Source organism: Paraburkholderia polaris, from assembly GCF_012927345.1.
GTDB lineage: Bacteria > Pseudomonadota > Gammaproteobacteria > Burkholderiales > Burkholderiaceae > Paraburkholderia > Paraburkholderia polaris.
On record NZ_JABBGJ010000031.1, the window covers coordinates 56,358 to 111,567 of the forward strand.

A 55,210-nucleotide genomic window follows, 5' to 3' on the forward strand; every position below is an offset into this window, starting at 1 on the left:
CATGCCGCGACTTCGGGCTGTCATGGGCGATCGGAATTCCGGCTGCCGTGGTTGTCGTCGTCGGTGGCTTGCTTTGGGAAAGGAGCATTGAACGCAGGTACATTCGACCGCGAAGGCGCAGGTAACGCCGATGACGCTCTCTGAGGCTGCAATCGCCGTCATGTTGTCCGTAATCGGTGTCCTCGCGACGCTGCATTCGCTCTTCGAGGCGACCTCAATCCTGCTAGATAAAAGGCTCGTGGGCATCGTGCGCCGTTCGAGAGCCCTGGCGCGCATGCTGCGCGCGACGATCTTCAGTGGCGCAGTTGTTCTGGCGTTCTGGACCATGAGCGCCGGAGGGCTCACCACAAGCCGATCCTTTGCCTACGCAATTGCCTTTTTCGTCCTCACGGCATCCATTCCCGTTGGCTCCTATGCGTGGTTCTCGATGTCGCTGAGTCGACAACGACGAAAGGCGAACGCACGGCCAAGGGACTGAACGGCAAAACTTCGGCGCGTGCGCGCCCCCACGCCCCGCGCGACCTCCGTGCCTTGTCGCGCTCACGCGACCTCGTCTACTTCAGTTTGCTGGTTGCTACAGGCTGCGATGCGCTCGCCGGTCCGTTCGAGCCCGCGAATGTCTGGCGGCGCTGGAGCCGGCGGGGAGGCTTGAGACGCCAGTGTGCCCACAGCTTGTTCAGCGTGAGCGTGGTGTGCACCACGGCGCTTTTTCGTCCGCAATGCCAGTAGCGTGCCCCGGCAGTTCGGCGCACCGCACAGGCAGGCGAATCGCTCGCGAAGTGCGCGCGTGATTCGGCCGTCGACCATCAGCCCATAGTCGATGCTCAGTTCCTCGCCTTCGCTGATCGTGCGTAGGGCGCAGATAAAGATCCGGCCGCCATAATCCACAGCTTCGCAGTTCGGCGCGCACGAATGGTTTATCCACCTCGATGAGTTTCCGCCGGCGGCGCCATCGATCACGGTGCCGTCACCAATATCAAAAAAATACGTTAAGTCCGGATGTTCCGGGTCAGCCGGTGGCCGGCTCGCCGCGATGGTCCAATCCACCCGTTCGCCCGCGTATTCGACCAGCACCTCCTCGGCGTGAAGCCGACGTAGCGCGAACACGCCACGTCCATGAATGGCCGAGCGCCGAACAGCGATGCGGCGGATCTGACGGGCGTCCTGACGTACGACAATAGAGTTCGACATACTGGGCAGCATTCCTCGGTCAACGCGCGGCTGCGGGCCAAGGTGTCATGTCCCGACACCCGCCAACGGCCGATAGATTTTCTGAACACGACGAGATGCGTCTTCGATCGTTTGACCGCAACCGGCGCGACGTCGTGCTCCTCGAACGATACCCGGCGCTGCTGGAGCACGCAACTTGCCGAAAATCCCGGCACTGCACGGGCATCTGGTGATTCGGGAACAGAGAACGAGCACAAATAGAAAAAGCCCGCTGCCCCCCCCTTTGCGGGCGGGATGTGGCGGGCTGCGTCAATCTGCTTTTTTGGATTCAGGTGATGGATACGTATTTCATCCATTCGTCGGCGGAAGGCAGCGTCCGGACTAACGCGACGGCCCCTATCTCGGCTTCGGCGACCTCGACGACCGTGCCGTTGTTAATCGCCGCCTGCAGATAAAAGAGCAATGAGAGCACTGCTACGCCGTACTCGTCGGCGATTGCGCCCACCGACTCGACACCCGCAAGCAGCTCGCTGACGAAACGCGAGGCAAGCATGGACCGGTTCATAGCGTGGATTGCCACGAGCACCAGATTCGCCTGCCCCTCGGGATCATCAGCGGGAACAGCATCAGCGCTAAGCGCGCCGCAAGTGACGAGACAATCCAAGACACCGTCGGCAAAGTCCGAACAGGAGTAAGCCATTTTCTGCTCCGAAAGGTGATTTCGACGCGGAGCCCCCCCTCACGGGACGTTGCCCCGCAGAGGGTTTAAGGTTAATTCGGCAACATCACGACTACGAGGTAGCCGAGGGGACGCGCGCAGACCACCATCGATAACGCTATTGCGTTATCGACAAAGTGCGTTTCAGTGAGCGACAGGAACAGCGCGCACGTGGTTGGACTAACCGCTCACGCCGACCGCCATTTCCGGATTCCAGACCGCAACAAGCTGAGCGTCTACCATCCAGAAAACCTGTTCGTCGGTCCCGGCAATGCGTCCTTCGCCACGAGTGGCATCGGGAAATTGATTGCCGATATCGACGAGCAAGGCATCAAGGGCATACGCCGTTTTTGCCTGGCCGAATCCGTGGCTGTACACCAGATCGAGCAATTCGCGCGACTTGCTGTAGGCAGCAGCCGGCGAGGTGGTTGCTTTCATCGCTTGCGTCTGAGTATTCGTCATCGTGACCTCAAAGAAATTGACAACCGTACCCGCGAGGGTGGTTGCCCTGAAGAGACAAAGAAGTGGTGATTTTCTTAACGTGGCAGCATCGCGACCGCGAAAAGAGCACGCCGCTCTCAAGCGGCGCTGCGGACGACCGGTTCGACCGAAACGGTCAGCCATACGCCGTCGACCAGCACGTCACGGAAGCGACTGCCGTTCATCTCGTAGGTGTGCGTCGTGCCCATGCGCGGTTGCGCAGGACGGATGCCGACCGTCAGAGTCTTAACAGCACGAGCGGAATTGCGAATGGATTTCATGACGTTCCTCAGGTAGAGCGCGAGGAACGCCCCATACGGGACGTGCCCGCAAGGGAGATGACAATCCGGTCTGTGGCCAGGTGGCCGCGATCCGGGTTTCAGTGATTTAACTCAATGCAAAAAAGTGATGAAGAAGCACGTCAACTCAATGACCGGAAAAATCACGCGGCGACCTGAACGCTCTCCTGCTGCACCACAGTCAGGAGATCCATGGCCGTCTTCCAGTCGATCAGTCCTTCGGCGTGTCGCTGCATGATTGCGCTGCGCTTGACGCCTTGAGCCCACCGAACAGTCAGAGCGAGTCGATCCAGTGCACCCGCGTCAATTTTTCGATAGCCGGACTGAATCATGTCTTCTACGGCGTCGACCAACGTGTCGTAGCTACCGTGACCCGAAAACCCGCTTTCGTCGAAGTACTGGATGCGCCATTTTTCTGGCCGGGAAACGTCCGGAAGAACGAATGCCCATCGGTCTCCAGATGTCGTGACGCACTCCACGCCGATCGGTTCGCCGTTGAAGCGGCGCATCAATCTCCGATAGGCAAGTTGCTGCGGGATGGCGAATTCAATCAGGTGCGCCCGAAAGCCGGGATCAAGATCACGACGGTCGGTAACGAGGCGTGCCCAAGCAGAGGTGCGAAAAATCATTTGAAGGGGGCTCCATGAAATTGCATGGAGCACGCCCCACGGGACGTGTCCCGTGCGGGTAAATGAGATTGGCCGTGGGACGGCCGGATCGATGCGTCAAAGACGCGTGGGATTGAGAAGGGGATACGCCGCCAGCACTTTGCCCATGAGGGCAAACCATAAACAACACACTGCTTACGCACGTAGTGCGTGCACAGTCCGGTCGATGCGCAGGATGCGCGAGGTGTGGAACCAGTCTATCGTCGCAAACCCTCCCGCACGGGCGCGAAAGGTGTCGATTTTGGCATCGCTTTCAAACGATGAGACCAAAAAAAAAGCACCCCGAAGGGTGCCGTGGTAAAGAGATCCAGCGCAGAGCGCCGGGTCGCAAAGCCCGATTCCGGCTACAACCGTTACGCGGATGTCGCGCGGATCACCGAACGGGCGTAGTCCAGCGTGCCGTTGGCCGACTTGATTTGGTAGCACAGTCCGTCCCCCGGTCGGCCCAGGTAGTACCGATTCGTTGCGCCGTGCTTTAAGGTACGGATCTCCGAAAAGCCCTGCCCGACAAGACGATCGACAAACTGGGCGCCGTTCACCACCTGGCCATCGTCCATCCGGTATGTCACCGCGGCCGCTGCCTCCCGCGCGCGCGCCGTCTCCCGCTGCTTCCGGATGGTCGCCTTGCGCGCAGCGTCTACCGCCTCCCACGCTGCCTGTGCGGTTTCATCGAAGCCGCACATCGCGAAGATTGCACGGCGCCGCTCGGCAGGCTTCACACGACGCAACTTGACCCCGAGGACCTCCTGAATCGCGGCCTTTGTCGCGATGTTGCTGTCATCGGCCTGGTCAAGGAACTCGAGCAGAAAACCCACTTCACGGTTTTCAATAGCGCGAGCGATTTCATTGCCGCCCTCGAAACTCCAGCGCCCATGCTCGAGCAACGCGCAGTCCCGCCGGCTTAGGTACTCGCGCTCGCTGATGTTGCCGCTCGCACGATCTTTCTCGACACGTTCCAGTTGCAGGTCGCGCGTCAGGTCAGCACGCAAATCCCGGATCCGCGCCGCCAGCGACGACACCGGCACGCCTAGATCGACCGGCTCCTGAAACATTTTCGGCAATGTAAGCTTGTCAAGGAACCCAAGCCGGTAGAGAACATCGTCGACCTCCCCGTATGACGGGTCATTTGGCATCAGCACCGCGGCGCGTGCAAGCAGATCGCCGTTCGACTCGTTGATCGCCTTGCCGTCGCGCTCCATCACGCGAGAAATCCAGCGCAACTTATCGAGTGACACTGTTCCGCGCAAGGCAGGAACGCCTGCTCGATCTCCCCGAGCATCGAGCGCAGCACGTCGACGGCAGTACCGCCCTAACGAACCGTCAGCGTGCCGTTGTAGCGAAGCACGCGCAGCGGCTGCTCGCCGGCCAGCAATACGATCTGCGCGCTGTCCAGCGCTTTGAACCGCTCGTCGCGGAAGAGATTAAAGACTTCGACAAGCGCGGTCGGGGCAAACGTCGAACCGGGGATAGAAAGGATGTACATGGGTGAAAGCTCCAGAAAGTGGGCCATCACCCATGCGGGCGATGAAGCCCGTCAGGGTTGGAAAACTACTGTTTCAGTCGATATCGAGCATGCGCGCGATCGCCGAGGCGCTCGTCCATGCGTCAGCACGCGAGAGTGACTTCGCGCGAATCAACGGCACGCTGATCGTAGAAATAGAAAGTGTCACAAAAAAAGTGACGCACGCAATGGATTTTGAAATTGGCCTGAAGTTGTCAAAAGCGCACTTTTTGACGGTCGCTCACCAGAGCAAAAAATAAAAAGTGTCACGACTTGGCCATCATTGCCTAGACACGCTCCGCGCATCAAAACGACATGCCCGCAAACAACTTCAACACGTTCACTGGTTGCTTGCTAGGTTGAGACCGTGCGGAATGCCCTGTTGATGTGTTCAAATCCGCGTCCGATATGAATGACGCTGGTAGATATGAAGACGGCTTGCCGTGCATCGGCGCATTTTGCGATAGTCGTCGCCGATAGGACCACAGGTTGGCTTTTTGAGCGAACAGTATTGGCTAACCATGGTCTCCACAAGCCTTGGCAGCCATCTGAACGTAGAGATCGTTGTTGGCTCCCTGAAGAGATTGCAGCAGACAGATGTAATAACTCTTCCTCGAGTCGCTGATCATCGTCGATTCACGGTAAAGCTTCAGGCAGGCATTCTGCATGATCTGGAATGCAAGCATGTTGTTTGCGCTTCGCATCGACTGGGCGACACATTGGCGAAACGTGTCGTCGTTGTCCTGTCCTCCAAACCCATCCGCCCACGCCGAAGCGCTGGCGCATGCAGCCAGCGCAAACGCGATCCAAAACCTTCGCATGTTTCCTCCTCATAATCAGCAGTCCAACAACTCCCCGAGCGGTGGCCGACCGTAGCTGGACGCTGCTTCGCGGATCAAAGCGGTCCGAGTGTCGTACCGCTATCCGACCCTACTCATGTGGATAATTCGTCACCTCTGTTGAGCCAGAGAAGAACAGCACATCACGACCGCGGCGCTGCACGCTGCTGCTGCGGATACCACCCAGTGAACTTGACCGCCGCATACAGTGCGACGACCGTGCTTGCGATACCAATCGAGTGCGGCACCGACGGCAAATATGTCATCAATAGATCAGCCGCCACCATCGCGGCGAACGCGAGCACCCATGCGAACGTGATCGCGTAGTTCACCCGTACGAAACTGGGCGAGTTCCATACTTCGGACGCGACCTTCTCGCGTACGTACTGCAGCGTGAACGGCTGACGCAACGCGATCGATGCCAGCACGATCAGAAACAGCCCGGCATCGACGCGCAGGCGCACCGCCGACACCGACCACAACGCACCGTAGATGAGCGAATAAAGCGACAGCGCGGCAAAGAGTAAGAGCGTGCCGATTTCGAGAATCTTTACGTGGCGCCCACGTGACAGAAAATCGCGTACCAGCATCACGGCAGACACGAACGCCCCCGCTGCGAGTCCCGCCGATACGCCGACGGTGCGCTCGATAACAACGAATGCAATGAAAGGGGCAAATGCCAGCAGCATGTTCATCGCAAGCTCCCGCGCTATGAAAGATAGGTCGAAGGAAACTTGGGCGTAAGCCCGATTGAGGCTGTCGCGCAAGTCAATCCAGTTGCCGTGAAAACCGTTTGGCACGCGATGAGGCAGTTCCGCTGAGGCGTGCCGGGAGCGAGACGATCTGCGTCTCAGATGCGATCGGAGCGAGATTCGCGCAGTATGGCATTTCTGCCTGAGCATTTCCGCACCGCCTCCGCCAACTTCCGCCGTGCCTGACCGATCGACTACGCACTCGATCAGCGGCGATCCGTTGTCGCACAACCAGCAATGACCTGGCGCAGGGCCGGCTCGTCATCGCGGCCCGTAATTTCTAGTCACTCACCAGATCGCGGCGTAGAGCCCCGGCTTAGCGCCGTCTGTTGACACGGCGAAGACTAAGAACCTCGATCCAAGGCACACGCGAGCATCGTCACAAGTTGGCCAATGAGCAGCCGGTCGTCCCGCCTCAACGTCTCAGGATGGAACTGCCGGAGCTCACCTAAAGTGTTCAATAGTCGGTTTCTCGCGGCGCTATCTCCCATGCTTATCGGCCATGCATGCAAAAGATACGCAAGCGGAATGACATTCCTTTGTTCGCACCAGCGATCGAAAACCAGTAGGCATAATCGCTCCATCTCTTCTGCATCATCGTCTGATTTTTGATCGACTGGCGTGTCTTCATGAAAGGCAAAATCGCTGTGGGATACCAGATCCTTTACATCGTGATACATATTTTGAAAATTCCTCCATCAACACGTAGCGGCGGGAGCAGAACCTAAGGTCCGTGTTCCTGCTTCGACGTTCCGCTTTGCCCCGCGTCCGCAACTGCGACGTGCAAGCACTTTTCCTGGCAATTTTTGCGACTTCTATAGTTCGAGTGCTTGGTTTCAGACTCGAAAACTCCACCAAAGACTTACTCCGCGCGCTGCGTTTCGAATATCGTTTCCGGGCATCCATAAAGACGGCCCGTCGACTGACCACGCTAAACCAACCGGCGTCAAAATGCATCTCAATCTCGGAAGCACCGCGCGCTCCAATGTAGTCGACGGGTTCAACGATTAGGCAGCCATTGTGAAGCTTTTCACTTCAGCCGCACGCACAAATACTTTAGTCTTGTCAGTACGTCATGCTTCTGCCGACGCTGCCACCCTTAGTTACGCTCGCATCGCGACGGGAGCGACTTCAGGTGGAAAAACACGCCACATGCCGTCATCGTGTCGAAAGAAGAAGAGCTCGACGGGGCCATCGGGTCGCAACGCTTCAACTCGAACGCAGCGCGCCTTGCCGGGTAACCGGCACACTCGAATGGAATCAGCCGGTATAGCCATAAACCACTTCTCGACCGTAGCACGCAGGGACGCGCCCACTGTGTTCATCTTCTTTCCCTCCGCATTTTTCCTTTGGCGCAGTGGGCGACATGCATGCTCGCGGCATCGCCGCAGCCGTACCTTACGTCAACCAGCCGGGCATGGGCCTACTTGCAATGCTATGCGTCGCCTTCGTATGCATACCTATCGAAACAGCCGCCTTCGGTGAGGCGCCTGCTTTGCGCTCACGAACCCGCAGCGAATCGGATGATCTGTTCATCTATCACTGGCAGCAACAGACGGGACGGGTAAGCCGCGCCGTGATACAGCGTGTCGGTGCCGACCATATCCGGCGTGAATGCGTGCGCGAAATGCTGGTCGGTCAACGTTGAATCACCGCATGAGATTTCCAGGCGAATCCGCGAGCCTCGTCGAAAGCGATGCGCACACGGCATCAACGCGACACGCAATTCGACCGGCACGTCAGGCGTCAGTGGATGAGCTTCAGAATGCTGATGGAATGGTGAACCTTCGGCGCTTCGCCCGTCATCGAGAACGCGATGCGACGCGCGTAGCCAGCCTTTCGTCACCAGACATGCGTTCGGCTGACGCCCGCTGGCGCGCTCGGCCTCTGCCTGCGGAAACTGTTCAGCGAGCCGCGCGATTACGTTCATGTCAGTGCGCGACGATGATGCATGCACCACAAGTTCCATCGGCCCGGCAATCGCCAGCTCTTCCTCCAGCGGCGCCGAGGTGAACGTCAGAATGCCACGCACAGGATCCGGTCCGTACTCCGTCATCACGACCGGGCCGCCCATCCAGTTGGGTGCGGGATATGCGTACGACGACTTCGTTGACTTTTGCGAAGGCACGCTCTCAAGCGCGCCGTCGTTAATCGATGTAACGCAGCCGGTCGGCCCGTCATGCAGATACAGTGGAGAATATTTCACGCCGGCGGGCGGCCAGCACGACGAACTTTCGGTGACGTCGGTGCCGTTATAGGTAAATTCGACATTGGCACGCTCCACATACTCCGTGTCCATGCCCTTGAGCCAATGATCATAGAAGGGCAGCAGCACGTCGCGATGGAATTCTTCCGAAGCGTACAGCCCGAGCGTCGCCGCGCCGTTCACGGCAGTCATGAGCTTGAGTTTCTTTGGCCCCTTTACCAAATGATATCCGCGGATATTGCCGTGCAGGTGAATGTCGCGCTTCGCCCATACGCCAATCGAATAAACCGGCGTTTGTACTTCTTCGAGCAGCGGCGCAATAAGCCGTTGCTCCCAGAACGAATCCAGAAGCGGGTGTTGCATCACAGTTGCAGGCAGGTCGCCCGAAACGTCGCGTGGAACCGAACCGTTGGCCGGGAATTTATTGGCCTGACGCACCGAGCCGTTCCACCAGGCCGATGTAAAGTTTGACGCGATACCACCCTGATAGGTCCAACCGCGATAAGGATCGATGTTACCGTCAAAGGGTGCGATACATGCCAGATGCGGCGGCTTCACCGATGCCATGGCCCACTGCGTGGCCGCGTAATACGACTGGCCGATGCCGCCGATCTTACCGTTTGACCAGCGCTGGCGTGCGATCCACTCGATCACCTCATACAGATCCTGCCGCTCGCGTGCATCGAGGAAGCCGTACTCGCCTCCTGATTTGCCGCAGCCGCGCACGTCGAGGTGAACGTATGCATAGCCCTGATCGACATACCAGGAAATCGGCCCGGTCTCCTGCCAGAAGAACACCATACTCGGCGGCAAGTCGTCGTTATCGTAACGATACGGCGAAGCCGCAAAAAGAGTTGGATACACGCCTTCTGGATCCGGTCGGTAAATCCGTACTGCGACCTCGACGCCGTCACTCATGCGTATGTAGACATCCGACTGATCGACAATGCTCATAGTATTTCCAGCCCCAGTTGATAAGAGTGTTGCGGTTCATTTGCCTCGCTCGCCCGTACGCCGACACCGGCCGGCGCGGTGTGCCTCAAAGTCAGGCTGACGTCCTCTATGCTTCAACCTGCACGGGAACATGACGATCGACAAAACGATACTGTCCGAGCGTGAACATGAGCAAGGCTGTCAGTGCCGTGGCCGCCGCGAGAAAATAGAGACTTGTCTGATAGGAGCCGGTATGGCCGCGCGCATAGCCGACAAGCGCCGTCGCGATTGCACTGCCTAGCTGGAAAACCGCGAATACCGAGCCGAATAGCGTCCCCAAGACGCGCGGACCGAAGTAACGGCGCAATGCGTAACCAAGCACACTGAACTCGGCGCCTGTCATGATCCCGACCAGCACCGCGCACAGTGCCGCGGTCACCCCAGTAGCGCCGCCTGCATAGAGCACCATTGCGGCCGCACCGCTAAGCGAGAGGACAGGCATCACGAGTTTGACCGCCACCCGATCAAGCAGCCAGCCTACGAAAAGGCGCGCGCAAAGCGTCGACAAGCCGATCACCGATTGCATGACAACCGCCGACGACACCGCCATTCCGTTGTCAATAAGGATCGCGACCTGGTTCACCAGCAGGGTCGTGCTGCCAGCACCGAGCAGCAGAAATGAGATAAGGATTTTCCAGTACGCCCCATCGGTCCACGCCTTTCGGACACTGACGCCGACGATCGCCCCGGTGCGTTCGCCCGGCGCCAGCTTTCTGGACAACTTGCTACGCACGTGCTCCGGACTCTTGCGCTCGAACACGAAGTAGTAGGCGCACGGCCACGCAATTGCCACCGAAAGCACCCCAACTGCCACATAGGCCATGCGCCAGCCGTATGCGCTGGCGACCGCACCGATCATCGCGGGCAGTACGACCGAGCCGATGCCGACGCCGACGTTCGCGACACCGATGGCGAGGCCGAGCCGCTCCTCGAACCACCCGGCGACTACTTTCATGTAACTCGATGGCCACACGCCGAAGCCCAGCAGTGGCACCAGCACCCACATCAGATAGAACTGCCTGATATCGCCCGAAAGCTGCGACATTGCAGCATAGGCGAGCCCGAATAGCGGAATCGAAATCAGGATGATGCGACGTGCGCCGAAGCGGTCGACCAGCAAGCCTTGAATGGGCGAAACCACCATGACCGAAATGGACAGCAACGTGGCCGCCAGCGAGACCGCACCGATTCCCCACCCGAATGCACGGTGTAGATAAGGCACAAATACGCCGAAGCACATAATCGTGCACGTGCTCGCTCCGACGGATAACGCAGCGGCGGCGCCGAACGTGCTACGCCAGCCCCCTTGCATGCGTTCGTCGGCATTGGTGAGGTGTGCTCCCTGAGCGGCCTCGTTGCCCACGTCAGTTACTTTCACGATGTCTCCTTCCTGTCATTGTCTGTTCGCGCCACGTCATCCTCTGAGCAGCCGAAATGGATGTAGCTAGCGAGGTTCTGGTACGTCTGGCTCTTCAATAATCGGGGCGACTCCATCACCGGGAACCGCCCAGCAGGCTTAGGTGTCACGCTGGACAAGCGAGCCGGCGGAAATCGCACCCACTGCTTGAACTTGAATCGGCCTCTCCGATCGGGTAAATATAAAACGACGTTTCGTTATACGAATCATGCTGGCGGAAGGTGGGTTCCAAACCGCTCGCTCAATGTGCCACCTACGCCAAGGTGCGCCCATCACGCCAAATAACGTCAGCGCATCGTACAGGCCGCGCAAGCCGTTTTCCAAAGGTTCAACCGGCTCACGCAGCCAACCCCGCACTTGATCTGCGCAAATGGCGAAGATCGGCTTGCCGGTTTTTCGATTCCGCTTACCGCCGGAAGATGATCGCAGTTCGCCACGCTTCTGCGCATCCTTCACCGTCTTCCCGAATCTCGTTGGCACGACCACACGATCGTTTTCAGGCGGGTTGGATGCTGGCCTCCCGAGAAGAACGCCACATCGCGCAACACCACTCGCGACCGTTGGGGCTCCGCGCCGAAGAACTCGTAAAAACCACGAGCGCAACAAACTCGAGGAGTTTGTCCGGATACAGCACGCGGCCCGATCGTTGTTCCGCGAAGAGGGCGCTATGACAAAACAACGATCCGTTAAGGCCAAGTGGCTTGGGGTCTGAATTTAAACGACTGGCTACGCTATTCATGAATGTTTGATGTGAAGGCTTGCCCGGTGAGCGGACCTTGCAGCGGCACACCGGAAGCTGGGCGCGCGCGCCTAGAAAGGCGTCCCACTTTGAACGATACACATGAACTCAAGCCACATTTTTTATCGCGCCTGAGCACCGTTACATCTTGAGTCTGGTTATATGAACTATACTCTAGTTTTAGACCGTGTTCTAGTTTTGTGGGATAGTAGTAGCCCTAATATGATGTTGGCCACTCGCACTCTCTGATGCCAGTGGGGCCTGGCCAGCCACCCTGGGATCGCACACCCGTGCGGCAATGCGGTCTTACACGCCCCATTTACTGGCAGCGATGTCTTCATCGGGTCCTTAACGTGGCCAGAATCCATATGGGGTCACCCCAACTTGGCGAAACACTTAAATGCATATCTTCCGGACGGACCTCAATCTGTTTGTCGTGTTGGAGCGTATTTACACGCAGGGCAGCATCACACGCGCAGCGCAACAGCTGAATCTGACTCAATCAGCGGTTAGCCATACGCTGAATCGGCTTCGTGAGTTGCTCGGCGATCCTCTGTTCGAGCGGCACGGCAACGCTATGATGCCAACGCCCTTTACGCGTTCGATCATCGTCCGCGTGCGTGACTGCCTTCGTACGCTCGAATGCACACTTAGAGAGACCAGCCAATTCGACGTCCAATCAACCGTCAAGCGCTTTACGCTCGGCATACTTGACGCGCTCGAATCTGTCGTGCTCCCCCCTGTCATGCAGTACGTGACTGAGCACGCGCCATCGATCGATGTCGCTGCGGTTCAGCACGACCGGCACGCCATCGAATCAGAGCTGCTCACCGGCGTCCTCGATGCTGTAATCGATGTCCATTTGTCGACTCCGGAATCCGTGCACCGCATCAAGCTCGATACAGATAAGTTCGCCGTGCTATGTCGCCCCGATCATCCGAGAGTTGGCCAACACCTCGACATAGAGACGTATCTCGCGGAAGAACATGTGCTCGTGACAAGCCGACGCCGCGGGTACGGTGTCGAAGACGTCGAACTCGCAAAACTCGGCGTACGCCGGCACGTCCGACTACGATGCATGCATTATTCAGTTGCTTGCAGCGTGGTCGGTCAGACTAACCTGTTGCTCACCATGCCGAAGCGCTACGCGGGTGTACTGAACGCGATGCTTGGAAACCGGATGCTCGAATTCCCGGTCGATGCGTCCGTCGATCTGTATCTGTACTGGCATGCGAATCTGGATGCCGACCCCGCCAATGCATGGTTCCGGGAACGTCTTGGCGAGGTGTTTGCGCCAGCGGAAGCGAGCACCAGGCGGCGCCCGTGATTCTATATACGTACCGCCGCGCCCCCCGGGAATTCGAGTAGTACCGGCTCTCGCTCCCGCACGCGGCACGGTCCCGCTCTTTCATCCCTTTAGGTCGCGTCGCAGGATTTTCCCGGTTATTGTTTTAGGCAACTCTTCAATGACCCGGACAATACGCGGATACTTGTATGCTGCCATCCGTTCTTTGCAGTACGCGATTAGCTCGTCAGGCGTCGCAGTCATGTTCGGCCTTAGACTAACGACGGCTTTCACCGTTTCGCCTCGATAGGTATCCGCGACTCCGACGACGGCAGCCTCACGTACGGCTGGATGCGTATATAACACGTCCTCGATCTCACGCGGCCAGACCTTGTAGCCGCCCGCGTTAATCATGTCCTTCTTGCGGTCGACGAGATAGAACCAACCCTTCTCATCCATGAAACCCACGTCGCCGGTGCGAAAGTAGCCGTCAACGAATGCCTTATCGGTTTCGGCCTGATTATTCCAATAGCCGGGAACGACCATCGGCCCGCGGGAGATGATCTCGCCGATCTCGCCCGGCGGCAGCGGCCGCCCCCCCTCGTCGCCGATATACGACTCGACGTTGAACACCGGCACACCGATCGCGAGCGTCCCGGACGAAGGGTCGACAGGCGCGTCCGCACCGATCGGCACGCAATGCGTCGGCGCGCTCGTCTCGGTCAGCCCGTAACCGTTGTGAAGGTAGAGGCCAAAGCGCGCATGGAACTCAGCGGCAACGCTCGGTGGAATGGCCGCGCCGCCTGAGAAAATCCGCCGCATCGATGCGAGGTCTTCGCGGGCCGCCTGAGGGTGGTTCATCAGCGCGATGAACGCCGTGATAGAGCCGATCGTGAATTCGGCGTGATACTCGCGGATCGCATCGAGGATCACACCGGGCTCGAAGCGGCACGCAAGGATTAACGGCGCCGTGCAGATGAACGCCGCACCGATATTGCCGATAAGCCCCGTGATGTGGAACAGCGGCGCGATGCCGAGGATCGGAATCCCATCGCGCAACGACATCCAGTCGCGGCAGACCTGGGCGTTGAATGCGATGTTGGCATGCGTGTTCATCGCGCCCTTCGGCTTGCCGGTCGTGCCCGACGTGTAAACGAGCACCGCGACGTCTGCCGGTGCGAGCGCGATGAGCGGCGGCTTCCGGCCAAGATAGGCAGCAATCACCGTCGAGATATCCTCGGCGTCTTCGACCGGCCGGCGTCGCGTGTTGGCGAAGAGGCGTTCGTCGTTCCTGTTCTGATATTCGAGCTCGGACGTCGTCATAACGATCGGAAGCACCGCGGGACCGCCTCGCGCGGCCGCTTCGGCTTCATGCGCAAGAAGCGGCCGTACGACGTCTGCATAAAGCGATTCGTGGCAGACCAGAAGGCGCGCACCGGAGTCAGAGAGCAGCGCGCGCAACTCGCGCTCGCGATTCATTGGATTGACCAATACGGCAATCATCCCGAGCTTCCAGGCGGCGACGAGCGCAATCACGAACTGGGGAACATTCTGCAAATAGATCGCGACGCGGTCGCCGCGCTCGCAGCCGCGCACGAGCCACGCGCTCGCGAGCGCGTCGGATTGCGCGTCCAATTCCGCGTAGCTCAGCGCACCGTCGAAGTAGAAAATCGCCGGATGCTCTGACGCGCGCGCGACGGCCGAGCGGAACATACTCAGCGCGTCGGTGAAGACCGGCGAGATGGCCGCGGGATACCCGGCAGCGTAGTTTGCGAGCCAAGGTTTGCTGTCATAGGGTGTCATAGGTACTCCTGGAGTTTGACGTCGCGGCATTTCACGCGTGCGTCGCCATAAATACACCACACGCCCGGCGCACCCACCGGACGCGACTGCTGGGAAACGCAGGCGTCTATCTAATAGGCGCGCGGGATTGAAGGTCGCACCGGTGTGACTTACGGGCGTGAGCGGCGCAGCCGCATAGACGAAGGACCAGTTCACATCGTCTGCGCAGTCAGCCGCGAGCGCCTCGCCGCCCGCATAGCACATCCGGCTTTGTGCGATAACGCATTACACCTCGGCCTAGGTCGAGTGGCCGAGCGAGCCGACCTCAGCACCGCACATCCGGTCGCGCCAGTTATTCGGCGAGTGTCCCAACAGCCCGGCGAGCTCTGAAGCGTTCCTGGCTTTCATTCATTGCCTCCCTATCAGTTGCCCGCCCGAGTCCCTTCAGTTGAACATAACTAACCAGCGAGTCTCGTTGCGGGCTCACAGCGTATGTAAGCATAAGAGATGACGCAAATGAATTGTTTTCATGGTCCTTGATTATTGACGCGCATATCTAGTATATGTACCGTCTTTCGGATACGCAGAACAACAACTTAAGATGTGTCCCAGATGATTTTCCATCTCTCGGGTTGGTCTCGGTTCATGCTAGGCCATTTCATCAGTACCGCCTCGCCTGCCTAGGTCTGGTACGGTCGAAATCCGCCAATCTTCGTGAACGAAGGCGACGCCGTCGATGTTTCAGTCGAGCAGATTGGTGTATTGCGAAATCCTGCTTTCACGTCGAATTCGTGGAGCAGGTCCCCTGCGAACGCCCCTGGTTCAGGTGGAACGCACGTCAGGCGTGACGACACCACAAGAGTGACGACACCTTCACAAGTCGATTTTTCAGTTTCATAACTTCGGAGTACAAACTTTATTAGAATATCACGAAAGGTGATCACCGTCGCATAGAACGTTCTGCATGGCATCGTGTTCTCAGCAATGAACGCATGGGATTCGACGCTTAAAAAATATCGTATGACAAATACGCACTAAAGGAATGGAGACAGAAATTATGTTGAAAGGCTGTCGGATTCGGGCCGTGAAGCTGGGCGTGGCAGGTGCATGTGTTGTTGGGGCTGTCCAGTGCGCGCACGCACAGAGCAGTGTCACTTTATATGGTGTCCTTGACGCATCCATTCTTTACACGAACAAATCGGTGAATTCGAAAACCGGTGGCAACGGGGGGAGTCTCGTCGCCCTCACCGACGCCGGCCAGCAAGCTACCCGGTTCGGCATGCGTGGTGTCGAAGATCTGGGTGGAGGCATGAAGGCGCTCTTCGTACTCGAAAGTGGGTTCAGCATTGCCAATGGATCGTTCAGCAACGGAAACCGCAATCTATTTGGGCGCCAAGCCTATGTTGGCCTCAGCAGCGACTATGGGACTTTGACAGCTGGTCTTCAGTACTCGCCCTTCAATAAAGCGAGCTACTACACCGAGCCGGCGAATACCTCGTTCTTTGCAGCCACGCCGATCATCGGGACGGATCTAACTGGGGTTACTGGCGAGTTCAATCAGAACGCCCTCGTCTATACGAGTCCGGAGGTTTTCGGGCTGCAAGGCAGCGTGATGCTGGCAATGGGTGGTCAGGCGGGGGATTTTCAGGCGGGACGCCAATATTCCGGGAGTCTCGTTTACAACTTCAAGTCGCTGACATTAATGGCCGGATTTTACAGCGGTAACCCAGGTGGCCCGCAAGCTACAGTCTTGCCGAGCACAGTGTCGTTCGTTGGACGTGAATTGGGCGCCAGTTACAAATTCGGCAGCTTGACTGTCAGAGCCAATTTCAGCACTTACAACGTCCAGAACTCCTACAACGCGTATGTCTATTCTGCCGGACTGATGTATTCGATTACGCCAGCAGTGATTCTCGATGGTGCCGTGTACGAAATTCGGGATGAGAACAATCCTAATAATCATGCGCTGCTGCTTTCATCGAGTGTTCAATATCTGCTCTCCAAGGCAACGAGTGTGTATGGGCAAATTGGCAGTGTGACCAATCACGGCACCATGAGATTTGGGATCTCGGTAAACAACGGCTTGACTGAACCTCTTGGCACGACGCTAGGGGTCGGCATCGGAATCCGGCATACGTTTTGACCACACGAAGCACATTGGCTGCACCCCGACGGAGCTCGAGGTTGGCACGGCGCAGGAAGTTTGCGCCGTGACTCGGGGCACCTCGCACGGTGTGCAGTGTCAACTGCAACGCAGCGCTATCTGTTAAAGAACTTAAGTAAGGAAGGACCATGACCAAAATGCAGACTGTTACGCACCATGCCGCCATGTTCGCACTGGCCGCTCTTGTTTGCTTCAGTAGACCGGCGCTCGCCCAATCTGGCGGGACGAGCAACCTTCGAGCCACCAATACAGATCAAGCGCAGGCTGCAAACCCGCCGGTGCCGGCCAGTAGTCCCACGAAAGCAGAGCTCAGAGCGAAACGCAAAACGGAACGTCACCAGACACGGGTCGCCAAAAACGCCGAATTGAAGCGGCTCGAGGATGCCGGATACCAACCGGGGCAATACGACCCTAACTACCCTGCGAACCTTCAGAATGCCGAGAAACCTGCAGTTGGAAAGTAGTGAACTAAATGAAGCGAGCAGCAACTGCGCACGTGCAGCGACGGCAGAGGAGCAGCCCGCTGCGCAGCGCGACCGACTCGATGCCCCGAGGTATTGTCACGTTGTTGGCGATGGCCAGATCAACGAAAAGAACAACGGGTTGTGGCGAACGCTGGATCAGCAGGGCCCGGACTTCATGCGCCGGCGCAAAGTCGGCACAACAGGCACGCAGCCAAGCGGCTCACCCGCAAGCTGCTCGGGAACCTCAGCTGGGCTCCTGCACTCATCACCGACAAACTCACAAGCTACGGCGCGAGCTTGGTGACATCGAAATGCTGAGGTAATTCATCGTGGCCGGTTGCTCCACGCCGTCGATCGTCCGTAAGGCCTGAATTCATACCGATCCGGATCGTCCAGATGCGGGATGCAGTTGAACGACACCGGATCGAATGCGTTAACGTTAAAGAAATATCGCGAGATGCTGCTGTTGATGATCTGAAATATGTCCAGAGCCACAATCTCTCCTGTTTCACGAGCGGATCGTAGCTTCACTCGATGAGCAGCGCCGAGCATAGCTGCCGCACCTTCATTTCGAAAATTTATTCGGCGAATCGAATTGCATTCATCGCGTGAATATAAAGATGTTCCGACCGACGGTCAGGTAGCCGCGTCGGCACGTTCAGACCGGCTAAGCAGGGAAGTTCCCTCGACAGGACTGGCGTCGCTTTATGCTCAGGCTTATTTATAATTGCAACCTATCAAGGATTCCTATATAAACATATTTCTTTGTTGACACGATTGATTTGCTTCGAAAAATCCGATAACGTCCCCCTGTACCTAAGGAGGTAGCATCATGATCGATCCCATTAAAAGTTTCTCCGATATGCTTCGCAAGACCTTGGGCGAGCATCTGAACCCCGACGCCGAAACATTCATTCAGATGTTTGCCGAGAATGGCGTGATGGAGTTTCCCTTCGCTTTGCCCAATGTTGTTCAACGCGTCGAAGGCCGCGAAGCCCTTTCAGCTCGCATCAGTTTTCTTTCCGGCCTGATCGAGTTCAACAGTGTGTCCGAGGTGGTCAAACATGAAACAAGCAACCCTGAGGTTTTTATCGTCGAATTCTCGGGCTCCGGGAAGGGCCTGGCAACGGGCGAACCCTTTGAGCAGCGCTATATCTCGGTGATCCGAGTACGCAACGGCCAGATCGTTCATTATAAGGATTACTGGAACCCGGTTGCATTTCTCCGAGCAATGAGAGGCAGCAAGTTCGTGGAATCGCTTGCGCCACAATGAAGGCAACCTACCGAAAGACTTGAAGCAAAAAGATGCCGGGTGCGCCCAATCAACTGGAGCGTATTTCCGGCGCGTGCAACGGCGCGCAGGCATACTCGAAGACCGGGACAACCAGGTTTGGCGTGCGGAGTTCGAGGGCGCGTCGAAAACCCATCGCAAGCGTTCACCAATGGGACCACGCGGCGATACTTAATGCGCCACCCGAGAATCTGTTGCATTCAATTTCATCGAAAGGCAATGTGTTGCGAGTCGCGTGACAAACAGGATCAGGCTTTCCCACAGGCCGCCTCTCCTACCTTCGTCGATGAGATCACTTGCCCGACCCGATAGTCGACCTGGTAACGAGCCGTCCTTATGTTTCCCAATTCATGGCGCACGCGTATGTGCTCCGGGTGGGTGGCATACGCGGCCAATGCATCTTGCGATTCAAACTCCGTCACCAACACCACATCGCATGCGTAGTCAACGCCACTGGTATCAAGGCCGACCTCGAGAAAGACCATTCCGGGAATGTTTCCACGAAGTTCCTCGAAGCTCTTCTTCACAATTTGCGCTGCCGCCAGACGCTCAGCCCGGGAGTAGCCCGTGACACGCCACATCACAATATGTCTAATCATCGTGCTCTCACCAGTTGAATTTATGGGAAGTCGAAATCGACAATACGGAGCCGCCAAAACGACCGGGACCTGATCCAAAGGTTTGTCGATGATGGACGTTAGTATCGATGTGGTAGCGCGCCCTCGAATGCGGCCTGCAGCAACGCGCGGATTCCCGCGTAGTCGATCTCACGAGGATTCCAGTATGGACTAGCGCAAGCGATTCGGGCTGCGCGATCCAGATCCCCGCCTTTCATGCCGATCTTCTTTAGCGCGACCGGTGCCCCGTTCGCGCGTGCCAGTTCGTATAGACCGATCGCCGCGTTGTCGCACCCAATTGCTCGCGCGATCCGCTTCATTGCTTCCGGCGCGGCATCCGCGTTATAGGCAAGCACATGGGGCAACACGATAGTATGAGTAGCAGCATGAGGTAGTTCGAAGCTTCCCCCTAGCGTATGGCATAGCTTGTGATGCAGCGCCATTCCGACGCTGCCGAGTGCGATGCCACACAGCCACGCACCGTACTGTGCGTCGGATCTTGCCGCGACGTTGTCCGGTTGCAGGGTGACTTTCGGCAGTGCGCGCGCCAGCGCTGCGATACCCTCCTCGGCCAGCAGACTGATGACCGGGCTTGCCTCACGCGCATACAGTGCCTCAGCAGCGTGCGCGATCGCGTTGATGCCACTCGACAATGATAGCTGCGCCGGCAATGTCAGCGTCAGTTCGGAGTCGTAGATGACCGTCCTCGGCAGCACTCGCGAATCGGTTCCCGTTCGCTTCACGCCGCCTTCGGTAATGCCGTAAATCGGTGTCATTTCGCTACCGGCGTAGGTTGTAGGGATGGCGAGAATCGGCAGGTCCGACTTGAGTGCTATGGCCTTGCCGAGCCCAATCGCAGAGCCCCCGCCAATCGCGATCGCGCAATCTGCCCGCTGGTCATGTGCAAGCTCGCGCGCCTCGCGTACCAGTTCAACCGGCACGTGCATCACCGCACGCGCGAAAACCGCAACGGCCCGTGACCCGAGGCGGTCCGCGAGTGCGTCGCCAACCGCTCGCTGTTCCGGGCTGCACAGGACCAAGGCTCGCTCTGCGTTCATGTTTAGCACTTCGCGTTCGAGATGTTGCAGACTTCCTGCACCGAACACGACACGCGCAGCGTGAGCCGAGTACACAAAATCGGTAATGGACATGTCAAGCCTTCCGTCTTGATGACGTTGCCAGTACAACGGGATGGTCTGGTTGGGGCAACCCGACGCAGATATCGCCGGATGCAGGTGTCACAGGCAGCCACAGTGAGCGGGATTTGTTGAAAGTTTCTCCTCCTGCGAGCCGCCTTGCGAAACGCGAGTTCATGCCATGTTGCCCAAGGGATTAAGAACGAAGTCGTAATCGAGCGTGTAGAACTCAGTGGTCGACACCGAACCGTCCGGCATGACACCTGCCCCATGTTTGATCCAATCGGTAATCAGGGTCGAGCGCACACCGAATACTGGGTCGGAGTCCAGATATGGGTCATCGTTGCGGAACACGTGCGTAATCAATGGCTCATAACCCTGCGCCCTGATCCAGAAATGTAGATGTGCAGGTCGCCATGGAGGACGGCCGAGCGTAGCGAGCATACGACCCACAGGCCCGTCATGCGGAACGGAATAAGGCTCGGCAAGAATCGAACGGAAATTAAAACTGCCATCGGCCCGAGTGTGTAGTCGACCGCGCGCGCGGTGAGTCACGTCGCCCAAGGCATCGGGCACCTTTTGCACATCATAGAAGCCGTCTTCGTCCGACTGCCATATGTCGAGCGATGCGCCTGCAACCGGCCCACCGCTCAGGCCACGCACGGTTCCGCTCACGAAGCACGGCACCCCAGGCGCACCGTTCGATATGTCATCCCCATTGTCGAATTCAGGTGCACCTGCGACGTAGAATGGTCCAAGTACGGTCGCCTCTGTGCAGGCTGCAGGCTTACGATTGTTTTGAGCCGTCACTAGCATCGACAACCCGAGCGTGTCGGACAGCAGCACGAACTCCTGGCGATTGTCGTTCGTCATGGCTCCGACCTCGGTGAGAAACTGAATCGCATTGAACCACTCGTCCTCGGTCAGCTTCACTTCGCTGGCAAACGCATGCAGATGTTGAACGAGGCCCTTCATCACAGAAAGAAGGCGCTCACTGGCACAGTTGCTCATCGAAGCCAAGACAGCCTGTGTAACGGTTTCATGATTTATATTTCGCATTCCTACTCCTTCGTCTATCGCCATTCGGCTAGGCAGATTGCGGCGTGTTCGCGTAGCGACCAGCCAAGCCCACCTCTATCTACCTAAGCCCACGCCGATTCACTCAACTGAACCGGCCACAAAGCGCAGACCTATTTGCTCGTCCGCCCGATCCCACGCTTCGGTCATAGCCGCACCGTTGACATTAGCGTTTCAACGCACGAGCTGACGGCCTCAGTCGCGACTGCCCCCTCTGCAAGCAAAGGTTTTTTTGCACTTCGCACCGTGGTTTCTCCCGGTAGCGCCAAGTCCTACCGTCGATCCAGCTTGAACAACTTGGCGGCATTCGTCCGCCCGATCTTCAAACGGTCTGCTTCGCTTATGCTGGTGGCATCGAACCAGTTCGCTGCATGGTCAACGTTCTCGAACGGCCAATCAGTAGAGAACAGAATACGGTCCGAACCAATTTCAAGGATGGCATCAATAAGCGACTGAGTTCGGAAATTTCCCGATGTTGTGAGATAGAAGTTATTTTGAAAATATTCGCAAAACTTCCTTTTAGCCGGATAGTTTTTCGGCGCGTCCACCCACGCATTGCGATTGTCGATCCGCCACATGCTATAAGGCAGGCCCTCCCCCATATGGCCCAATATGATCTTCAAGCCGGGGTAGCGATCAAACACTCCGCTGGCCATTAGCCGCAAGGCGTGGACAGCGGTTTCCTGACCGAACGCCCAGGTCGGACCCAAAAGCCACGGATGTCCATCGTAAATCTGTGCCCAGCTCGAAATGGGGTTCCGGGGATGCAGGTAGAAAGGTGCATCCAGTCGTTCCGCCGCCGCCCAGAACGGATCGTACTGCGGTGCATCGTAGTAGACCACGTTCTCCGGCGTGCCAACCTGGGAAAAACCATTGACCAGAGCCCCTTTAAACTCCAGTCGAGTCATGCAGCGCTCCAGTTCCTCGATGGCCATCTCCGGATCCTGCATCGGCAGCGCCGCAAAAGCCTGGAAGCGGTCGGGGCGTTTTGCCACCTGCTCCGCCAGTTCGTCATTGGCACGAATCGCAAGCTCACGCGCCTTGCGCGGATCGGGAATCGCCTGCACAGCGGGTGCGTTCAGCGACAGGATCATCATCTCCATACCGTTCTTGTCCATCTGTCTCAGGCGGTCATCCTGTATGTCGAGCAAACGGTTGCTGAGTTCGCTCCAACAGTCGTTCGGCAAGTATCCAGCCGAGTCCTGCAACGTCTCGCGAATTGCGAAGTGTTCTTCGAGACCGATTTTCCCATTCATAATGAAGTTCCTCTGCGGAAAAATTCCCTATTTCAATCCAGGCTGACACGGCGCGAGCTTTCGCGTGCCCATAAAAGATGCCACGCGATAGATGCTGGCACCAGTGCGGCGAACTCTTTGCCGAACTGAGGCGATAGCGTTGTAGGTACAGTTCGGCAAAGCCCTATCAGATCTGATGCGTGAATTCCCCGATTCCTTCTATCCAGAGCCGCACACTTTCACCTGACTGGAGAAAGCGTCTGCGCCCCATCCCGACACCCGCGGGTGTGCCGGTCAGAATCAAATCCCCCGGATACAACGTTCGATGTGCGGACAAAGTCTCAATCTGCTCGGCGACGCTGAAGATAAGCTGACTCGAATTCGAGTCCTGCATGAGTTCGTCCCCCACCCAGAGCCTCATGGACAAGTTGTGCGCGTTCGGCAGAAACCTGGTGGGCACGATCCACGGTCCAATGGGACATGCGCCATCGAAACACTTTTGACCGATCCAGTCGAAAAAGAACGGAGAGCTCGGATCCTGCTTGTCTCGCTTCATATAATCTCTGGCGGAGAGATCATTAGCGATCGTGTAGCCAGCAACATATTCAAGTGCCTCAGCTGCAGACACGTTACGAGCGATTTTTCCAATAACGGCTGCAAGTTCGATTTCCCAGTCCAGCCACTGAATGTCAACTGGCACGGCAACCACCGTATTGGGGCCAACGATGGAACCACGAGAAGTCTTCAGGAAATGCCAGGGTGTGTCTCCGCGTTCCTTCGCTGTTGGTCCGACCGGGAGCCCCTGTGCCTTTTGCATCTCTGCAACGTGGTCGATGTAGTTGGCACCTGCACAATAAATAGCACCGGGATATAGAATGGGCGCGAGCAACTTGACGTCGTCAAGTGGGATGCCTTGGCCGGGCAACGTGTCGACAAGCCCAGCAATGACAGCTTGAGCTTCTGCCCAGTCATTGAGCATGTCGATTATGGAGTGCCATTCGCGTCGCCCAGTCACGTCAACCAGATCATAGACAAATTGGTTGACAAGCAGCCCCGCGCGCGGCAGTCCGCGGTGCTCGTAAGTTAGGAGATAGTAGGTCATAACTTTGACACGTTAGAGTTTTAATAAATGCTTTTTTAAAAGCAAAACTAAACGTTGGATACAGCGTTACCCTCGTCGTCATATCGATCACCAAAATCGAACATGTCGTCGTGCTGAGTACCGTCGTAGTGTTGAATCTCCCACCAGTTATGGTCGAGATCCTCGAGATAGAATCCGTACGCACCGTGTTGCTTGAGCACGTCCGTTATTTGACCAATCTGGTAGGTATCTTTTAGTTGGTGGGCAGCGTCCCAGATTCTCTTTACTTCTTCTTCACTACCGACCTCGACTCCCCAATGATTGTCCAGCTTGCCCGGTTTCAATGACGATCCTACTTCGAGGCATACGATGTGGAATTTCATACCACAGCGCACGACCATGGCCGGTTTGCCGTGTCGAACACACTGCAATCCGAGGAATTCCTCATAGAATCGGCGCGACTCCTTGAGACTACGACACTCCAAGGTACCGTGCGACATATACTCCGGCCGTACGACCGAGTTCGGATTGCCGGGGACTGACAGAAGATTTTTGATCCTCATTTGGATTCCTTAAACTGAAGAGAGAGGAAGCGTGGTGACGTCATTCACTCCGGCTAGCTCGGCTGCGGTCACAAAGGAGTCAGCGAAGAATTCCCGCTCAGGTAATCCCCCCGACTGAACGAAATCTCGCCGCGCCGCGTCAACCATCACGGGTGCCCCGCACGCGTACACCTGGAAGTTCGCCAGGTCAGGGATATCGTCCATGACGGCCTGGTGGACAAGACCGGTACGCCCTTGCCAGCGATCTTCCGGCGAGGCGTCGGACAGTACTGGCACATAGTCGAAATTTGGCAGCGCCTCCTTCCAGCCCTGCACAATCTCGTCGATATAAAGATCGCCTCGCTTTCGGCAACCCCAATACAGCTTCATCGGACGGTTCAGATTGCGCTGCTGCGCGTACTCGACGATTGCCTTGATAGGCGCGAGCCCCGTTCCACTGGCAACGAGAATAATGGGCGTGTCTGATTCCTCACGCAGATAGAAGCTTCCCAATGGTCCGTAAAACTGCAGGATCGATCCCTCCATTGACGTGGAGAACACTCTATCCGTGAAGAGGCCACCCGGAATATGCCTGATGTGCAACTCCAGATCGATGACGCCTTCCGCACGTGGCGCATTCGCGATGGAATAGCTACGCGTCTTCCCATCAGGCAACAGGACGTCGATAAACTGCCCAGGGGCGAAGCGCAAATGTTCGTTTAGCGGAAGGCGCAACTCAACAATCGCGATGTCGGGCGCAGCGTGAGTAATCCGCTTGACGCGGCACGGCACGCGCCGCGGCTTGATGCGCTCCAAATCGACTTCTTCGATTTGTATGACAAGGTCGCTTAAAGGCTTTGCCTTGCAAAGCAACGCACAGCCTGCCGCCTTCTGCTCCTCGGTCAGGTAGAACGGGTGAGCGTTGCCGAAATCGACTTTACCCTCCACGACCCGCCCCATGCAGGTCCGGCACGTTCCGGCCCTACAGTTATAGGGCAATGTAATTCCAGCTTCGAGACCTGAATCGAGTAGCGTTTTCTCTTGTGCGCCCTGGTACGAACGACCGCTAGGATCGAGTGTGATTTTGAATGTCATAAGGTACGGCTCGCGTGGATAGCCAGTCGGACAGACTGCTGTTGAACTGATTGAATGGATCGGGCGATGTGGTTTGCCATCGCAACTACGGTGCGTCATTCGATATCAACGAGCAGCATCGTGCCGGAGGATCTAACGTGATCGGAGCCGAATGAATATAGGCTGCGGCAGCATGCCTAGCCGAGTCGCCGGTGGTCATAGGTGTCTCCTGATTGACTGTGATAGCGTCGCGGTTGCTGCCCCGCATGACTTCATGATCCTAGATATGCAGACTCGAGCAAAGATGTCTTTATGGGAACAGTGTTCCCATTCATGGAACGATTAAAGAGGTCAGCTACGCCGGTCGAAGCCGGATTCGTCTCGGCCCTTCAAGGGTTGGGTAAGCCCCAATGCCCGCGAATTAACGATAAGCTAGGATAGGCAAGTCCAGCCGCACGCCGGCTTGGGTAGAAAAAGGCTAATTTATGCCCCTCCCCGGACCGCGTCCAAAACCCGAAGCCTTTTTCCCGGACAGTTCGATCTCTTACGCGTCGACAACGAAGCCCAGCACGCCAAGTAGAGCACTGTCATTCTGATGAAGTGAGCCGAGCATATGAGTCCAGAGTTGCTACGGGACGTCGCCGTTTTCGTTGAGGTCGCAAAGGTCCAGAGCTTTTCGAAAGCGTCGATCGCACTGAACTTGCCCAAGTCGACCGTTTCCAGACGTATCGCAGACTTTGAGCATCAAGCAGGCTTGCGTCTGTTCACGCGTTCGGCACGAAAGGTCGCGCTGACCCAGGAGGGCGAGACTTTCTATCAGGAATGTCGGCGACTGGTGGAAGGCGCAAACGCTGCCTATGAGCAACTGCTGAGCGCGAAGCATCGACCGCACGGCTTGCTAAGGGTCGCCGCAACGCTAGACTTCGGATTACGGATGATTGCCGGACTGCCGAACCTTTGTGCGCAGTACCCCGATCTTCGTCTCCAGTTCGATTTCACTACTCGAAAAGTGGATCCGTTCGTTGATAGTTTCGACGTTGCGATCTACATTGGTGTGCCGCCTGACTCAAGCCTCACCGCGCGAAAACTCGCAAATCTTGCGCGTGGGATCTACGCGGCGCCATGTTACCTGCAGGCACATGCGCCCATTGTCAAACCGGCGGATATATCACTGCATCATCAGTGCATACTCCAAACCAGAACGCATGATGTCGGTGTGCAGACGACATGGTGCCTCACAAATGGCGCGGAGCATCGGGATGTGGAAGTTCGTGGCGCGCTATCGCTCAACAGCATCAGCGTCATAAGGCAGCTGGCAATAGGAGGAGCGGGTCTCGCATTGTTGCCACACAGTATGTGTGTGGACGACGTCAAATCAGGACGGCTTGCGCGCGTTTTAACGGAGTGGAACGCATCGGCCATCCCGATTTATGCACTAACCCCGAGTAGAGTTATGCCAGCGAAGACGCGCGTGTTTCTTGATTTCGTGGCAAGCATTTTTGAACCATCTCAGACCTCCTAGCTGGCTGACCGAAACGGAGGTCCTTATCTTGGCCCCGGGTTTCGCATTTGGTAACCGCTGTCCTGGGCGATCAGTGTCAGGCGCGTCTCGGTTGTGTTAGCGATCGCATAACCTACAACTTTGAGCGACCATGCATCGAAGATGAGGGTCGAGAAAAAGAAGCGGCTGCCAAGCGGAATATAGGTCAGATCGGCGACCCAGAGCTGATCCGGCACCGACGGATTGAAAGCCCTGAACAGGTCGCATAGACTGGCAGATCATGGCTGCTGTCAGTTGTTGCGGCACACCGGGCGGGGCCGGTCTGAGGCCGAACACGCATCCGACGCCTGATGAGCTGATCGCATACTGCAAAGAACGGATGCACGCGACAAATGAATCCGCGCATCGGAGTCACGCGCGTCGGCGTATGCCGCGTTTTGCGAGTTAGACGCCTTCGACTCCGCACCCCTAGCGTCCGCTCTCTACGAGCACATGTTCTTTAGCTAGATAGGTGCGTAGGCCGTGGCGTTGTCCAATTCGCGGATGATCGCGACGGCACGGTACAACGAACGTCTCCGTATCGAGTTTGATGCGGTGCACGGAACCGAGATTGGCAAATGTACCTCAATCCCTCCGTCGAGCACGCCAGTGTGCAGTTCTGATCCAATTGCGTGCCGATCATGCTGCACTGTGGCGCCATTGACCGACGATGTGTGCTCAGTCACGTGCTGCATGACTGCGGCAGTACGACCGATTCAAGCGTGTTAAGTACGCCGAGCGTGATGCGCTTGACGTTCGACTCGACGTTAAACTGCCGTGTTTGGCGAATCGTGCATTCAAGCGTTCGAAGGCACTCACGCAAGCGCGTGAGCACCGCACGCGTAAACGGTGTTTAGCTCATAGCGTTGCCGTTCAGCTCGAATAGACGATCACCGAGCAACTCGTGGAGCCGGTTCAACGCGTGGCTAGCCGCTGATTACCTTAGACAGCTGTTCCGCTACGCGCGGGATCCGCCCCTGCGTGTAAATGCGATCGAGCAAGACAAATGGATCAAGTCTGTCCGGAAGATGTGGATTAAGTGCGCAATAACAATGTGAGGTCGTAGCCAGGTTACTTCGTACGCCGCTATCATTGATGATCTCAAGCCGCTAGACGTAACGACGCCGTTCAATGCCGAAAACACGCAGCGTCATAAAAGCTCGGATCGCCAAGGGTCCGAGGGGACCTCGCTATGACTAGTAAGTCCGTATAGTACGTACGGGGAGCAAGGGCGCGCCAACTCGCCCCTCCATCGCCATCGCCATCGCCATCGCGAGTCCTAGCGGCTGAATTCGCGTCCTGGCGATTACTTCCCGTCAAACATAGAACGCGATCTATAAATAGAGTATAGTTCATTTCATCGGGTTCCAGGTGCAATGTGGACTCAGGTGCGAAGAAAATGGTGGCTCGAGCGTTGGAGCTATCGTACAGCGCGTGGCGCTTAGGCGAGCCGCGCACGGCTAGCTTTCCGACGCACCGCTCCGGGCCGCCGCTCGCCGCACAACCATCACAAGAAAATTTCATGAACAGCATAACCACTCCTTCCACCGCAGACGGCAAACCGCTCGGCCTTCGGGAGCGTAACAAGCTCGAGAAAGTTGTTCGGATACGGGAAGCGGCCCGATCGTTGTTCCGCGAAAAGGGCTATGACGAAACAACGATCCGTGAGGTGGCCGACACTGCCGGCGTCAGTCTCGGCACGCTTTTCTCGTATGCGCACGACAAGCGGGACCTGCTGTTTCTGGTCGTGTCCGATTCGCTCGAACGGAAGAACGCGGACGTCTTTGAAGCGATTCCGGCAGGAAAGCCGCTGCTGGACCAGCTGCTGTTTGTGTTTCGTGGTTTCTACGAGTTCTTCGGCGCGGAGCCCCAACTGTCGCGACTGGTGTTGCGCGAGATGGTGTTCTTCTCGGAAGGCCCGCATGCAACCCGCCTGCAAAATGATCGTGCGGTCATGCTGGAGCAGTTTGGGCGAATGGTAAAGGACGCGCAGAAGCGTGGCGAACTGCGAACTTTTTCCGGCAGTAAGGGGCATCGCAAAATCGGCGATCTGATCTTCGCCATTTATGCAGCTCATGTGCGGGACTGGCTGCGCGAGCCGGTCGAACCTTTGGAAGACGGCTTGCGCGACCTGCGCTATTCGCTGAATTTATTGTTCGAAGGCATCGTTGCGCGATAAACTCGACGCAGCGTACCAAGCACTGTAGGAAGCGATGGGCTTGCAGCCCATCTTTCGTTGATCGTGATTCGCACAACGAAATGTCAAGCTGATAGTTCGGAAGTCGATGGATTCGAGGCGAGTCATCTGGATCCTTCAGTGCGAGCTTGTTCATTTACGCTGCCTCGTCATTGTGGTTGTGACGACGCAGCCACCCGCCCGATCGGCTAGCCTCCGTTCAATCACCGCCAGCAGTCGGATCATTGCCAGGGGACGGAATCCGCCCGGGCACTGGGGCGGTCGGAAGCGCTCCCCGCACGGCAGTTTGTTACTGCAGCTATCAGAGACCATTCGCCCGCAATTCCCGAGTGCGCAGGTCACGCCTCCGCCAGCGCCACGACAAATAAGTGAAAGCCGCCCAGCGCCACGGCCGTAGTAACTCTGACAGACCCATCCCACATCGCAGAATCCACGCCAAAATCGTGACGCCTTTCCCGCCAACACTTTTTATTTCTACGATCAACGCTGCTCCAATGGCCGGTTAGCGGCGAGCTCTGAATGAACGCGACGTGATCGACCTGAACCGTCCATCCTTCGGACGAACCACGCGACACCGAAAGCGCCAGCCGATTGCGGGCTCTCCCGCCTTCGGGCCACGGCGCCGACGGAGCAAGGTCATAAAGCGCCTCGCAATCGTCGCCACCGAAATTGGCCACATCGATCCATTCCGGCTCGATTTCCGCTGCGCGAAGCTGACGCTCCAGATGCGCGACAACCTCGCCTACCGTCTTGTCCGACGTGTCAAATCTGCCATAGACCGCGTGAGCGGGCTGTTGCGGAGCCGCGAGTGTTACCCGTTGCATTTTTTGTCTCCAGAAATGCGAAAAGCCACCCATTGGGCGGCTAAGTGCGTGGTGCGCTTTGGCGGACTAGCTGGGAAGTTATGCAATCACTGCATGAACTGGCACCAGCAAGCAAAAAGCCGCTCGATTGGGCGGCTTAGCGATTGCGGCAAATGAAATGCCGGAAAATTTCAGTGCGGCGTGCGCGGATGGGCACGCCGCGAAAGGCCAATTTTGCGCAGATTGTTCTCGACGATCAGTCCAAGACCGGCGATGGCCACGGCGACGCCGAGGGCAAAAAAGCTAAAACCCATGATCACACTCCTTTCGTGAGACGTAATCCTACGTAAAAGGTTACCACAAAGGCGATGCACAAATTGAGCTCGCTCAAGACATCACCAGAGGTCCAGAATCTTGTGGAATGCCACAAGCCGATAGCACCAACCAGCGACGCAACCGCCAGCGCATGGAGGAACCGACCAAGCTGCTGAGCCTGGTCACTGGTCGGCGCGACTATCGGCTGACTGATCCTCCGCCAAAGGCCCGACTGTTCCGCCTCTTCGACGGCGCCGGCCGGCGCCACGGAAAACCGACCGTGGTCGTTCAGGGCGAGAGTTCGCCACTGGTCGTTGATAAACGCCGAGATCACCGCGTCTTCACCCGGTGCGCACGACGCGCGAACAATCGAGGCGAGGTGCTCGGAGACGGCAATCTCGTCCAAGTCGGCATTGAGCGCACCCCGAAACGACAGGTTCAGGCCCGAAGGACATTCAACGAAGATATCGATAATCTCCATCTCGCCGCCTACGGCTTTTCGAGGTTGAGTCCGGCCGCAAGACGCAGCGCGCCGAGCAGCGCGTCGTACTCTTCGCGGTTATCGAGTTGCGCGAGCGGCACATCATTGTCGCCACCGCCCGCCATGTCCTTGCGACCCCGCCGCGTACGAAAACATACGGCAACGGGCCGGTTCACGGGCATGTTAGTCACATCCAGCATGAGGCTGGGTGTACGCAATGACACGCGGCATCCGCAACCGCGGCGTGCAGGCTCACTGACGATCTCGTGCTCATCGCCGCGAAGCCGAAGATCGCGCGCGACTTTATGCAAGATCGCTTTCGCGCAGTTCTGAACGGCAGCATCGGCAAGCACACCGGCACTGCGCCGATCCGCATAAAAAATCTGAGGAATTTTCAACATGGTAGACACCTGAAAGCGACGCGGCATGCCTCCGTTTCCGGAGCGCATGCCGCGCGAGTAGAAGGCGCCGGCGGTCGCCGGCGTGAAAGTCAGTGCGTAATGCGGAACCCCGAATAGCTGCTCACGAGGTATACCTGCTCACCGGGCATGAACGCCTGATCCGCCGGCTGCACCACAACCAGAACGCGCCCATCGTTCATTCGGGCGGCGATCTCCAGACCGTCGCGGCGAGAAGCGACAACATCAATGCCCTGGCCGATGAACCCGCCAGCGACACCCAGCGCGAGCTCGATGAGCGAGCGGTCGCGCCGATGGCCTCTTACCTGTGCGCCAACCAGAACGCCTGCCATGGCACCAACGGCTGTTCCGAGCGCGTTGTTGCCCGTACCCGTATCGATCACGACCGGCCGGATCCGGAGCACCGTGCACGATTGCAACGAACCTGCGCGCGCCACGTCGTACTGCTGATAGACATTCGGCGAGCCGAAGTCACCCACAGCACAGCCGGTGAGCGATGCCACGAGAGCGAAACTGAAAATGACTTTGAAAGTGACGTTGAACATGGTTGCCTCAATCGAAATTGGGGCAACCGCTCCCGCAGGGCGGATTGCCCTGATGGGAAAAAGGAAGGATGAAAAAAAAGCAGGCGCCAAAGCGCCTGAGAACTTGCCGCTATGGGGACGGCAAGGAGAGAAACCTAACCCGGCACGCATGCTGGGCATGCGAGCGTCGGTCGATGCGCCCAAAGCGCGTGGAGTGCGACCAGTCTATCTGCTGGCCGACTAGGATCAGTTGGCAAAAGCTCGCGGTTTTTGTATGGCTTTCGAGACCGACCGACTGCCGTCGCCGCGAGCCGCTCAAATGCAGGCGAAAAAAAACCGCCCTCGAATGCGGGGCGGTTCGTTAAAGGGAGAGGCTGGTGACTACCGGCCCCCGAACTACATCAGATCAGCTCGAAGGCAAGCTGGAGATCACGCTGCCAGTCCTCGGCCGCGTCCGGCGCTTGTTGTGCCGGCTCCGCCTTCGCTTCGTCCGTCACCTCAAAAAGCACCTGCTCTATGGGTATCGAGCGGAGGTCATACAACCGCTGCTCGTCCCCGCCCAGCTTGTGCAACTGGAAGCAAAATTCCATCGGCGCATTCCCATCGGCATCAGCGACGCCTGCGGCCACCGCGACACGATTCAGCGTTTCGGTACGCCATCCATGCACTTTCTCGTCTTCGAGATCACGCTGGATAAAGACTTCCGTCTCGGCCGGCAACGGCGGCGCCTGCCGGAGCAGCGCGCGGTACCATGGAATCGCAGTCTTTCCCCATCCTGGCGCATGCAACTCGTGCTCATAGGCGAGGTCGAGGAAACTGCCGACGGCGTTGTAGTCCCACCCTGCGCGGCGAAGTGGCGACCCGTTGATCGACACCACGAGCTCGTTCTCGTCGAGCCGGAAAGCGCGCACCCGCGGCATACGGTCTGCCTTCACGTTGCGGACCGGGTCGACCGTGAGCGGCACCTTCGAACAATGTACGCGCCCGAGCGCGCGCCACGCAGACAGCGGAGCGCCCTGCCCGTATAGCGCGAGCAAAAGGTCAACGTCCGCGTGCAGCGAGACCGTGAGGGAGCCCGCTCTGATCTCGCCAAACTGCGCGCCATATCCGCGGGAGTCCATTAGGGTCCGGATTTCCTCGACGCTCGAGAGCGGTATCGGCGACCGGTAGCTTTCGCCAATCGACAGATCGATCTCGGTATCATAGATCTCACCGGGTTTCGAGAGATGCTGCTTCCACGTCTCGATATACGCTTCCGGGCGAATCGTGCCTGCCCTTGACTGCAACATTCCGCCTTCGCAGGAACTCGCGCGCTGGAAGATGCGTTGGAGAACATCGCCGCGCGTACCAAAGGCCGCTACGCTGAACTGTGGCGTATGCGGATAGCAGTTTTTTTCGTAGGTCTCTTCGAAAAGCACGTAAATGACCGTGCCGTCAGCCTTGCGAAAAGCACCCGCCCGCTTGTTCGTTGTGACAGTTGAACCCATGACTTACCTCATTGATTACAGGCGAGGCATCCCCGGAAGGGGCAAGCCCCACCGGGAGTTTTAAAAGAGAAATGGCCACTTGCGCGGCCATCAACAGAACACGTCAGCGGATATATCCTGCCGCGCGTGAATACGCTTCGTTGCTCGGCCCTTCGTAGATCAGCTCCACGTCCTCGGCAAGGCACAGGCCGCCGGCGAACTCGAAGCGCCGACCTTCCTTGAGGGCAGCGAGCCGTTCGCGATGCTTTCCGTAAACCACGAACGACCACCTTTCGCCCTTCGCCACAGAGAAGCGCGGAAACGACACCGCGCACCGGAACTGGATGACCGCATGTGTACGATCGATGTCGCTAGTGCGATTGTCCTCTCCAGTTGCAACACCCCTTCGCTCATTCATCGATTGTTACTCCATGAAAAATGGCGGGGGTAGCCCGGCGGGCTACGTGCCCGCCGGTAGGTTTCAGAAAACGGCTATGCGACCGTCCGAGTTCTCTCCGAACTCGATGGTCAGCTTCGACGGCTCAGGTTGAATCCACGAGATTTCCTTGCAGCCCTGACACTCGACACCAATACGGCGCGTCTCGTCATCAGTGAACAGCTTGAACACCTCGTGGCCACAATTGCCACAGCCCATCTGCTTCAAACCGGTAATCATGCGGCCCCCTTCTGCCTACGCTTGCGCTCAGGCTTGGGCGGCTGCACGTATCCGAACCGTTCCCATGCTTCAGGATTGACTGGTACCGGATTTGTGCGCCCTGTTGCCAGGTTCACGTACACGCCGGAGAAAGGCAGCGCACCGGTGCGGTAGAAGCTCCACAGCATGTTGAACGCCTGCACGGCAATCGCCTGATTAATCACCAGCGATTGCTTGCTGAGCGCTTCAGCCATCGAGCACGAAGGCGTGTCGTCGCCTTTGTCTTTCTTCGCATCCAGCAACTCAGGCAGCAGATCGCCCACGTGGGGCAATCTGTCAAACCTCGGCTTGCCGATTTGGCCGATGAAGACCTGACCACGATCCACCTCGTTGCCACAGTCGAGGTAATAGTCGACCGACCCGCGCTCCGATGCCTTGACAATCGTATGGCGAGCCTTGCGCGAATCGACGCAGCCGACCACGATGTCCGCGCGCAGACGCGTGCGCGAATCCACCCGCACGGGTTCCGCTTTCCATGCGGTCCCCATCAGATGGTTCAGGCGATTGACGAGCAGCAGTGCCTTGTGCTGGCCAACGTCGCACGGATAGAACCCCTGCCGTCCAACGTTGGTTTCGCTCACGGTGTCGTCATCAAGCACCACACATTCGATGCCGCCCGGATGACCGAGCGCCACCATCGCGTGATGCAGGCGCGCGAGGTTCGGGAGAAATGCGCTACCCGTACCACCCGCACCAACGACCACGACTTTCCATGCGCGGCGCTGCATCTGCTGGGGCAAGGAGTGAATGATTGCGTCAGCCATCACGCCACCTCCGCACCAAGCACACTACGCCACGACAGCGGCACCGCGCTTTTCTCGAAAATTCCCTTCGCGCAAAGCCGGAAGGCCGTCGACGGCCGATCGCTACCGCACTCACCGAGCACGAACGCGAACTTCACATCGAACACGTCATCGTCGTTGTCAGTCGGCGAGAAGTACGCCTCGTGAGCCCCGTGGGAATGACAGTCAACGACGAGATGCTCACCCTCGGCAAGATCCGGCCGCTGATAGCCCTCAATGTGACCGGACCCCTGCGACCTGGCCGTGAGTTGAACGATGCGGAATGCGCCAGTCAGCGCGTTCCACACAATCCACGCCATGACCTCAACCGGATGGTCCTTGCGAGCCATCGCACGAAACTCCGCGATGAGTTGCGGCGGCACCGGCCCACAGAGCTGCTGGGTAACTGCGTCGACACGGCCGTACGGGATCGCCGTGGCAACGTCGTATTTCGCAATACGACGAACCACACGGATCCACGAACGGACGACTTCGAGATACACGCCGTCAGCTGCGATGAGCAAACGCTCGCCCGGTCGATCAAGTGCCACGACGCTTTCGCGCATTGGCACCATCACGCTCGGAAAAGACGTCTGCAGAAGCGAATCGATCGCGTTCATGCGACACCTCCGCATACGATCTGCTTTGCAGTCACTTTCATCGGCACCAGCGTTTCTTCAGGGAAGCCACCGGAGAACTTGCCGTCGAGCATGTCGCGCCAGAAGGCGAACTCGCCGTTCGGGTAGCTCAACCGCTTGCCGCCCACGTTCGGATGCGTGAATGCGGAATCAAAGAAGCCCGCTTCCCAACCGGGAATCGAAGCGACGTCGATACGCTTGGGCACTGAGGCTGTGCCGATGCAAATGCTTCCATGGTCCCAGGTATTAAAGTAGGGAGGCTCGAAAATCGGCGTATCGGCTTTCGGGCGTTCGCTACCCTTCACTGCGAACACACGGAACCCGTTGGACCCGGCTCGGAAGATCAGGCCAGGATGAGGTACCACCGCGGAACGGTTGCCGAGTTCCTCACATTCGAAGAACACGCGGCGTTGCGTCGGCGGACACCACCACGTCACCGCGACCATCGAAAGGCCGAGGACCGTTGCCGGAAGAAACTCCGTTGCCGGCGAGGCCTCTTTTGCAAGGCTGCGGACAGCGCCCAGGAGCGCGTCGCACGTCAGAGGGCGCCCCGCACCGATGATCGGGCGAGACGTCTTCGGATCAGTCAGGATTTCGTGAACCGTCGCATACTCCGGGTCACTATTCGGTTTGCCATACAGCAGCATCGCCGACGACAAGGCAACATCGGCGCCGACAGCGCCAGTCACGATCTGATTCATGGGAACTCCAGTATGGGTTTTACCTGCTTACCAGCGACAGCAGCGTGTCGAGGCTTTGCAGGATCCTGATTGCACGCGCCCATTTCTCGTACTGTGTACGAATGGCACGGGCATTGGTTTCGAAAGGGATGAAGCCGGGATACGTCGTCGCGCCATTGCTGCCGCAATCGTCGAAGTGGATATCCACAAATTCCTCGGTGAAGCGGTTGTGCTCCCAGACAAGCGAGCAGGCTTCGTAAGCATTCCTGGAAAAATACTTGAACTGCATCAGACTGCGCTTCGGGCAATACGCCATCAGCGATTGCAGGTCCATCAACGCGGTGCAGACGCGACGCGCGCGGCCTTTGAGCCGGTTGCGCAAGCGCATCAGCTCGGGGCCTTTCAGAGCGCCTTTATAAAACGCCTTGGCGTCCTTCATTTCTCCGGTGAAGAACACATCCTCCGGAGCAAGCTCGGCACGCACCGTCGAAGGTAGGTAGCTTTCGACTTCATCGGGTCCGTCGAACCGCTCGGCCAGATGTTCCCTGGCTTCCTCGTCCGTAGGGAGATCACCATCGAAATACCAGACTTCATACTCGGACCAGAACCACTCCGGATCGCGCAGGTACAGCGTGCGATTCGAGGCGTTACGGATTGTCTCCATCACCGAGCGCATCAACATCGGATGCGCTGCGCGAAGCTCGCCAGCCCCCGGTGAAAGCTCGTAGCAGTTTTCCTCGGGGACTTCGATCGCAAGAAACAGTGGTGCAGGATCGTCGCTGTTGTCGCCGTCGTCCGTAAATTGCAACGTTTCGACAACCGCGGCCGAATCCATCAGGACCGGCAGGAAAGTCAGTCGTTGGAAGGATGCATTGCTCTGACGGCCCCACCAGGCAAAAAACGCCTGCTGGAACGCATCGCCCGCGCTGGTTGGATTGCGCACGTCATGTGCGCGCAACGGACCATAGCGGAAATGACGCTCAATCGTTTCGGTGAGTTTCCCAGGCTCTCGCCACTTCAGAAAGGCGGTGGCCGGAACTTCGGGCGACACTGCGGGCAGTGTCAGAAAATCAACGGCAGATCGACGGCGGGTAACCGCAGGGCGTTCTGATTTCCAGGCGACGCCTGGTTCGTCAGCGAGGCCGAGACCATGCGATGCAGGATCGAAGAGCATGATTTTGTTTCATCCTCGTAAATGAAAACCGCCCTTTCGGGCGGCTGAGCGGTGAGGAAGCTATCCGGTTCGGAGAGCATCTTTAGCAGGGTCGCTTTACGCATGGGAGCCTTTAGCACCCGCCGCGCGGACGAGTTTGTAGGTCATGGTCTCGCCACTCACTTCCGGACCGTCGACCGAAGCGGTCGTGAGTTCCGGATACTGCGCGGTGTAGAGATCACGGACGGCTTCCGGCGAGAACGACGGACCTGGGTCCAGCAGTTGCATGCCGTTGTAGAGAAAGATCCGCGTGACAGCAGAGATAGAGAGCGCCATCGTTCACCTCAGATAAGGAGAGATTGCAAATCGGTACCCTGGCTTGCGTCCGGTACCGGCGACGTTGCAGTCGCATTGGAATCGGTCACCTGAGTGCCGCCTACGTCGCCGAGCGTGCCGCTATCGTCGTCCTCGTCCTCGTCCGAATCATCCGGACCAGGCTTCGACTTGGACGGCGCCGGCAGAGCCGGTGTCGACTTCTTCTGCAATGCCTTCTGCCCCTTGCCGGCCTGGGACTTCTCCGCCTCCTGAAGGATCGCGGTGGTCGCCTCGACCTGCTCCGACAGCGAACGGTGTGCAGCGCTGTAGGACTGGACCGCCGCCACGAAACCCTCATCGAGTTCGTTGGGCAGGCCGGTGATGATCAGCGGCTGACGCAGGGCTGCATCCTTGCCCTCCCCCATTGGCACAACGACCACGACCATCTGATCTCCGTCCATGCGCAAGGTGAGGTTAAGTTTCGAAATGGCGCGAACGAGCGCCTCCAGAGTCTGGAACATAAAGAGAATCTCCTGAATCAAGTGGAAGCCGCGCGAAGGCGGCATAAGAAAAGAGAGGCGAACGATCGGAGACCGCGCAGCCTTTGAGGACGATCGCAATAGCCGATCAGAATTGCAGGATCTTGAGTAGCTTGCCCGTGTAGTCGAAGCCTTCAACCGCGAGCAGCGCGTCGATGACTTCGCCTTTGGACTTCGCGAAAACCTTTTTGAAGTTCTCGCCGAGCGCGGCGCGGATGCCGAGTTCGTCTGCGATCACCATCATCTCGGCCTTGGTTACGAGTTCCAGAAACTCCTTGTCGAGTTTCCAGTGCTTCGTTAAATCAAGCCCATGCGCCCTGCACAGCGCCGTCAGAGCGTGAACAGCCAGCCCCTCGATCGCGGTGAACAGCATCGCGGTGATGAGAGCCACCTGGCGATCGGACGGAACACCTTTGACGACGTTGATCGCTTCCGCGATATCGGACTCTTGCACTTCGAGCTTCAGGCCTTTCGCCAGAAGCCCGCGATACGCGGGGCCGTCGATGTCACGCGCATGGCCGGTCATGACCAGACCAATCAGGTACTCGCGAGCGAGACCATGATCGAGCCCGATGTCCTTACGCAGCGCCTTCCGCCATAATTTCACCCGATAGGCTTTCACCCGCTCGGACTCCGACACGACGGTTGCGGCCTGCGTCGGCGCAGGTGCAGCACCGGCGGCACCAGCAACCTTCTTTGCTGGAGCAGTCGCGGCCTTGCTTGCAGCGGGCGATGCCGGTTGCTGTGCAGCCTTTTCAGCTTTGATGCGCGCCGCAACCTTTTTCATGTTGCAAACGGTATCGAAGCATTGACCGCGGTAGACCTTACCCAACGAATCGGGAAGGCCACTCACGGCGGCGCCGTAGCTTTGGCAGCCGTGACATGCGACAACCTGCTCCGCTCCGACGCCTTTCGGGCCATCGGCTGTGAGTTGAACACGGGTTTCGTTGTCGCCAGCGCGAACGATCCGCACAACCGGATACTCGTCTTTCATGCTCTCGACTTGTGCTTCGAGCGCTTTCTCGGTCTTGTCGTTGTAGCAGCCCCGATTCGTACAGTTTCCTGTCGCGATCGATTCGCCAAACATTTCAGACTGAGCAGAGGAGTTGTGCGGGCACGCCGCACAATCCGCCTTGTCGAAGATCGCCGCCGACAGCGCGCAGGCCGCACGCTCCAGGACAGTCTTGAGATCGGCAATCGAACGCTTTTCAGCGATGATGACCGGCAGCAACTTGTCCTGATTCTCCTTGGTGAACGCCGCGAACAACTCGGCGTGACCCAACAGAATCTGGCGATTCGTCAGCGCCTCGAGGACGGACGGCGTGCAGTTCATCAACGCCAGTCGCTTGTCGAGCGTCTGGCGGTTCCAACCGAGTATCCGGGCGGCTTCATCCCGGTCACCCTTGAGAAGGCCTACCTGTTCGGCTGCGGATACCGCCTCTTCGGCGGGCGACATATCCTGGCGCTGGATGTTCTCGATCAGAGCCATCGATTTAGCCGTGGCTTCATCGACGTCGTGCACCATTGCCGGGATCTCATAGAGCTCGCCGTGTACCGTCATAGCGGCCCGGTAGCGACGCTCGCCGGCGATCACGATGAAGTTGCCATCGTCGGAGGGGCGAACGAGGATCGGCTGGATCACGCCCGTTTCCCTGACGGAAGCCTCCATCTCTGCCATCTTCAGCGGGTCGAAATACTTACGCGGGTTCGAAAGGACCTTGATGCGATTAAGGGGAATGGTTTGTTGCATGACGAGTTTTCCGGAAACGGAACTCATCCCCTGTCGGGATTGAGTCCCGATAGGGTTAGCAAGGATGCCGACGTCTGCGCCGGCCAGGTAGAAAGCGCCTTTTCAGGTGCCATTTGTGAAATCAGGGACCTGCCCCGTCAAAGATGAGGGCAGTCCCAGAGCTGATGATCCTTGAAACAGAAAGAACACATACAGGACGTTTCCTCCCTCTCTTCCTGCTCCTGAACGCCCAAAGTCCACATCCGCGCCAGTGCCGGCTCATCCGCGAAGAACGCCGGCACGGAGGGATACGGGGGGGCGTCCTCTCCGTCGCGAAGCCCCAAAGCGTGGGCCTCGCCGAGCGGCTGTTCATAGCTGTCATCGTCTGGGTCAACGATGAGGGCGATTTTGGCGAGCGCAAAAGCAACTCGAACGTCAAGGTAGGGATTGGTCATGGCGGCAGTTTCTCCAGAAACGGAGACCTGCACCCGATCGGGAGAGGTCCCGAGGGGCTTTGAACGATGGATTGTCGGCGTGCGCCGGAGGTCGATGCGTCAGGAGACGCAGGTGATCGACTAAGGGTAAGTTACTTAAGGGCGCACGAATGGGCGAAAGGTGCGTTTTTTGATATGGCTTTTCACCGATTTAGCCTCCACCCCTTATGTGAGACTCGTTCGATCGACCAATCGCTCAGCGCACGAAAATGATAATCAAGTCTGCGGACGACAAAGAGACGTCCCTCAAAACCCTTTCTGCGATTCTTGGACTACCCGGCCTGTCGCCTACCACGCGCGCGATGGTCGATCAGGAGATTCGCGCGTTGAAGGCCGGTCGGCGCGGCGAACATGACACTGCTTATGAGATCGACTTCCATCTGGGCGAAAGCAAGAACACGATGGTCCTGCACGACCTCCGCTTCGAGCTTGACGACGGCCGCGTAGCGCAGATCGACCACCTGCTGATTCAGAACGAACCGTATATGGGTTCTGGAAAGCAAACGGGTTTCACGCGGGGTCAAGATCACAGAGGACGGTGAATTTCTGCGCTGGAATGGCCGACAGTACGACGGCATGGCCTCTCCGCTCGAACAGAACAAACGACACGCCCTGGTGCTTAAGGCGTTTATCCGAACGATCAAATCGGCTCCGGAGATCGCTGACTACCGTTCCTACGTGATCGTTTCATCGAAAGCGCGCATTGACCGCCCCAAGAAGTTCGACACGTCTCTCGTCGTGAAGGCGGACAGGTTTCTCTCTGTGTTTGAGAAAGACCTCGACAGTGTTTCCTTGTTCTCCCTTCTGGGCGCGATGTTCAGCGAAGACCATGTCCGTCCAACCGCCCGCATCAAAACGATCCACTCTGAAGCCAACGGTCTCAGGGGCTCTGTCCTGGTTGACCGCCGCCGCTGCGCCCAAGCCCGCGTCGCCGGCCGCGCCACGGCATCCGCCCAGCCGCCAATCACGAGCAGCTACATCGTCGAGCTCCCGAGCAAGCCTATCGCTTTCGACAAATCGCCTGAGCAACGCGCTCGGCAAGGCGTGACACGAGCAGCGCGGGATTCGTCATCATAGAGCCGCGCCGGCCGCTCGACGTTTCGCGTGGGTTACCCTATCGTTTTCACAGCAGGGGTTTGCCATGTGCGGACGTTACAGTCGCGGTCAGAAGGACCTCTTCTACCTTGAGCCGCTGATGTCGGACGCGGATGATCCGAGATTCCGGGAACGTGCGGAAATGTTTCGGCCAAGCTGGAACGTTTCGCCGGGCACGAAGCAGCCCATTCTGAAGCCGGACGGGCCGCATCTGGAAGTGTGGGGGTTCCGGCCGCCGTGGGCCGTGGCGCGCAAAGTCCCGATGATGGTCAACGCACGTCTCGATAAGGCGTCGACGAGCACCTGGAAGGCCCTCTTCAGATCCGGCCGGTGCCTGGTCCCCGCGGACGGCTGGTACGAATGGTTGGCCGTCGGCAAGCGCAAGCAGCCGTACTTCATCCAGTCGAACGACGGGCCGCCCATCTTCTTCGCCGGGTTGAGCAGCGTGAAGCCCGAGACACCCGACGCTCCGCCGACCGAGCACTCTGGCGTGGTGGACGGTTTCGTGATCGTCACGGATGCAGCCGCTGGAGGGATGCTCGATGTCCACGACCGGCGCCCCTTGGTGCTGACCGTGGAAGAAGCACGGGTCTGGCTGGACCCGGACACAACGTTCGAGGAGGCGGTTCACCTGGCGAACAACGCGCGCAAGGTCTCGGAGGACTTTCACTGGTTCCCGGTCACGCCCAACGTGAACAAAAGCGGCGGCGGGAACGACAGCCCTGTGTTCAACGAGCCTATCGCCGGGGACGAGCCCGCGTCAAACTGCGCGCCGTGCTAACCACGTCGCCGGCTGTAGTTGTTCACTTTGCACGTTCTCCGTGTATGCAATCTGGTTAGTGGCGCGATACATACTCGCGTAACGCATCACCCAAGAAGATCTTTGTCCTGACGGCCGCGCGTCTCCGGATCTACCCGCTCCCGCGGGCCAAAAAAAAACCCGGCACTGGATGAGCCGGGTTGGGTTCAAAGGGCTGACCTGCGGGACCCCCGCGCGTGCGCGGGAATCCCATCGGGTTACGATTGAGTCGAACTGCGGCTGAGTATGGTCGTGATTGCACCACTCACCGACCACTCTCCTAGACTGCCTTCGTGCGGCTGATGCACGAGCCGGTCCAATGCGACGATCAGAACCCCTTCTTTCTCGAACTTTCCAAGAATCAGGGCCACCGACGTTTTACTCGAACCTTCCCGCTTCACCGACACTTCGGTCTCGCCAACGCTTACGGTTGCTTTTCCTGAGTCTTTCACGCAGCCTCCTTGAGACGCTGACGCATCTCGTATGTCTTCGACATTCCGCGCATCTTCGCGAGGTCCTCGACAAAACTGTCCAGAAGCGTATCAATGTGGAGAAACGCTTCGTCATCCAGTTCAGGTGTCGCCCAGTCGAGCCCCGCCTGCATGGAGTCTCGTTTGTGCGCAACCATCTGGTCCTGGTACACGTCAATGCTGCCCGGCAAATGGAAATACTCCACTGTCAATGTGCCTTGCCTGTCCCAGCGCAGCGCGCGCCGCATTGCCTGATACTCCGCCCGCCATGTCCACGATCTGTCATAGAACAGGACGTAGTCAGCGTTGGGCAGGTTATATCCGGCGCGGCCTGATGCCTTCGTTGATAGAAGCGCCGTCGCCTTGCGGGTCAGGAACCGCTCATCCTTCTCCTTCACGCGCTTCGTGATCGGGACTTCGCCATGAAACAGCACGGTCTCGATCCCCTCAGCGCTAAGCGTGCGCGCCATCAGGTTGAGTACCCCCGGGTTTTCCGCAAAAACAATCGCCTGCTTGCCTTCCGCCGCGATTTCGCGCAACCGGGTCAACACCGCTTCCTGCTTCGTAGTGACGCCAGCGTACAAGCCGACACCCTCCATCCCGTACTGTGGATAGTTGGCAGCGAAATGCACAGCTCGCAGCCGCGCGAGAATGGTGATGAGGTTGCTTGACTTTCCCTCGTCACCACGGCCCTTGCGATACCACTGCGCAAACTCGTCCGCCGCACGCAGATATAACGACAGATGCGAGGCGTCCCAATCGATGTCATGCACCTTGATTACAGGCTCATCGATCTGGATGTGGCGGGCCACCTCCGGTTCGCAGACCAGCCTCCGTTTGATTTGTGGTGCCAGCATCTGGCGATACAACGAGAGGTTTCCGATTTTTGGCACCTCGCGCTTCGCGCCATCCTGCAGATTCTCGGCAAATTCCCACGTTACCCACTCAGTGACAACGAAGTCATCACGAAACCGGTCAATGCCGCGCACCGCGTATTCCGCGGAGTTCAGCCATGCCTTTTCCAGATAACCGCGACGGTAGCCGTAGGGCTGCGCCGCCGTGCCATCGCCTCCTGTGAACGCCACGAGACCAAACGCGTCGCGCGGGTAGTTCGGAATCGGACTACCGGTCAGCACAAAACGACGTCGAGCCGAAAGCTGCCAGAGCGCGCGGCTCTGATCGCTCGTCGGGTTGGCGAGCCGCTCGCCTTCATCAGCCACCAGCAGGCCGATACGGCGACGCAGTCGATGCGCGTAGGTAACGCGCTTCGATCTCGCGCGATCCACCGGCATACGAAGCCGCTCGTATGCGATGAGATTAAACCGCGCAAGCCGGTCGATATCCGAAGCGTCCTGAATCACATGGACGTCATTCATGTCGATCGGCAACTGGGAGATCTCGGCAAGCATCTCGCGGATCAACCGGGACTCAACAACGATGAGGCCGTGCTTCACGTTCGACAGAAGGATTAATGCGAGCGCAAGGCGCGACTTGCCGCAACCCTGTTCCCACGCGATGATGCAGCCACTCGGCTTCATCATTGTCTCCACGACATCATCGACCTGAAACCCCCAGTCGAGCCACTTGTCGATCCCTAACGACACCACGCGATCGCGCCATTGATTCGCAAGCTTCGGATAACGCGCCGATACCCCCTCATGAGCCACTTCCCAGCCCTGACTCACGTTCTGCACGATGAATCGCGCATTCAGTTCATCCACGGCCAGTCCGTACGAGACGCCATGCAGCTGGAACGCGTAGCGCCCGTCGCTAACGCGGCGGAACTCGAACTCGTCACCCTCACGGATCAGCGCGCTGCCCCACTTCCGCTCATCGACCTTGTGGGTCGCTCGCGCCACGCCAGTCACGACCTCGGCCGAACCTGCACCGCTCGTGTAGACCACGTGCCTCAACGGCGTCGCCTGCCGCTGCGAGCGCCGCATACCGCGCTCGAAGTGCTCAAGGAAGCCCGCTTGATACACCGGCTGCCCACCAGCCTCACGGATCCGGTCCGTGAGCTTGTGAAGCGCCGATACAGGACAGTCCTGCGCATAGTACGTTTCCAGATCAAGCATCCCCTGTCCGGCATACCTCAAGCCTTTCGGCAAACGATGACCGTCCTGCGAGAAGATGGGCTTTTCCAGAATCGCGTTCATGACCATCGCTTCGGTGAATCCACACTCGAACCTTAGGCCAATGCGTCGGCCATCGTGCGCAATGTAGACGCTCTTGCTGCCTGTCACTGCCCGAGTGATCACCGGCATCGAGTCGTCAAGCGTCTGCAGGCCGAGCTTCGGACGATCAAACACCCTCTCCTCCCAATGCAGGCTGACGAACGGCGCCCGTTGCGAAAGATCGGCCGGTTGCCGGATGAAATCGCTGGGGCAATCGCGGTATCGGTCGAACACCAACACCGCTGTACGGACGTTTGCGCCCTCGACCTGAAACGCGTCATCGGGCAGTTCGAAGAAACCCGCCACCCGACGCGCTGCCTTGAACCAGCAACTCTCATGCGCATGCATCGCGCCCAGAACCTCTTCGGCAAACGTCAGCGGCAAAAGCGCGACAACTACATTCGCAGCACCGAGTGCCTGTGTGAGAGAGTATTCATGCGAAGTCGCACTTTTATTGGCGCCATAGCGGCCCCACGTGGTGCAGTCAAACGCATACAGATGCGGCGATTCGAGATGCAACGAGAAAGGTGGGTTGATGAGTGCCACGTCAAAGTTCGCGGGGCGCAGATCCTCCATGCCAGCGTGCTTGAGCGTAACCGTGAAACCTGCCGCCTCGAACACCGACTGGCAGGCCGAGATTGCTGGACCATGAATATCGACGCCATAGATCGAGTGGCGCTCGGGGTTCGCAAACTGCAGCAGACGGCCAGACCCGACGGAGTTGTCGAACAGGCTTACCTTGCGCTTCGGATCGAAGCGGTCGACGAAACCCCACATGAACCGCGCTACGTTTTCCGGTGTGAAGAACTGACCGAGATGTCGACGACGCGCCGCGGCGAGTTCGCCCTGATGCGCCACGCCGATATCATTTGCACCAAGGCTTTCCAGCTCGCGCAACGGTGCGTACCAGTCGCCTAACGAAAGAAGCTCATTTTGTTCCACGAAGTGCTCCTGACAAAAAAGAAAGGGCCCGCCGAAGCGAGCCAAGAGAAAAGGTGAATTCCGGGAAGAGAGGCACTGGCGGATTACCGCCAGCATCTGCGCTTACTCGAACCGCGAGTTGTCTGTGACGTAATGAGCAACGCTTTTCAGCGAACCGCCGACTTCGTACAGCACGCTGTAGCAGATGACTTCGAAGCCCGGACCGGTCGCTCCCGCCACCGCGTTACGCTCGTTCTGGTCGTCGAACACCTCGAACCCACGCTTACCGTCGGTATCGCGCCATTCAACTACCCACGCAGTGAATCGCTCGTCGCTTATCAGGTCGATCTCGCCAAGATCCGTCCATGGCCGGCGACACTGTTGCCCCCCAGCGGATGCGGGGCCAGCGAGGCGAGCGATATGCTCTATCAGCGAGAGTTGATCGCGCCGCCAGTCCTTATCGTCGTGCACGTAGTCAAATCGTTCACACAACAGTCGATGGAAGTTCTTGAATGCGTGAGCGTCGTCGCGCTGTAAGTCAGGTGCAGACGCATGAACGATGAAGTGGTCATGACCACCACTCTCGGGTTTGCAATGGCAAACCCGCCGGGGAGTGTCGGCGCAACTGACGCCCGCGCTGATGAGCGCCGGCGAGCAATGCACCCATTGGCCTACCGCAGATACCCTCTGGCCGGGAACGGGCATATACAGAACGACTTTCTGCATGATTGGTCCTTTGCGAATAGAAAAGCCCGCCAGAAGCGGGCCTTGCATGGTTGAGAAAGTTAGAAACGCTCAGGCGGCGTAGTGCACGCGTACCAGCCGACGACGCTCAGCGAACGGCCGGCCAAGAGTGACCGACAACGGGGCGCCCATGACCAGATGTCGCAGCGCGGCAGCCCGATAACGGGGCGAGTAGCAATCCGTGGAACGGACGATAAGCAGCAGATCGGATTCGCTGAAACGGCTGGTTTCATAAATCAGCCGCGAGAAGCGAACGACGTGATGTCGATACATGTCGCCTCCCGTCAATTGGCGCGAGATGCAAGATGCTCTGCGCCGAACTCGCTGATGAAGATTTCGAGTGCGGCGCCAACTTGCGATGCGAACTTGAACTGCCATTTGTCGTTGAATCGCGTGACTTCGAGGCCGGACAGCGAAAGCTTGTCGCGCGAAGCGTAGTCGTCTCGCACGATGCTTCCCCTGTTGCAGTCTTCGGCGAGCTGCGCAAAGCCGGACTTCCGGGCGAATGCGCGAAGCCCCTGGAGGAGTGCCGCGACGCGTTGATCTGAATAGGTACTGATGCGACGCAATCCGCGATTTACGTAGCTCGCTTCGCTGCCAACGGACGCGTTGATCACGACCCCTCCACCTACGCGACGGATTTCTGTATCCGGGCGCAAGAAGAAACCGTCGATGATCGCCTTCGCGGCCTGTTGATAAGCGACACGTCGGCCGGTGTCACCACCGAACTTTCGCTCGAGGTACGTCCAGAAGCCGTCAAGGTCGGGAATTGCGCCCCTCTCCAACGCCTCACGGATGTCGAGACCTGCTTCCTTCATCTCGTCGTCGCGGGCGATGTCGATCTTGCTTCCGGCTGGTGCAAGCTTTCGCGATGCGTCCCAGACTAGACCTTCCGCCAGTCCGGAACAGAAACCGTACAACTCAGTTTTCACGCCGTGCTCCGAGCGGACCTTTGCCGCGTACAAATAGCTTTCGAGGTCAGGACGCAGAATGTGTTCGGCCACGGCCACCGCGGCATACGCCTCTCTTGCGACGAGTTGCGCTTGCTTGAATTTGACGATGAGATCGTTGTAAGACATGGACACTCTCCAGAAAAGAGAAAACCCGGAGAGCGTCCCGTGGGGATCGCCCCACCGGGAATAGTTGAAAATGAACGTCAAGACGCGTCCTGCCGAAAGGCAAGCCGATCAGGCGGTCGATAGAAGGAAGATGATCGCGTCGTTTGGCGAAACCGCGGCGGGACGCTCTACTGCGTGAAGCAGCGACAGTGTCTGTCGTGTTGGGGAATCAGCGATCTGAATCCTTCACGGGGAGACCAACCTTTCCCGTGACGGAGAAGCTTTTCGCTGCAATCGTCATTGCATGAATCATGACCTTTTCGAGCTTCATGTATTCAGCATAGAGGCGCGCATGTTGCACGTCACTTTCCCGTTTGGCACGACGCAGGAATTCGAGCCGGCCGCGAACGGTCGGTACGATCCATTGGTCAGTGACGGGGAGAATGGCTACTCGATCGGCGACAAAATTGCCGCGATCCTTCGGCATATCAATTCCAGAAATGAATTGCCTGCCAACCGTCAGCACGCGGCTGTCGTGTTTGGCGAAAAGCGATTCGCTGAAAGATGAGGTGCCGTAGCAGACGGCGACGTATTCCTTACCGTTGTGCTGAAACTCGTCCACGACCATGCAGTAATGCGGGTCGGGGCCGGGCCGGTCAGGGGCGTCGTCGTAGGGGAAGTAGCAGAGCAACACGGTGCCTCGCGGAAAACGCGAGGTATCCATGTGAAAAGACCTTCGTTACTTCTGCTGTTTGAGAAGTCGGTCGAGCGATTCGTCCGCAGCGGCACTTTCCTTGATGGATTGCGCCAGCCGCCGCTCCAGCCGTTTGTGCCACGCCTGCATGACTTCGGCAGGAATGGACGCTGCTACGTAAACCGTGACACCGTTGTCGGTGACGATCTCCGTGATGTCGCATCCATTGGGTACGGTGAAGGTCTTCATCAGCCGATGATACACCTTCTGGATGAGAGTCAATTCGATGCTCCTGTGTGAAGGAGGATCGCCCCGGAGGGCAGATCCTCGGTGTCAGAAGGGTGACCCCTTCAGTTGGATTGCGCAGCCTTGCCTTCCGGCGAGACAACGACAGTGACCCAGCGGCCGTCGACAAGAATGTCGCGCAGCGTCGAGCCATTCAGTTGATACGTGTTTGTCTCACCGTGGCGTGCTTTACCCTTACGGATAGATACAGTCACGGCGGAAACGGGAGAAAGCGACTTCGAGGTCATGGCGGCTCCAGATATGCGAGCCGGCTCCCGAGGGAGAGTTGGCTCCCGTGGGGACAAAAAAATAGCCCGCGTTTAGCGAGCTGGTCGATGCGCGGATGCGCGGGTGATTCCGATAGGGTACCGGCGAAATCGCCGCAGTCCCGCTGGAAAGGTGTTGAAAAAGACCGGTCTTTTGATCCGGCCAGAGGCTCCGCTTCGAAGCCCCAGGCTCGCAATCTCTTAGGTTCCCTGATGGATGATGAGATACGAAACACCCAACGACAGTGCTTCATTGATGACCGGCGCGAGACGCCCCATATCGCCGGTGTACTCGCAACTCAGGTTGAGCACGAACTCCCAGGTTCCGCGCTCCCCGTTCTTCAGGTGCTTGTAGCTGGCGTGTTCCTCCACCCACGACCATTCCGGCACTGTGGCCGGCACGTCGTAGTCGCCTACGACATCCTGCATCTGCACCGACGCGACACGTTGCACTGTCTCGAGGGCGCTTCCCGGCTTGATGGCGTCGTCGACGAAAAACGTCAACGGCTCGGCCATCTTCTCGACGGCGCCTTCACAAAAATCGGTGAAATCGGCATCCGCTTCGATCACGCGGCCAAATGGGTCAACCACCTCGATGTTGAATCTCTCCCCGTGCTCAATACCGTGCCGCGCACGGAAGATGTTGAGTGCCGCCTCGGCTAGTTTCTCCTGGCGCAGGCTCTTTCGATCTCGAAGGTACTGCGAGAACTCCACGCTATACAACCCAACCAGGTCCTCATCGCCCGGAGACGACAGCAGCGCGGTCAGCTGCTGGACGTTTATTCGCAGCCTCTTCCGATACGGACCATCAACCACGATATCGTTTTGATCGAGGATGTAGACCGGCTCATGGCCGTCAGCGATCAGGTCAGCCTGGATATGCAGCGCTTCCCGCAGATCGGAAGTCGTGTTGTCGCAGTTGCCTGCGCCGTGCCAGACGCAGAAGCTTTCGTTTGCCTTATAGATTTTCGTCATACGTGCTCCATAAAAGAACGGGGGGCGCCCTCGCCGGGAGCACCCCGTGAGGGTCAATAATGCAGATCCGAGCGTTGCTCGGTCAGGATGAAACCGTAGTGCGGCGGTCACTCCGTCAGGGACGAAACGTTCCTTCCGCGTTGGCCGTGACAGTCACGCCGCGACCGGTTGTGCAGCGCTGCTCGGCAGCACGTCGAGGAACCCGGCGTAGCGTTCCCAAAGGCTCGGACGCCGCTCGATGTTGCGGGCGAGCTCCTCGCGGGTCATGCCTTCGCGCACCAGATCCATGAAGGTCAGGTTTGCGTCAGCGAGATTGCGTTGAACCTGGTGGAACACTTGTTGCTGGGTCGGCATGGCGGACTCCTGGAGTGAGATGGCATCGCATGACCTCGCTCAGGTGCTTCCAGCACGCGCGAGGTCCATACAGGTCAAGGACGAGAGCTGCATCGCGCTCGTTGTGAATGTCGAAGCAAATTTGTTGCGAAACCCCGGCCACAAGGCGAACCCAGGGGTCCACCACGAAGCGGTCATCGACAACGGCGAAGTCGTGGCCCTCGGGATGAAACTCTTCCCGTTCGGCGCGCGAGGTCGGGTTGTCTACGTTGGCAAAGCCGACGATGACCACGCGGTCAGGCAACGCCCGGAAAACGTGGATCGCGTAGTTCGTGCAGACGGTCGCAGACAGGCCATCAGGAAAGACCGAGACCAGATCGGGGCAGTCGTCGCCGAGCGCCTTGTAGAGCGTATCGCCCTCTTCGAGCGACATCCGGCGGCCGTCGAGGTCGCTGAATTCAATCTTGAGGGAGGCGTCACTGCCGAAGCGCTCCTCCACGTACTGCGCGAAAGAGGCAGATGAGATGGTCATGGAAGCATCCCGGCTGAGGCAGCATGAAGCGCCGAGGCCGGCGCACCCGCTGGGCTGACAGGGAGATAAGCGGTTAAGCGCGAGGTGCGCTCGTCCACCTCGGTCTGAATGCGCACACGGGCGTACTGCTCCGCCGCACGCATGGCGGCTTCGCAGCGCTGATGGGTCTCCCCTGTTTCAGACACCCACTTGCGGCCCACACGACGAAGAGCAATGAACTCGCGGCCCGTCCGGTTAAAGAGGGTCAGCCGGTCCACCGGCGGCTCCATTCGCCAGATGAGATCCAGCGGATCTGGGTAGACGTCCGGATAGGCGGCGCTACAGCAGACCCGCCCGGTCCCGAGGCGAACCTCGACGATGCCTCTGTCGTACATCTGCGCAACGATGCCAGGATAGCCATTGCAGATGACGCGCTGGCCTTCCAGGAAGAAGAACGGGTGACCGATCGCATATTCCGCTGCGGCCCAGATATTTAGATCCATAAGGTGCTCCTGGATAAGGCGGGAGCACTACCCAGGACGGGAGTGACATCCCGCGGGGAAGAAATAAAAAAAGCCGCGTAAGCGGCTGGTCGATGCGCCCTGGGCGCGGGTTGTTTTGTGAGGATAGGCCGACTTCGGCATGCCGCTCGCTGGAAAGCTGCAGCAACCAAGGGGCCTTTCGCTGCACGGCGCCGTGCGCGGCGGCAGAAATGCCCGCCCACTCCAATGTCTGGAATGGGCGGGCAGGTATCACGCAATCGGGCGCTGACGATACTAGTCTTTGCTCGTATCGCGCCCCTCGGTCTTCAAACAACCCGAGATGGCAAGTCCCTCGTATTGACGCAGAAGGAAATCTCCCGCCGCGTTCTTGCTCGTGACGATAAGCACGCCAGCCGGCTTCTGGACGCGCACGACCGTCCAGACCTCTCCGGCCGGAACGACTTTGCCTCGCCCCACGGTCACACTCGCTTCAAGCGTGAACGTCTCGCCATGCATCAGCCTGTCGATCGGGACGTTGATTCGTGACGCCCTGGCGAACCCGCTACGGGCATTGTCGAGACCGTAACGCCTGGCCTCGTCGTTCGAGATCGCTCCGCTCTTCAGGTCCAGCAGCAGCGGATACAGCAGCGCCGCAGCGGCCATCGGATCAGAGATCAGGTTCGTGGCAACTTCGGCATCGTTGGAGGTAAAGAGGTCAGCCGCTTCGCCGGGCATGTTGCCTTGCATGTGGCCGACTTTCACAAGTCGAAGACGAAAGAAACGTTCTAGCGTCGTGAGCTCGTGATCGATCGCTTCCGCTTCCTTGACGAGACCGAATGCCTTCTTCGCAGCTTGCCCGACTGTCAGGTGCGCGAAGTCTGGATACTCGAACGAGGTATGACTGTGTTCCATCAGGCCGCTCAGTGCCGTGCGGAGATCGGAGTCCGTGTCGTAGAACTCCCCGACCGTCGCGCTCTCTGGATAGCGCCGAAGCACTTCGAGAGCACTGTACTTGGCGATCTCATCCGAGGCACTGACTTTCCGACACTCGACGCCGTGAAGGTAGAGTTTTGACCAATAGGCGGTATCAGCCAGAAACGCGATCGCCGCGTCGTCCGCGTCCGCCGGAACATCAAGATCGAACCACTGCACATCATCGTCACTACCGCGGGCTGAGCGCTCCTCCCGCGACGAGTACCACTCCACAGGACCGACCCCATCGCCGGGCTCGATGCAATAGACCGTTTTCAGTGTGGTGTTCTGCTTTTCCATTTGTTGCTCCAGGGATAGAAGATAGAGCAGCCCCTTACGGGGCGTGCCCGCAAGGGATAGATGTAACAGGGGCTGTTAAGCGCCCTGCGTCGTGTGCGTCGGCAGGATTGCCTTTGCACGTTCCTTGAATTGCTTGAGGATCTCGATGGTTGCGTCCACGTCGGCGAGCAGGTTGCCGTTGTAGCCTTCGCGAAGTGCACAGGACCAGCTCGCACCGAGTTCCTGCGTGGCAGCGAGAGCGGCATAGCCCACGAGGTCTCCCGGGAAAACGGTCTCTCGCCCGGGTTCCGTTACAGCGATTTCTCGCGTGAGATCAGCACGGCGCGGAAACGAGATGCTCCTTGCAGGCACCCAGTCGTCTTGACCCGTTAGGCCCGGATCGTAGAGACGGGTCTTCAGATGCTCGCTATCGTCAGCCTCGTCGACGAGAGCGCCGACGATCTCCTCCGCGTACTCGGCGTTGTGTTGACGAAAGTCGCTGTGAAGATTTACCTTCTGTTCCGCCTGCGCGATCGCATCGACTTGCGACGTAGCACTGGCGACTTCGACCGGCACGCGAACCACCGCATAAAGGTGAACGCGGTAGGCATGACCACCGGTCGGCGTGGTAAGCACCTGCGGCATCAGGACTTCCCAGTCCACCTCGCCATTGACTGTCATCGGCAGGCTCTTCGTGTCACCACGAGCCTCTGCAACACGCGTTCCCTCTGCCAGAGCGCGGTCGCGCTCCAGCAGGCTGAACTTGCGTCTGTCGCGGCCTGCTGCAGTTGAAAAGACAGCAGTTCCGCCGTGGTTGCCCGCCATCCCGAAGGTCGAGATTTCATAGCAACGCTCGAACGTCGAGCGGTGCGCTTTCCCTTCGATGATGACGTGGCGTTTTGCCCACGCCTGAATATCGGCCTCGGTCTCGACTCGCGTCTTCGTCAGGAACAAGCCGTAGTAACTCATCGCCCAATTTTCATTATGACGCTCGCGGCGCAGATCGATGACTTCGGGGATGTCCCGCCAGTCCCAGTCTTTGCCATCGCTCGTGCCACCGCACGATCGACCGTGCGGCGCCCCGCCGGGGTCGGTATTGACTGACACCCATAGTTCGTCGCGGAACCAGCGATAGTCGACAGACCACGGTTCCCCGGTTCCAAGACGGCGACCAGTTGCCTTGAGCGCAATGGGTGCCTCCTGTTCCGTCAGGTCCGGAATCTCCACGACGATCTCGCCATCGCGCTTCAGTTCATTGCGCGGCTTGCGGCACCGCGGCGGGATGACACTCTCGTCGTAGACGAAGAGGACCTTAATAAATTTTCTCATAACGTGCTCCCAAGAAAGGATATGACGGAGCACACCCCTGCCGGGGGTTCGTGCCCCGAGAGGGTTAAAGGGAAGGAGAGACTTACTGCGCGGTCGGCCCGAAGGCAGCTCGCTTGATGTGGGCTTCCTGCCAGGCGATCGCCGCCGGCAAGTTGCAGTCGCAGTGAAAATACAGGTTGTACGCATCCCTGATGCCGAGGTCGAACCGCTCCATCAGGTTGTCCACCTGCGTCATGACGACCTGGGTGTCCGGCCAGACAAATCCGGCGTGTTGCTGCTGCTTTGCCATGGCGCACCTCCTGTGTGCCCAGTCGCACCCACACGGGCGCGAACCAGCGTGCGTTGATCGGAAATAAGGGGCTTACGCGAGCTCCCCGGCGAGCACTAAGCGAGTGACATGAGGGCACGCGCAAAGTAATGGGACATGAGGCTGCCGTCCGGGTGATACACGGCGAACAGCAGTTCATTGCTTCCAAACTTTCCGTTCAGGGTCGTACGGAAAACGTCGATCTTCAGACGTCTGCCAGTCAGCTCTTCTTCAAGGAGGTGTCCCCTCAAGGCCTCCTCCGTCAGTTTTGCCGATGTGAACTGGCGTCCGAATTCGATCGCGCCAGGCTGGCGGAACCGCGGGTCACTGCCGTCGACCAGCTCTGCTTCGTTGGCCGGGTCAGGGATATAGAGAATCTGGCGGATCGGTTTCGCGAAGGTATCGCCCTCGAACATCGAGCGAACTTTCGCCAGACGATGTGCGTCGTGGAATGCTGCGTCCGCATAGGACTTCAATATGGTGTCGGCACCTTCGCGGAGCGCTGCATCGGGCGCCTTTTCTCCCGCCGAGAACCGCGGCGGTCTCGAAAGCGCCCCAACCGCAATCGTGCGACCAGAAGCCACCGTGAGACATCCATTGCTCTGCCGACGCCGAATACAGAACGTATTCGTTGAGCGAGGACAGCGCGGCCCGCGCTCGACCGAGCTTCAATTCGAGTTCCCCGACCATTTCCTTCAGGTTCAGCTTCTCGGCATGAAGGCGTAGATCAAGCAGCGGCAGCACGGATGCAGCGAGACTTTCGGCAATTGCGTCGCGCTGCGCGCGGAGCGTGTCAGCGAGTTGAACGGCCGTCACGAGCGTGATTTGTGTTGCGTTGACGGCGTCTTTGGAAACGCTTTGAGTCATGATGAATTCCTGAAGAAAATGAAGCCCGGACACGCTTTCGCGACCGGGCTCAGATGGAGAACGCCTGTCCGCGCGTTGCGGATGAGCGTCGTTTGAAGTTGGCGATCTGCTGCGACCTACAGGTCCAGTTGCAGCACACCGACCGACCGCTCCTCCTCGTTCGCCTCAATGCACACCAGTTCTGAAAGCGCGTCGCTCCACGTATGGCTGCCGCGCGCCGTCTTGCAGTTCCGGCAAACCCGCCACATCTCCGGATCTTGCCGATAGAGTTTCAGGCCTTCGTTACCCGGAGCGATCGCCGCGCACGTTGCAACAATGTCGGATTCACT

65 protein-coding genes (1 of these 65 running past the window's edge) are annotated in these 55,210 nt (G+C 58.3%); 11 read left to right on the plus strand and 54 right to left on the minus strand.

Annotated features, from left to right (window positions below):
- The first annotated feature begins 130 nt into the window (after positions 1-130).
- Positions 131-478, plus strand: a complete 348-nt coding sequence (locus HHL24_RS26725; RefSeq protein ID WP_169488352.1) for a hypothetical protein — start codon at positions 131-133, stop codon at positions 476-478.
- A 62-nt stretch (positions 479-540) separates the two neighbouring features.
- Here the strand turns inward: HHL24_RS26725 and HHL24_RS26730 are convergent, their stop codons facing one another.
- From HHL24_RS26730 to HHL24_RS26760, 7 genes are all read right to left on the minus strand, one after another.
- Positions 541-1,203: an SET domain-containing protein gene (locus tag HHL24_RS26730; protein WP_230417580.1), complete on the minus strand. Its 663-nt coding sequence runs from the start codon at positions 1,201-1,203 to the stop codon at positions 541-543.
- A gap of 295 nt (positions 1,204-1,498) precedes the next feature.
- On the minus strand, positions 1,499-1,870 hold the full coding sequence (locus HHL24_RS26735) for a hypothetical protein (protein ID WP_169488353.1): 372 nt from the start codon (positions 1,868-1,870) through the stop codon (positions 1,499-1,501).
- Between the two features lie 198 nt (positions 1,871-2,068).
- Positions 2,069-2,350, minus strand: a complete 282-nt coding sequence (locus tag HHL24_RS26740; protein ID WP_169488354.1) for a hypothetical protein — start codon at positions 2,348-2,350, stop codon at positions 2,069-2,071.
- 116 nt (positions 2,351-2,466) lie between these two features.
- Positions 2,467-2,649 (minus strand): hypothetical protein, encoded by a 183-nt coding sequence (locus HHL24_RS26745; protein WP_169488355.1) that lies wholly within the window; start codon positions 2,647-2,649, stop codon positions 2,467-2,469.
- Positions 2,650-2,810: 161 nt separating this feature from the next.
- Entirely contained in the window at positions 2,811-3,296 is a 486-nt protein-coding gene (locus HHL24_RS26750) for a hypothetical protein (RefSeq protein ID WP_169488356.1), read from the minus strand.
- A 392-nt stretch (positions 3,297-3,688) separates the two neighbouring features.
- Positions 3,689-4,537: a hypothetical protein gene (locus HHL24_RS26755; RefSeq protein ID WP_169488357.1), complete on the minus strand. Its 849-nt coding sequence runs from the start codon at positions 4,535-4,537 to the stop codon at positions 3,689-3,691.
- A gap of 107 nt (positions 4,538-4,644) precedes the next feature.
- Positions 4,645-4,818, minus strand: a complete 174-nt coding sequence (locus HHL24_RS26760) for a hypothetical protein (protein WP_169488358.1) — start codon at positions 4,816-4,818, stop codon at positions 4,645-4,647.
- 2 nt (positions 4,819-4,820) lie between these two features.
- On the opposite strand from HHL24_RS26760, the gene HHL24_RS26765 reads away from it, so the two are divergent.
- The gene (locus HHL24_RS26765; RefSeq protein ID WP_169488359.1) at positions 4,821-5,096 is read left to right on the plus strand and encodes a hypothetical protein; all 276 of its coding nucleotides are present in this window, start codon (positions 4,821-4,823) and stop codon (positions 5,094-5,096) included.
- Positions 5,097-5,351: 255 nt separating this feature from the next.
- On the opposite strand, the gene HHL24_RS26770 is transcribed toward HHL24_RS26765, so the two are convergent.
- From HHL24_RS26770 to HHL24_RS26790, 5 genes are all read right to left on the minus strand, one after another.
- A complete protein-coding gene (locus HHL24_RS26770; RefSeq protein ID WP_169488360.1) occupies positions 5,352-5,657 on the minus strand; it encodes a VF_A0006 family four-cysteine protein in 306 nt (101 codons plus the stop codon).
- 161 nt (positions 5,658-5,818) lie between these two features.
- On the minus strand, positions 5,819-6,370 hold the full coding sequence (locus tag HHL24_RS26775; RefSeq protein ID WP_169488361.1) for a hypothetical protein: 552 nt from the start codon (positions 6,368-6,370) through the stop codon (positions 5,819-5,821).
- A gap of 1,558 nt (positions 6,371-7,928) precedes the next feature.
- A complete protein-coding gene (locus HHL24_RS26780; protein ID WP_169488362.1) occupies positions 7,929-9,587 on the minus strand; it encodes a CocE/NonD family hydrolase in 1,659 nt (552 codons plus the stop codon).
- 106 nt (positions 9,588-9,693) lie between these two features.
- The gene (locus HHL24_RS26785) at positions 9,694-11,004 is read right to left on the minus strand and encodes an MFS transporter (RefSeq protein WP_169488363.1); all 1,311 of its coding nucleotides are present in this window, start codon (positions 11,002-11,004) and stop codon (positions 9,694-9,696) included.
- 138 nt (positions 11,005-11,142) lie between these two features.
- Positions 11,143-11,499: a hypothetical protein gene (locus HHL24_RS26790; protein WP_169488364.1), complete on the minus strand. Its 357-nt coding sequence runs from the start codon at positions 11,497-11,499 to the stop codon at positions 11,143-11,145.
- 683 nt (positions 11,500-12,182) lie between these two features.
- Between HHL24_RS26790 and HHL24_RS26795 the strand changes: the two genes are divergently transcribed.
- Positions 12,183-13,109, plus strand: coding sequence for a LysR family transcriptional regulator (locus HHL24_RS26795; protein ID WP_169488365.1), 927 nt, complete (start codon positions 12,183-12,185; stop codon positions 13,107-13,109).
- A gap of 81 nt (positions 13,110-13,190) precedes the next feature.
- Here the strand turns inward: HHL24_RS26795 and HHL24_RS26800 are convergent, their stop codons facing one another.
- Positions 13,191-14,870: an AMP-binding protein gene (locus tag HHL24_RS26800; protein ID WP_169488366.1), complete on the minus strand. Its 1,680-nt coding sequence runs from the start codon at positions 14,868-14,870 to the stop codon at positions 13,191-13,193.
- A gap of 1,036 nt (positions 14,871-15,906) precedes the next feature.
- Here HHL24_RS26800 and HHL24_RS26805 point away from each other — a divergent pair.
- The 3 genes from HHL24_RS26805 (at position 15,907) to HHL24_RS26815 (ending at position 18,750) form a co-directional block, all read left to right on the plus strand.
- Complete coding sequence (locus HHL24_RS26805; RefSeq protein WP_169488447.1) at positions 15,907-16,992, plus strand: porin; 1,086 nt, start codon at positions 15,907-15,909, stop codon at positions 16,990-16,992.
- Positions 16,993-17,141: 149 nt separating this feature from the next.
- Complete coding sequence (locus tag HHL24_RS26810) at positions 17,142-17,477, plus strand: hypothetical protein (protein WP_230417581.1); 336 nt, start codon at positions 17,142-17,144, stop codon at positions 17,475-17,477.
- Between the two features lie 832 nt (positions 17,478-18,309).
- Positions 18,310-18,750: a nuclear transport factor 2 family protein gene (locus HHL24_RS26815; protein WP_206003037.1), complete on the plus strand. Its 441-nt coding sequence runs from the start codon at positions 18,310-18,312 to the stop codon at positions 18,748-18,750.
- Between the two features lie 266 nt (positions 18,751-19,016).
- Here the strand turns inward: HHL24_RS26815 and HHL24_RS26820 are convergent, their stop codons facing one another.
- The 7 genes from HHL24_RS26820 to HHL24_RS26850 form a co-directional block, all read right to left on the minus strand.
- The gene (locus HHL24_RS26820) at positions 19,017-19,367 is read right to left on the minus strand and encodes a Dabb family protein (RefSeq protein WP_169488367.1); all 351 of its coding nucleotides are present in this window, start codon (positions 19,365-19,367) and stop codon (positions 19,017-19,019) included.
- A gap of 98 nt (positions 19,368-19,465) precedes the next feature.
- Complete coding sequence (locus tag HHL24_RS26825) at positions 19,466-20,536, minus strand: maleylacetate reductase (RefSeq protein ID WP_169488368.1); 1,071 nt, start codon at positions 20,534-20,536, stop codon at positions 19,466-19,468.
- Between the two features lie 159 nt (positions 20,537-20,695).
- Positions 20,696-21,580: a dioxygenase family protein gene (locus HHL24_RS26830; RefSeq protein ID WP_169488369.1), complete on the minus strand. Its 885-nt coding sequence runs from the start codon at positions 21,578-21,580 to the stop codon at positions 20,696-20,698.
- Between the two features lie 290 nt (positions 21,581-21,870).
- Positions 21,871-22,854: an amidohydrolase family protein gene (locus HHL24_RS26835; RefSeq protein WP_169488370.1), complete on the minus strand. Its 984-nt coding sequence runs from the start codon at positions 22,852-22,854 to the stop codon at positions 21,871-21,873.
- A 166-nt stretch (positions 22,855-23,020) separates the two neighbouring features.
- On the minus strand, positions 23,021-23,935 hold the full coding sequence (locus tag HHL24_RS26840) for a fumarylacetoacetate hydrolase family protein (RefSeq protein WP_169488371.1): 915 nt from the start codon (positions 23,933-23,935) through the stop codon (positions 23,021-23,023).
- 47 nt (positions 23,936-23,982) lie between these two features.
- Complete coding sequence (locus HHL24_RS26845) at positions 23,983-24,477, minus strand: VOC family protein (RefSeq protein WP_230417582.1); 495 nt, start codon at positions 24,475-24,477, stop codon at positions 23,983-23,985.
- Positions 24,478-24,486: 9 nt separating this feature from the next.
- Positions 24,487-25,551, minus strand: a complete 1,065-nt coding sequence (locus tag HHL24_RS26850) for a CDP-6-deoxy-delta-3,4-glucoseen reductase (RefSeq protein ID WP_169488372.1) — start codon at positions 25,549-25,551, stop codon at positions 24,487-24,489.
- 592 nt (positions 25,552-26,143) lie between these two features.
- On the opposite strand from HHL24_RS26850, the gene HHL24_RS26855 reads away from it, so the two are divergent.
- The gene (locus HHL24_RS26855) at positions 26,144-27,052 is read left to right on the plus strand and encodes a LysR family transcriptional regulator (protein ID WP_169488373.1); all 909 of its coding nucleotides are present in this window, start codon (positions 26,144-26,146) and stop codon (positions 27,050-27,052) included.
- A 23-nt stretch (positions 27,053-27,075) separates the two neighbouring features.
- Here the strand turns inward: HHL24_RS26855 and HHL24_RS26860 are convergent, their stop codons facing one another.
- Positions 27,076-27,267 (minus strand): hypothetical protein, encoded by a 192-nt coding sequence (locus HHL24_RS26860; protein ID WP_169488374.1) that lies wholly within the window; start codon positions 27,265-27,267, stop codon positions 27,076-27,078.
- Positions 27,268-28,448: 1,181 nt separating this feature from the next.
- Between HHL24_RS26860 and HHL24_RS26865 the strand changes: the two genes are divergently transcribed.
- Complete coding sequence (locus tag HHL24_RS26865) at positions 28,449-29,249, plus strand: TetR/AcrR family transcriptional regulator (protein WP_169488375.1); 801 nt, start codon at positions 28,449-28,451, stop codon at positions 29,247-29,249.
- Positions 29,250-29,605: 356 nt separating this feature from the next.
- Here the strand turns inward: HHL24_RS26865 and HHL24_RS26870 are convergent, their stop codons facing one another.
- From HHL24_RS26870 to HHL24_RS26940, 16 genes are all read right to left on the minus strand, one after another.
- On the minus strand, positions 29,606-30,124 hold the full coding sequence (locus tag HHL24_RS26870; RefSeq protein ID WP_169488376.1) for a hypothetical protein: 519 nt from the start codon (positions 30,122-30,124) through the stop codon (positions 29,606-29,608).
- A gap of 137 nt (positions 30,125-30,261) precedes the next feature.
- The gene (locus HHL24_RS44635) at positions 30,262-30,384 is read right to left on the minus strand and encodes a hypothetical protein (RefSeq protein WP_268966742.1); all 123 of its coding nucleotides are present in this window, start codon (positions 30,382-30,384) and stop codon (positions 30,262-30,264) included.
- A gap of 2 nt (positions 30,385-30,386) precedes the next feature.
- Positions 30,387-30,866, minus strand: coding sequence for a hypothetical protein (locus tag HHL24_RS26875; RefSeq protein ID WP_169488377.1), 480 nt, complete (start codon positions 30,864-30,866; stop codon positions 30,387-30,389).
- Positions 30,867-30,874: 8 nt separating this feature from the next.
- Positions 30,875-31,267: a hypothetical protein gene (locus tag HHL24_RS26880; RefSeq protein WP_169488378.1), complete on the minus strand. Its 393-nt coding sequence runs from the start codon at positions 31,265-31,267 to the stop codon at positions 30,875-30,877.
- An 89-nt stretch (positions 31,268-31,356) separates the two neighbouring features.
- On the minus strand, positions 31,357-31,989 hold the full coding sequence (locus HHL24_RS26885) for an outer membrane lipoprotein (RefSeq protein ID WP_169488379.1): 633 nt from the start codon (positions 31,987-31,989) through the stop codon (positions 31,357-31,359).
- A 221-nt stretch (positions 31,990-32,210) separates the two neighbouring features.
- Complete coding sequence (locus tag HHL24_RS26890; RefSeq protein WP_169488380.1) at positions 32,211-33,296, minus strand: hypothetical protein; 1,086 nt, start codon at positions 33,294-33,296, stop codon at positions 32,211-32,213.
- 103 nt (positions 33,297-33,399) lie between these two features.
- A complete protein-coding gene (locus HHL24_RS26895) occupies positions 33,400-33,693 on the minus strand; it encodes a hypothetical protein (RefSeq protein WP_169488381.1) in 294 nt (97 codons plus the stop codon).
- A 63-nt stretch (positions 33,694-33,756) separates the two neighbouring features.
- Positions 33,757-33,951: a hypothetical protein gene (locus HHL24_RS26900; protein WP_169488382.1), complete on the minus strand. Its 195-nt coding sequence runs from the start codon at positions 33,949-33,951 to the stop codon at positions 33,757-33,759.
- A complete protein-coding gene (locus HHL24_RS26905) occupies positions 33,948-34,754 on the minus strand; it encodes a PRTRC system ThiF family protein (protein WP_169488383.1) in 807 nt (268 codons plus the stop codon). Before HHL24_RS26905 ends, HHL24_RS26900 begins: the two co-directional genes overlap by 4 nt.
- Positions 34,754-35,392, minus strand: coding sequence for a PRTRC system protein A (locus HHL24_RS26910; RefSeq protein WP_169488384.1), 639 nt, complete (start codon positions 35,390-35,392; stop codon positions 34,754-34,756). Before HHL24_RS26910 ends, HHL24_RS26905 begins: the two co-directional genes overlap by 1 nt.
- Positions 35,389-36,111, minus strand: coding sequence for a PRTRC system protein B (locus HHL24_RS26915; RefSeq protein ID WP_169488385.1), 723 nt, complete (start codon positions 36,109-36,111; stop codon positions 35,389-35,391). The genes HHL24_RS26910 and HHL24_RS26915 overlap by 4 nt, the downstream gene beginning before the upstream one ends.
- 19 nt (positions 36,112-36,130) lie before the next feature.
- Positions 36,131-37,264 carry a PRTRC system protein F gene (locus tag HHL24_RS26920; protein WP_169488386.1) on the minus strand — a complete coding sequence of 378 codons (1,134 nt, stop codon included), beginning with the start codon at positions 37,262-37,264 and terminating at the stop codon, positions 36,131-36,133.
- Between the two features lie 96 nt (positions 37,265-37,360).
- Positions 37,361-37,579, minus strand: a complete 219-nt coding sequence (locus tag HHL24_RS26925) for a PRTRC system protein C (RefSeq protein WP_169488387.1) — start codon at positions 37,577-37,579, stop codon at positions 37,361-37,363.
- Positions 37,580-37,587: 8 nt separating this feature from the next.
- On the minus strand, positions 37,588-38,079 hold the full coding sequence (locus HHL24_RS26930; protein WP_169488388.1) for a PRTRC system protein E: 492 nt from the start codon (positions 38,077-38,079) through the stop codon (positions 37,588-37,590).
- 106 nt (positions 38,080-38,185) lie between these two features.
- Complete coding sequence (locus HHL24_RS26935) at positions 38,186-39,847, minus strand: PRTRC system ParB family protein (protein WP_169488389.1); 1,662 nt, start codon at positions 39,845-39,847, stop codon at positions 38,186-38,188.
- A gap of 137 nt (positions 39,848-39,984) precedes the next feature.
- Positions 39,985-40,281, minus strand: coding sequence for a hypothetical protein (locus HHL24_RS26940; RefSeq protein ID WP_169488390.1), 297 nt, complete (start codon positions 40,279-40,281; stop codon positions 39,985-39,987).
- A gap of 248 nt (positions 40,282-40,529) precedes the next feature.
- Here HHL24_RS26940 and HHL24_RS44640 point away from each other — a divergent pair, with 248 nt between their 5' ends.
- The 3 genes from HHL24_RS44640 to HHL24_RS26950 all read left to right on the plus strand — a co-directional run bounded on the left by HHL24_RS44640 (position 40,530) and on the right by HHL24_RS26950 (position 42,196).
- The gene (locus HHL24_RS44640; RefSeq protein WP_268966743.1) at positions 40,530-40,862 is read left to right on the plus strand and encodes a nuclease-related domain-containing protein; all 333 of its coding nucleotides are present in this window, start codon (positions 40,530-40,532) and stop codon (positions 40,860-40,862) included.
- The gene (locus HHL24_RS26945) at positions 40,846-41,397 is read left to right on the plus strand and encodes a nuclease-related domain-containing protein (protein ID WP_329606753.1); all 552 of its coding nucleotides are present in this window, start codon (positions 40,846-40,848) and stop codon (positions 41,395-41,397) included. Before HHL24_RS44640 ends, HHL24_RS26945 begins: the two co-directional genes overlap by 17 nt.
- Positions 41,398-41,461: 64 nt before the next feature.
- Positions 41,462-42,196, plus strand: coding sequence for an SOS response-associated peptidase (locus HHL24_RS26950; RefSeq protein WP_169488391.1), 735 nt, complete (start codon positions 41,462-41,464; stop codon positions 42,194-42,196).
- 236 nt (positions 42,197-42,432) lie between these two features.
- Here HHL24_RS26950 and HHL24_RS26955 read toward each other — a convergent pair whose 3' ends face one another.
- From HHL24_RS26955 to HHL24_RS27035, 17 genes are all read right to left on the minus strand, one after another.
- Positions 42,433-42,666, minus strand: coding sequence for a hypothetical protein (locus HHL24_RS26955; RefSeq protein ID WP_169488392.1), 234 nt, complete (start codon positions 42,664-42,666; stop codon positions 42,433-42,435).
- Positions 42,663-45,896 (minus strand): SNF2-related protein, encoded by a 3,234-nt coding sequence (locus HHL24_RS26960; protein WP_169488393.1) that lies wholly within the window; start codon positions 45,894-45,896, stop codon positions 42,663-42,665. The genes HHL24_RS26955 and HHL24_RS26960 overlap by 4 nt, the downstream gene beginning before the upstream one ends.
- Positions 45,897-45,902: 6 nt before the next feature.
- Positions 45,903-46,505: a hypothetical protein gene (locus tag HHL24_RS26965; protein WP_169488301.1), complete on the minus strand. Its 603-nt coding sequence runs from the start codon at positions 46,503-46,505 to the stop codon at positions 45,903-45,905.
- A 69-nt stretch (positions 46,506-46,574) separates the two neighbouring features.
- Positions 46,575-46,796, minus strand: coding sequence for a hypothetical protein (locus HHL24_RS26970; protein WP_169488394.1), 222 nt, complete (start codon positions 46,794-46,796; stop codon positions 46,575-46,577).
- Between the two features lie 11 nt (positions 46,797-46,807).
- Positions 46,808-47,602, minus strand: a complete 795-nt coding sequence (locus HHL24_RS26975) for a hypothetical protein (protein WP_169488395.1) — start codon at positions 47,600-47,602, stop codon at positions 46,808-46,810.
- Between the two features lie 208 nt (positions 47,603-47,810).
- Positions 47,811-48,305, minus strand: a complete 495-nt coding sequence (locus tag HHL24_RS26980; protein ID WP_169488396.1) for a hypothetical protein — start codon at positions 48,303-48,305, stop codon at positions 47,811-47,813.
- A 15-nt stretch (positions 48,306-48,320) separates the two neighbouring features.
- A complete protein-coding gene (locus tag HHL24_RS26985; RefSeq protein WP_169488397.1) occupies positions 48,321-48,524 on the minus strand; it encodes a hypothetical protein in 204 nt (67 codons plus the stop codon).
- Positions 48,525-48,625: 101 nt separating this feature from the next.
- Positions 48,626-48,808, minus strand: a complete 183-nt coding sequence (locus HHL24_RS26990) for a hypothetical protein (protein ID WP_169488398.1) — start codon at positions 48,806-48,808, stop codon at positions 48,626-48,628.
- 219 nt (positions 48,809-49,027) lie between these two features.
- Positions 49,028-49,801: a hypothetical protein gene (locus tag HHL24_RS26995; RefSeq protein ID WP_169488399.1), complete on the minus strand. Its 774-nt coding sequence runs from the start codon at positions 49,799-49,801 to the stop codon at positions 49,028-49,030.
- A gap of 153 nt (positions 49,802-49,954) precedes the next feature.
- Positions 49,955-50,155: a hypothetical protein gene (locus HHL24_RS27000; protein ID WP_169488302.1), complete on the minus strand. Its 201-nt coding sequence runs from the start codon at positions 50,153-50,155 to the stop codon at positions 49,955-49,957.
- Positions 50,106-50,666: a hypothetical protein gene (locus tag HHL24_RS27005; protein WP_169488400.1), complete on the minus strand. Its 561-nt coding sequence runs from the start codon at positions 50,664-50,666 to the stop codon at positions 50,106-50,108. The genes HHL24_RS27000 and HHL24_RS27005 overlap by 50 nt, the downstream gene beginning before the upstream one ends.
- Positions 50,663-51,148, minus strand: a complete 486-nt coding sequence (locus HHL24_RS27010; RefSeq protein WP_169488401.1) for a hypothetical protein — start codon at positions 51,146-51,148, stop codon at positions 50,663-50,665. The genes HHL24_RS27005 and HHL24_RS27010 overlap by 4 nt, the downstream gene beginning before the upstream one ends.
- Positions 51,149-51,421: 273 nt before the next feature.
- Positions 51,422-52,399 carry a hypothetical protein gene (locus HHL24_RS27015; protein WP_169488402.1) on the minus strand — a complete coding sequence of 326 codons (978 nt, stop codon included), beginning with the start codon at positions 52,397-52,399 and terminating at the stop codon, positions 51,422-51,424.
- Positions 52,400-52,474: 75 nt separating this feature from the next.
- Positions 52,475-53,707: a hypothetical protein gene (locus tag HHL24_RS27020; protein ID WP_169488403.1), complete on the minus strand. Its 1,233-nt coding sequence runs from the start codon at positions 53,705-53,707 to the stop codon at positions 52,475-52,477.
- An 82-nt stretch (positions 53,708-53,789) separates the two neighbouring features.
- The gene (locus tag HHL24_RS27025) at positions 53,790-53,996 is read right to left on the minus strand and encodes a hypothetical protein (RefSeq protein ID WP_169488404.1); all 207 of its coding nucleotides are present in this window, start codon (positions 53,994-53,996) and stop codon (positions 53,790-53,792) included.
- A 95-nt stretch (positions 53,997-54,091) separates the two neighbouring features.
- Positions 54,092-54,598, minus strand: a complete 507-nt coding sequence (locus HHL24_RS27030; RefSeq protein WP_169488405.1) for a hypothetical protein — start codon at positions 54,596-54,598, stop codon at positions 54,092-54,094.
- Between the two features lie 399 nt (positions 54,599-54,997).
- On the minus strand, positions 54,998-55,210 hold the 3' portion of the coding sequence (locus HHL24_RS27035) for a hypothetical protein (protein ID WP_169488406.1). Its footprint extends 579 nt past the window's final position; 213 of the gene's 792 nt are visible here — the last part of the coding sequence; the start codon falls outside the window, past its right edge; its stop codon occupies positions 54,998-55,000.

Excerpts from the sequence above, each read along its gene's own strand:
- HHL24_RS44640 (WP_268966743.1), top strand. The coding sequence starts at position 40,530 with ATGATAATCAAGTCTGCGGACGACAAAGAGACGTCCCTCAAAACCCTT.
- HHL24_RS26820 (WP_169488367.1), bottom strand. The coding sequence starts at position 19,367 with ATGATTAGACATATTGTGATGTGGCGTGTCACGGGCTACTCCCGGGCT.
- HHL24_RS26925 (WP_169488387.1), bottom strand. The coding sequence starts at position 37,579 with ATGGCGCTCTCTATCTCTGCTGTCACGCGGATCTTTCTCTACAACGGC.
- HHL24_RS26910 (WP_169488384.1), bottom strand. The coding sequence starts at position 35,392 with ATGAACGCGATCGATTCGCTTCTGCAGACGTCTTTTCCGAGCGTGATG.
- HHL24_RS26895 (WP_169488381.1), bottom strand. The coding sequence starts at position 33,693 with ATGAATGAGCGAAGGGGTGTTGCAACTGGAGAGGACAATCGCACTAGC.
- HHL24_RS26850 (WP_169488372.1), bottom strand. The coding sequence starts at position 25,551 with ATGACATTCAAAATCACACTCGATCCTAGCGGTCGTTCGTACCAGGGC.
- HHL24_RS26930 (WP_169488388.1), bottom strand. The coding sequence starts at position 38,079 with ATGTTCCAGACTCTGGAGGCGCTCGTTCGCGCCATTTCGAAACTTAAC.
- HHL24_RS26975 (WP_169488395.1), bottom strand. The coding sequence starts at position 47,602 with ATGTCTTACAACGATCTCATCGTCAAATTCAAGCAAGCGCAACTCGTC.
- HHL24_RS26735 (WP_169488353.1), bottom strand. The coding sequence starts at position 1,870 with ATGGCTTACTCCTGTTCGGACTTTGCCGACGGTGTCTTGGATTGTCTC.
- HHL24_RS26825 (WP_169488368.1), bottom strand. The coding sequence starts at position 20,536 with ATGTCCATTACCGATTTTGTGTACTCGGCTCACGCTGCGCGTGTCGTG.
- HHL24_RS26990 (WP_169488398.1), bottom strand. The coding sequence starts at position 48,808 with ATGACCTCGAAGTCGCTTTCTCCCGTTTCCGCCGTGACTGTATCTATC.
- HHL24_RS26840 (WP_169488371.1), bottom strand. The coding sequence starts at position 23,935 with ATGACCTACTATCTCCTAACTTACGAGCACCGCGGACTGCCGCGCGCG.
- HHL24_RS26960 (WP_169488393.1), bottom strand. The coding sequence starts at position 45,896 with ATGCTGGCGGTAATCCGCCAGTGCCTCTCTTCCCGGAATTCACCTTTT.
- HHL24_RS27000 (WP_169488302.1), bottom strand. The coding sequence starts at position 50,155 with ATGCCGACCCAGCAACAAGTGTTCCACCAGGTTCAACGCAATCTCGCT.
- HHL24_RS26935 (WP_169488389.1), bottom strand. The coding sequence starts at position 39,847 with ATGCAACAAACCATTCCCCTTAATCGCATCAAGGTCCTTTCGAACCCG.
- HHL24_RS27025 (WP_169488404.1), bottom strand. The coding sequence starts at position 53,996 with ATGGCAAAGCAGCAGCAACACGCCGGATTTGTCTGGCCGGACACCCAG.
- HHL24_RS27020 (WP_169488403.1), bottom strand. The coding sequence starts at position 53,707 with ATGAGAAAATTTATTAAGGTCCTCTTCGTCTACGACGAGAGTGTCATC.
- HHL24_RS26800 (WP_169488366.1), bottom strand. The coding sequence starts at position 14,870 with ATGACACCCTATGACAGCAAACCTTGGCTCGCAAACTACGCTGCCGGG.
- HHL24_RS26740 (WP_169488354.1), bottom strand. The coding sequence starts at position 2,350 with ATGACGAATACTCAGACGCAAGCGATGAAAGCAACCACCTCGCCGGCT.
- HHL24_RS26995 (WP_169488399.1), bottom strand. The coding sequence starts at position 49,801 with ATGACGAAAATCTATAAGGCAAACGAAAGCTTCTGCGTCTGGCACGGC.
- HHL24_RS26890 (WP_169488380.1), bottom strand. The coding sequence starts at position 33,296 with ATGGGTTCAACTGTCACAACGAACAAGCGGGCGGGTGCTTTTCGCAAG.
- HHL24_RS27010 (WP_169488401.1), bottom strand. The coding sequence starts at position 51,148 with ATGGATCTAAATATCTGGGCCGCAGCGGAATATGCGATCGGTCACCCG.
- HHL24_RS26855 (WP_169488373.1), top strand. The coding sequence starts at position 26,144 with ATGAGTCCAGAGTTGCTACGGGACGTCGCCGTTTTCGTTGAGGTCGCA.
- HHL24_RS26810 (WP_230417581.1), top strand. The coding sequence starts at position 17,142 with ATGACCAAAATGCAGACTGTTACGCACCATGCCGCCATGTTCGCACTG.
- HHL24_RS26915 (WP_169488385.1), bottom strand. The coding sequence starts at position 36,111 with ATGAATCAGATCGTGACTGGCGCTGTCGGCGCCGATGTTGCCTTGTCG.
- HHL24_RS26880 (WP_169488378.1), bottom strand. The coding sequence starts at position 31,267 with ATGTTGAAAATTCCTCAGATTTTTTATGCGGATCGGCGCAGTGCCGGT.
- HHL24_RS27015 (WP_169488402.1), bottom strand. The coding sequence starts at position 52,399 with ATGGAAAAGCAGAACACCACACTGAAAACGGTCTATTGCATCGAGCCC.
- HHL24_RS26870 (WP_169488376.1), bottom strand. The coding sequence starts at position 30,124 with ATGGGTGGCTTTTCGCATTTCTGGAGACAAAAAATGCAACGGGTAACA.
- HHL24_RS26985 (WP_169488397.1), bottom strand. The coding sequence starts at position 48,524 with ATGAAGACCTTCACCGTACCCAATGGATGCGACATCACGGAGATCGTC.
- HHL24_RS26900 (WP_169488382.1), bottom strand. The coding sequence starts at position 33,951 with ATGATTACCGGTTTGAAGCAGATGGGCTGTGGCAATTGTGGCCACGAG.
- HHL24_RS26780 (WP_169488362.1), bottom strand. The coding sequence starts at position 9,587 with ATGAGCATTGTCGATCAGTCGGATGTCTACATACGCATGAGTGACGGC.
- HHL24_RS26965 (WP_169488301.1), bottom strand. The coding sequence starts at position 46,505 with ATGCAGAAAGTCGTTCTGTATATGCCCGTTCCCGGCCAGAGGGTATCT.
- HHL24_RS26920 (WP_169488386.1), bottom strand. The coding sequence starts at position 37,264 with ATGCTCTTCGATCCTGCATCGCATGGTCTCGGCCTCGCTGACGAACCA.
- HHL24_RS26950 (WP_169488391.1), top strand. The coding sequence starts at position 41,462 with ATGTGCGGACGTTACAGTCGCGGTCAGAAGGACCTCTTCTACCTTGAG.
- HHL24_RS26885 (WP_169488379.1), bottom strand. The coding sequence starts at position 31,989 with ATGCCCAGCATGCGTGCCGGGTTAGGTTTCTCTCCTTGCCGTCCCCAT.
- HHL24_RS26980 (WP_169488396.1), bottom strand. The coding sequence starts at position 48,305 with ATGGATACCTCGCGTTTTCCGCGAGGCACCGTGTTGCTCTGCTACTTC.
- HHL24_RS26970 (WP_169488394.1), bottom strand. The coding sequence starts at position 46,796 with ATGTATCGACATCACGTCGTTCGCTTCTCGCGGCTGATTTATGAAACC.
- HHL24_RS26745 (WP_169488355.1), bottom strand. The coding sequence starts at position 2,649 with ATGAAATCCATTCGCAATTCCGCTCGTGCTGTTAAGACTCTGACGGTC.
- HHL24_RS26830 (WP_169488369.1), bottom strand. The coding sequence starts at position 21,580 with ATGCGAAATATAAATCATGAAACCGTTACACAGGCTGTCTTGGCTTCG.
- HHL24_RS26905 (WP_169488383.1), bottom strand. The coding sequence starts at position 34,754 with ATGGCTGACGCAATCATTCACTCCTTGCCCCAGCAGATGCAGCGCCGC.
- HHL24_RS27005 (WP_169488400.1), bottom strand. The coding sequence starts at position 50,666 with ATGACCATCTCATCTGCCTCTTTCGCGCAGTACGTGGAGGAGCGCTTC.
- HHL24_RS26750 (WP_169488356.1), bottom strand. The coding sequence starts at position 3,296 with ATGATTTTTCGCACCTCTGCTTGGGCACGCCTCGTTACCGACCGTCGT.
- HHL24_RS26845 (WP_230417582.1), bottom strand. The coding sequence starts at position 24,477 with ATGAGGATCAAAAATCTTCTGTCAGTCCCCGGCAATCCGAACTCGGTC.
- HHL24_RS26875 (WP_169488377.1), bottom strand. The coding sequence starts at position 30,866 with ATGGAGATTATCGATATCTTCGTTGAATGTCCTTCGGGCCTGAACCTG.
- HHL24_RS26815 (WP_206003037.1), top strand. The coding sequence starts at position 18,310 with ATGATCGATCCCATTAAAAGTTTCTCCGATATGCTTCGCAAGACCTTG.
- HHL24_RS26795 (WP_169488365.1), top strand. The coding sequence starts at position 12,183 with ATGCATATCTTCCGGACGGACCTCAATCTGTTTGTCGTGTTGGAGCGT.
- HHL24_RS44635 (WP_268966742.1), bottom strand. The coding sequence starts at position 30,384 with ATGGGTTTTAGCTTTTTTGCCCTCGGCGTCGCCGTGGCCATCGCCGGT.
- HHL24_RS26760 (WP_169488358.1), bottom strand. The coding sequence starts at position 4,818 with ATGTACATCCTTTCTATCCCCGGTTCGACGTTTGCCCCGACCGCGCTT.
- HHL24_RS26770 (WP_169488360.1), bottom strand. The coding sequence starts at position 5,657 with ATGCGAAGGTTTTGGATCGCGTTTGCGCTGGCTGCATGCGCCAGCGCT.
- HHL24_RS26775 (WP_169488361.1), bottom strand. The coding sequence starts at position 6,370 with ATGAACATGCTGCTGGCATTTGCCCCTTTCATTGCATTCGTTGTTATC.
- HHL24_RS26835 (WP_169488370.1), bottom strand. The coding sequence starts at position 22,854 with ATGAATGGGAAAATCGGTCTCGAAGAACACTTCGCAATTCGCGAGACG.
- HHL24_RS26940 (WP_169488390.1), bottom strand. The coding sequence starts at position 40,281 with ATGACCAATCCCTACCTTGACGTTCGAGTTGCTTTTGCGCTCGCCAAA.
- HHL24_RS26725 (WP_169488352.1), top strand. The coding sequence starts at position 131 with ATGACGCTCTCTGAGGCTGCAATCGCCGTCATGTTGTCCGTAATCGGT.
- HHL24_RS26805 (WP_169488447.1), top strand. The coding sequence starts at position 15,907 with ATGTTGAAAGGCTGTCGGATTCGGGCCGTGAAGCTGGGCGTGGCAGGT.
- HHL24_RS26730 (WP_230417580.1), bottom strand. The coding sequence starts at position 1,203 with ATGCTGCCCAGTATGTCGAACTCTATTGTCGTACGTCAGGACGCCCGT.